At 72.5% G+C, this 57,002-nt stretch carries 48 protein-coding genes and 2 pseudogenes (1 of these 50 running past the window's edge); 20 read left to right on the plus strand and 30 right to left on the minus strand.

The window, feature by feature from the left end:
• Positions 1-130: 130 nt before the first annotated feature.
• The 13 genes from ABZ497_RS17305 to ABZ497_RS17365 all read right to left on the minus strand — a co-directional run bounded on the left by ABZ497_RS17305 (position 131) and on the right by ABZ497_RS17365 (position 19,522).
• Entirely contained in the window at positions 131-1,150 is a 1,020-nt protein-coding gene (locus ABZ497_RS17305; RefSeq protein WP_359805982.1) for a dipeptide ABC transporter ATP-binding protein, read from the minus strand.
• The gene (locus tag ABZ497_RS17310) at positions 1,143-2,192 is read right to left on the minus strand and encodes an ABC transporter ATP-binding protein (protein WP_329489440.1); all 1,050 of its coding nucleotides are present in this window, start codon (positions 2,190-2,192) and stop codon (positions 1,143-1,145) included. Before ABZ497_RS17310 ends, ABZ497_RS17305 begins: the two co-directional genes overlap by 8 nt.
• Positions 2,193-2,211: 19 nt before the next feature.
• Positions 2,212-3,150, minus strand: a complete 939-nt coding sequence (locus tag ABZ497_RS17315) for an ABC transporter permease (RefSeq protein ID WP_329489439.1) — start codon at positions 3,148-3,150, stop codon at positions 2,212-2,214.
• The gene (locus tag ABZ497_RS17320) at positions 3,143-4,087 is read right to left on the minus strand and encodes an ABC transporter permease (protein WP_352290007.1); all 945 of its coding nucleotides are present in this window, start codon (positions 4,085-4,087) and stop codon (positions 3,143-3,145) included. Before ABZ497_RS17320 ends, ABZ497_RS17315 begins: the two co-directional genes overlap by 8 nt.
• 89 nt (positions 4,088-4,176) lie before the next feature.
• Positions 4,177-5,811 (minus strand): ABC transporter substrate-binding protein, encoded by a 1,635-nt coding sequence (locus ABZ497_RS17325; RefSeq protein ID WP_359805985.1) that lies wholly within the window; start codon positions 5,809-5,811, stop codon positions 4,177-4,179.
• A 430-nt stretch (positions 5,812-6,241) separates the two neighbouring features.
• Positions 6,242-8,110 (minus strand): translational GTPase TypA, encoded by a 1,869-nt coding sequence (typA, locus tag ABZ497_RS17330; protein WP_329489436.1) that lies wholly within the window; start codon positions 8,108-8,110, stop codon positions 6,242-6,244.
• A 317-nt stretch (positions 8,111-8,427) separates the two neighbouring features.
• Entirely contained in the window at positions 8,428-10,362 is a 1,935-nt protein-coding gene (locus tag ABZ497_RS17335) for an ABC transporter family substrate-binding protein (protein ID WP_359805988.1), read from the minus strand.
• A 138-nt stretch (positions 10,363-10,500) separates the two neighbouring features.
• The gene (locus ABZ497_RS17340) at positions 10,501-12,975 is read right to left on the minus strand and encodes a SpoIIE family protein phosphatase (RefSeq protein ID WP_329492230.1); all 2,475 of its coding nucleotides are present in this window, start codon (positions 12,973-12,975) and stop codon (positions 10,501-10,503) included.
• Positions 12,976-13,316: 341 nt separating this feature from the next.
• A complete protein-coding gene (locus ABZ497_RS17345) occupies positions 13,317-15,890 on the minus strand; it encodes a SpoIIE family protein phosphatase (protein WP_359805991.1) in 2,574 nt (857 codons plus the stop codon).
• A gap of 411 nt (positions 15,891-16,301) precedes the next feature.
• Positions 16,302-16,709 (minus strand): NUDIX domain-containing protein, encoded by a 408-nt coding sequence (locus tag ABZ497_RS17350; RefSeq protein ID WP_329489433.1) that lies wholly within the window; start codon positions 16,707-16,709, stop codon positions 16,302-16,304.
• A 10-nt stretch (positions 16,710-16,719) separates the two neighbouring features.
• Entirely contained in the window at positions 16,720-16,872 is a 153-nt protein-coding gene (locus ABZ497_RS17355; RefSeq protein WP_359805994.1) for an SPOR domain-containing protein, read from the minus strand.
• A gap of 204 nt (positions 16,873-17,076) precedes the next feature.
• Positions 17,077-18,531, minus strand: coding sequence for a DUF4190 domain-containing protein (locus tag ABZ497_RS17360; protein ID WP_359805996.1), 1,455 nt, complete (start codon positions 18,529-18,531; stop codon positions 17,077-17,079).
• Positions 18,532-18,703: 172 nt separating this feature from the next.
• Complete coding sequence (locus tag ABZ497_RS17365; RefSeq protein ID WP_359805999.1) at positions 18,704-19,522, minus strand: methyltransferase domain-containing protein; 819 nt, start codon at positions 19,520-19,522, stop codon at positions 18,704-18,706.
• Positions 19,523-19,849: 327 nt separating this feature from the next.
• Between ABZ497_RS17365 and ABZ497_RS17370 the strand changes: the two are divergent.
• From ABZ497_RS17370 to ABZ497_RS17390, 5 genes and pseudogenes are all read left to right on the plus strand, one after another.
• Positions 19,850-20,988 (plus strand): annotated as a pseudogene (locus ABZ497_RS17370) (dihydrofolate reductase family protein).
• 64 nt (positions 20,989-21,052) lie between these two features.
• Positions 21,053-21,712, plus strand: a complete 660-nt coding sequence (locus tag ABZ497_RS17375; RefSeq protein ID WP_359806001.1) for an HAD-IA family hydrolase — start codon at positions 21,053-21,055, stop codon at positions 21,710-21,712.
• A gap of 4 nt (positions 21,713-21,716) precedes the next feature.
• Positions 21,717-21,848: pseudogene (locus ABZ497_RS17380) on the plus strand (type II toxin-antitoxin system RelE/ParE family toxin); the annotation flags it as partial.
• Between the two features lie 134 nt (positions 21,849-21,982).
• On the plus strand, positions 21,983-22,252 hold the full coding sequence (locus ABZ497_RS17385) for a type II toxin-antitoxin system Phd/YefM family antitoxin (protein ID WP_359806003.1): 270 nt from the start codon (positions 21,983-21,985) through the stop codon (positions 22,250-22,252).
• Positions 22,245-22,508, plus strand: a complete 264-nt coding sequence (locus tag ABZ497_RS17390) for a type II toxin-antitoxin system RelE/ParE family toxin (protein ID WP_093677539.1) — start codon at positions 22,245-22,247, stop codon at positions 22,506-22,508. Before ABZ497_RS17385 ends, ABZ497_RS17390 begins: the two co-directional genes overlap by 8 nt.
• A 245-nt stretch (positions 22,509-22,753) precedes the next feature.
• Here the strand turns inward: ABZ497_RS17390 and ABZ497_RS17395 are convergent, their stop codons facing one another.
• The 4 genes from ABZ497_RS17395 to ABZ497_RS17410 form a co-directional block, all read right to left on the minus strand.
• Complete coding sequence (locus ABZ497_RS17395; RefSeq protein WP_359806006.1) at positions 22,754-23,008, minus strand: Txe/YoeB family addiction module toxin; 255 nt, start codon at positions 23,006-23,008, stop codon at positions 22,754-22,756.
• A complete protein-coding gene (locus ABZ497_RS17400; RefSeq protein ID WP_329927349.1) occupies positions 23,005-23,286 on the minus strand; it encodes a type II toxin-antitoxin system prevent-host-death family antitoxin in 282 nt (93 codons plus the stop codon). The genes ABZ497_RS17395 and ABZ497_RS17400 overlap by 4 nt, the downstream gene beginning before the upstream one ends.
• A gap of 198 nt (positions 23,287-23,484) precedes the next feature.
• Complete coding sequence (ychF, locus tag ABZ497_RS17405) at positions 23,485-24,558, minus strand: redox-regulated ATPase YchF (protein ID WP_329489426.1); 1,074 nt, start codon at positions 24,556-24,558, stop codon at positions 23,485-23,487.
• 75 nt (positions 24,559-24,633) lie between these two features.
• Positions 24,634-25,026, minus strand: coding sequence for a VOC family protein (locus ABZ497_RS17410; RefSeq protein WP_352289989.1), 393 nt, complete (start codon positions 25,024-25,026; stop codon positions 24,634-24,636).
• A 257-nt stretch (positions 25,027-25,283) separates the two neighbouring features.
• On the opposite strand from ABZ497_RS17410, the gene ABZ497_RS17415 reads away from it, so the two are divergent.
• Positions 25,284-25,841 carry a DUF6542 domain-containing protein gene (locus ABZ497_RS17415; protein ID WP_329489425.1) on the plus strand — a complete coding sequence of 186 codons (558 nt, stop codon included), beginning with the start codon at positions 25,284-25,286 and terminating at the stop codon, positions 25,839-25,841.
• A gap of 122 nt (positions 25,842-25,963) precedes the next feature.
• On the opposite strand, the gene ppgK is transcribed toward ABZ497_RS17415, so the two are convergent.
• Positions 25,964-26,713, minus strand: a complete 750-nt coding sequence (ppgK, locus tag ABZ497_RS17420; RefSeq protein WP_329489424.1) for a polyphosphate--glucose phosphotransferase — start codon at positions 26,711-26,713, stop codon at positions 25,964-25,966.
• Positions 26,714-26,855: 142 nt separating this feature from the next.
• Complete coding sequence (locus ABZ497_RS17425) at positions 26,856-27,830, minus strand: 4-hydroxy-3-methylbut-2-enyl diphosphate reductase (RefSeq protein WP_359806010.1); 975 nt, start codon at positions 27,828-27,830, stop codon at positions 26,856-26,858.
• 87 nt (positions 27,831-27,917) lie between these two features.
• Between ABZ497_RS17425 and ABZ497_RS17430 the strand changes: the two genes are divergently transcribed.
• The 4 genes from ABZ497_RS17430 to ABZ497_RS17445 all read left to right on the plus strand — a co-directional run bounded on the left by ABZ497_RS17430 (position 27,918) and on the right by ABZ497_RS17445 (position 31,543).
• The gene (locus tag ABZ497_RS17430) at positions 27,918-29,261 is read left to right on the plus strand and encodes an APC family permease (RefSeq protein WP_359806013.1); all 1,344 of its coding nucleotides are present in this window, start codon (positions 27,918-27,920) and stop codon (positions 29,259-29,261) included.
• Positions 29,262-29,296: 35 nt separating this feature from the next.
• The gene (xseA, locus tag ABZ497_RS17435) at positions 29,297-30,517 is read left to right on the plus strand and encodes an exodeoxyribonuclease VII large subunit (protein ID WP_359806016.1); all 1,221 of its coding nucleotides are present in this window, start codon (positions 29,297-29,299) and stop codon (positions 30,515-30,517) included.
• Positions 30,518-30,577: 60 nt separating this feature from the next.
• Positions 30,578-30,829, plus strand: coding sequence for an exodeoxyribonuclease VII small subunit (locus ABZ497_RS17440; protein WP_329489420.1), 252 nt, complete (start codon positions 30,578-30,580; stop codon positions 30,827-30,829).
• Positions 30,830-30,940: 111 nt separating this feature from the next.
• Complete coding sequence (locus ABZ497_RS17445; protein WP_329489419.1) at positions 30,941-31,543, plus strand: malonic semialdehyde reductase; 603 nt, start codon at positions 30,941-30,943, stop codon at positions 31,541-31,543.
• A gap of 96 nt (positions 31,544-31,639) precedes the next feature.
• Here ABZ497_RS17445 and ABZ497_RS17450 read toward each other — a convergent pair whose 3' ends face one another.
• Positions 31,640-32,155, minus strand: coding sequence for a DUF4245 domain-containing protein (locus ABZ497_RS17450; RefSeq protein WP_329489418.1), 516 nt, complete (start codon positions 32,153-32,155; stop codon positions 31,640-31,642).
• Positions 32,156-32,392: 237 nt separating this feature from the next.
• On the opposite strand from ABZ497_RS17450, the gene glpX reads away from it, so the two are divergent.
• Positions 32,393-33,433 carry a class II fructose-bisphosphatase gene (gene glpX, locus ABZ497_RS17455; RefSeq protein ID WP_352289981.1) on the plus strand — a complete coding sequence of 347 codons (1,041 nt, stop codon included), beginning with the start codon at positions 32,393-32,395 and terminating at the stop codon, positions 33,431-33,433.
• A 151-nt stretch (positions 33,434-33,584) separates the two neighbouring features.
• Here glpX and ABZ497_RS17460 read toward each other — a convergent pair whose 3' ends face one another.
• Both ABZ497_RS17460 and ABZ497_RS17465 read right to left on the minus strand, forming a co-directional pair.
• A complete protein-coding gene (locus tag ABZ497_RS17460) occupies positions 33,585-33,977 on the minus strand; it encodes a WhiB family transcriptional regulator (protein ID WP_352289979.1) in 393 nt (130 codons plus the stop codon).
• 284 nt (positions 33,978-34,261) lie between these two features.
• On the minus strand, positions 34,262-34,999 hold the full coding sequence (locus tag ABZ497_RS17465) for a DUF1707 domain-containing protein (protein ID WP_329489414.1): 738 nt from the start codon (positions 34,997-34,999) through the stop codon (positions 34,262-34,264).
• Between the two features lie 156 nt (positions 35,000-35,155).
• Between ABZ497_RS17465 and ABZ497_RS17470 the strand changes: the two genes are divergently transcribed.
• Positions 35,156-36,823: a fumarate hydratase gene (locus ABZ497_RS17470; RefSeq protein WP_359806021.1), complete on the plus strand. Its 1,668-nt coding sequence runs from the start codon at positions 35,156-35,158 to the stop codon at positions 36,821-36,823.
• A 93-nt stretch (positions 36,824-36,916) separates the two neighbouring features.
• Here ABZ497_RS17470 and ABZ497_RS17475 read toward each other — a convergent pair whose 3' ends face one another.
• Positions 36,917-37,675, minus strand: coding sequence for a GntR family transcriptional regulator (locus ABZ497_RS17475; RefSeq protein WP_359806024.1), 759 nt, complete (start codon positions 37,673-37,675; stop codon positions 36,917-36,919).
• A gap of 204 nt (positions 37,676-37,879) precedes the next feature.
• On the opposite strand from ABZ497_RS17475, the gene ABZ497_RS17480 reads away from it, so the two are divergent.
• Positions 37,880-38,197, plus strand: coding sequence for a hypothetical protein (locus ABZ497_RS17480; protein ID WP_359806027.1), 318 nt, complete (start codon positions 37,880-37,882; stop codon positions 38,195-38,197).
• A gap of 118 nt (positions 38,198-38,315) precedes the next feature.
• Here the strand turns inward: ABZ497_RS17480 and ABZ497_RS17485 are convergent, their stop codons facing one another.
• Positions 38,316-38,567 carry a hypothetical protein gene (locus ABZ497_RS17485; protein WP_359806029.1) on the minus strand — a complete coding sequence of 84 codons (252 nt, stop codon included), beginning with the start codon at positions 38,565-38,567 and terminating at the stop codon, positions 38,316-38,318.
• Between the two features lie 215 nt (positions 38,568-38,782).
• Here ABZ497_RS17485 and ABZ497_RS17490 point away from each other — a divergent pair, with 215 nt between their 5' ends.
• The 3 genes from ABZ497_RS17490 (at position 38,783) to ABZ497_RS17500 (ending at position 45,034) form a co-directional block, all read left to right on the plus strand.
• Positions 38,783-41,761, plus strand: coding sequence for a BTAD domain-containing putative transcriptional regulator (locus ABZ497_RS17490; RefSeq protein ID WP_359806032.1), 2,979 nt, complete (start codon positions 38,783-38,785; stop codon positions 41,759-41,761).
• A 650-nt stretch (positions 41,762-42,411) separates the two neighbouring features.
• Positions 42,412-43,107, plus strand: coding sequence for a methyltransferase domain-containing protein (locus ABZ497_RS17495; RefSeq protein WP_359806155.1), 696 nt, complete (start codon positions 42,412-42,414; stop codon positions 43,105-43,107).
• 79 nt (positions 43,108-43,186) lie between these two features.
• Complete coding sequence (locus ABZ497_RS17500; protein WP_359806035.1) at positions 43,187-45,034, plus strand: SpoIIE family protein phosphatase; 1,848 nt, start codon at positions 43,187-43,189, stop codon at positions 45,032-45,034.
• 63 nt (positions 45,035-45,097) lie between these two features.
• On the opposite strand, the gene ABZ497_RS17505 is transcribed toward ABZ497_RS17500, so the two are convergent.
• On the minus strand, positions 45,098-47,329 hold the full coding sequence (locus ABZ497_RS17505) for an MMPL family transporter (RefSeq protein ID WP_359806038.1): 2,232 nt from the start codon (positions 47,327-47,329) through the stop codon (positions 45,098-45,100).
• Between the two features lie 155 nt (positions 47,330-47,484).
• On the opposite strand from ABZ497_RS17505, the gene ABZ497_RS17510 reads away from it, so the two are divergent.
• Positions 47,485-48,111, plus strand: a complete 627-nt coding sequence (locus tag ABZ497_RS17510) for a TetR/AcrR family transcriptional regulator (RefSeq protein WP_329489405.1) — start codon at positions 47,485-47,487, stop codon at positions 48,109-48,111.
• 75 nt (positions 48,112-48,186) lie between these two features.
• Here ABZ497_RS17510 and ABZ497_RS17515 read toward each other — a convergent pair whose 3' ends face one another.
• Positions 48,187-49,137 carry a LysR substrate-binding domain-containing protein gene (locus tag ABZ497_RS17515; protein ID WP_359806041.1) on the minus strand — a complete coding sequence of 317 codons (951 nt, stop codon included), beginning with the start codon at positions 49,135-49,137 and terminating at the stop codon, positions 48,187-48,189.
• A gap of 189 nt (positions 49,138-49,326) precedes the next feature.
• Here ABZ497_RS17515 and ABZ497_RS17520 point away from each other — a divergent pair, with 189 nt between their 5' ends.
• Complete coding sequence (locus ABZ497_RS17520; RefSeq protein ID WP_329489403.1) at positions 49,327-49,878, plus strand: peroxiredoxin; 552 nt, start codon at positions 49,327-49,329, stop codon at positions 49,876-49,878.
• Positions 49,879-49,883: 5 nt separating this feature from the next.
• Complete coding sequence (locus tag ABZ497_RS17525) at positions 49,884-50,426, plus strand: alkyl hydroperoxide reductase (RefSeq protein WP_329489402.1); 543 nt, start codon at positions 49,884-49,886, stop codon at positions 50,424-50,426.
• Positions 50,427-50,508: 82 nt separating this feature from the next.
• On the opposite strand, the gene ABZ497_RS17530 is transcribed toward ABZ497_RS17525, so the two are convergent.
• The 4 genes from ABZ497_RS17530 to ABZ497_RS17545 form a co-directional block, all read right to left on the minus strand.
• The gene (locus ABZ497_RS17530) at positions 50,509-51,981 is read right to left on the minus strand and encodes an AI-2E family transporter (protein WP_359806046.1); all 1,473 of its coding nucleotides are present in this window, start codon (positions 51,979-51,981) and stop codon (positions 50,509-50,511) included.
• A gap of 526 nt (positions 51,982-52,507) precedes the next feature.
• The gene (locus tag ABZ497_RS17535) at positions 52,508-53,266 is read right to left on the minus strand and encodes a transglycosylase SLT domain-containing protein (protein ID WP_329489400.1); all 759 of its coding nucleotides are present in this window, start codon (positions 53,264-53,266) and stop codon (positions 52,508-52,510) included.
• A gap of 430 nt (positions 53,267-53,696) precedes the next feature.
• On the minus strand, positions 53,697-55,031 hold the full coding sequence (locus tag ABZ497_RS17540; RefSeq protein ID WP_329489399.1) for a PhoH family protein: 1,335 nt from the start codon (positions 55,029-55,031) through the stop codon (positions 53,697-53,699).
• Between the two features lie 225 nt (positions 55,032-55,256).
• Positions 55,257-56,051, minus strand: coding sequence for an isoprenyl transferase (locus tag ABZ497_RS17545; protein WP_329489398.1), 795 nt, complete (start codon positions 56,049-56,051; stop codon positions 55,257-55,259).
• A 521-nt stretch (positions 56,052-56,572) separates the two neighbouring features.
• On the opposite strand from ABZ497_RS17545, the gene ABZ497_RS17550 reads away from it, so the two are divergent.
• Positions 56,573-57,002, plus strand: partial view of a glycosyl hydrolase family 18 protein gene (locus ABZ497_RS17550; RefSeq protein ID WP_359806048.1) — the 5' portion only. It continues 1,175 nt past the right edge of the window; the window shows 430 of its 1,605 coding nt (coding positions 1-430); the start codon lies at positions 56,573-56,575; its stop codon lies beyond the right edge, outside the window.

Below are 57,002 nucleotides of genomic sequence, written 5' to 3' on the forward strand. Positions count from 1 at the left end.
ACGCTCGGCTGGGAAACCCCAGCCGAGCGTCTGGCTAAACTCCTCGCGGCCTAGACAACCGACCACGTGTTGCAACGACCGCTAGAAACCGCCCGACAGCCGCGGGCCCTTCCGGGCAACGCCTCGGGGATCAGACGGCGGCGGCCGTCTCCCGGACCTCGGCGAAGTGGCAGGCCGACTCGTGGGCCGCCGCGCCGCTGAGCGTGCTGGGCACCGCCAGCAGCGGGACCTCGGTGGCGCAGCGCTCCTCCGCCTTCCAGCAGCGGGTGCGGAACCGGCAGCCGGACGGCGGGTTGGCCGGCGAGGGGATGTCGCCGGTCAGGATGATCCGGTCCCGGGACTCGCGCGCCGTCGGGTCCGGCACCGGCACCGCGGAGAGCAGCGCCTGGGTGTACGGGTGCGTGGCGTTCTCGTAGATCGCCTCGTCCGAGCCGATCTCCACCATCTTGCCCAGGTACATCACGCCGACGCGGTCGGAGATGTGCCGGACGATCGAGAGGTCGTGCGCGATGAACATGTACGAGAGCTCGAACTCGCTCTGCAGCTGGTCCAGCAGGTTGATCACCTGCGCCTGGACGGAGACGTCCAGGGCGGAGACCGGCTCGTCGCAGATGATGATCTCGGGCTTGAGCGCGAGGCCGCGGGCGATGCCGATGCGCTGGCGCTGGCCGCCGGAGAACTGGTGCGGGTACCGGTTGATGTACTCCGGGTTCAGGCCGACGACGTCCAGGAGGTCCTGGACGGCCTTGCGGCGGTCGCCCTTGGGAGCCACCTCGGGGTGGATCTCGAAGGGCTCGCCGATGATGTCGCCGACCGTCATGCGCGGGTTGAGCGAGGTGTACGGGTCCTGGAACACCATCTGGATGTTCCGGCGCACCGCCTTCAGGGCGGAGCCGGACAGCTTGGAGATGTCCTCGCCCTTGAACAGCACCTGGCCGGAGGTGGCCCGCTCCAGGTTCATCAGCACCTTGGCCAGCGTGGACTTGCCACAGCCGGACTCGCCGACGATGCCGAGCGTCTCGCCCTTCATCAGCTCGAAGGAGATGCCGTCGACCGCCTTCACCGCGCCGACCTGCTTCTTGAAGACGATGCCCTGGGTCAGCGGGTAGTGCTTGACCAGGTCCTTGACCTCCAGGATGGGCTCAGCCATGGAGGGTCTCCTTCCAGAGGTGGCACGCGCTGCGGCGGCCGGTGAGCTCCGTGCCGTCCTTGTCAGTCACCTGGTGCAGCTTCGGGATCTCCGTGCGGCACTGGTCGGTGGCGACGTCACAGCGGGGGTTGAACGCGCAGCCGGCCGGGACCTTCAGCAGGTTCGGGGGCAGGCCCTTGATCGCGTACAGCTCCTGGCCCTTCTGGTCCAGGCGCGGGATGGAGCGGAGCAGGCCCTTGGTGTACGGGTGCGCGGGGTTGGCGTACAGGTCGTGGACCGGGGCGGTCTCGACGATCCGGCCGGCGTACATCACGGCGATCTTGTCCGCGACGTCGGCGACCACGCCGAGGTCGTGGGTGATCAGGATCAGACCCATGTTGTACTCGGCCTGCAGCTCCGCGAGGAGGTCCATCACCTGGGCCTGGACGGTGACGTCCAGGGCGGTGGTGGGCTCGTCGGCGATGATCAGGTCGGGCTCCATGGAGAGCGCCATCGCGATCATGATGCGCTGGCGCATGCCGCCGGAGAACTGGTGCGGGTAGTCGCCGACGCGCTGCTTGGCGGCGGGGATGCGCACCCGCTCCATCAGCTCGACGGCCTTGGCCCGGGCGTCCTTCTTGGACATGCCCTTGTGCACCCGGAACATCTCGCCGAGCTGGTCGCCCACGGTCATCACGGGGTTCAGCGAGGAGAGCGCGTCCTGGAAGATCATCGCGATCTTCTGGCCGCGGATCAGCCGGCGCTGCTCCTCCTTCATGGCGAGCATGTCCTCGCCGCGGAAGAGGATCTGGCCCTGGCTGATCTTGCCGGGCGGCATGTCCAGGATGCCCATGATGGTCTGGGCGGTCACCGACTTGCCGGAGCCGGACTCACCCAGCACCGCCAGGGTCTCGCCGGCGGAAACGGAGTAGTTGACGCCGTTCACGGCCTTGGCGACGCCGTCCCGGGTGTGGAACTCCACGTGGAGGTCACGGACCTCCAGCAGCGGGGTGCCGATTTCGAGGCGGCCGCTCTTCTGGTTCTTCTCGATCACGGTGGTCATCGGGTCGTCACCTCTTCTCTCAGCGGAGCTTCGGGTCGAGGGCGTCGCGCACCGCGTCGCCGAGCATGATGAACGCCAGCACCGTGACGCTCAGCACCGCGGACGGGAAGAGCAGCACGTGCGGGGCGGTCAGGAAGCGGGGCTGGGCGTCGCTGATCATCAGGCCCCAGGAGATCTCCGGGGACTGGACACCGATGCCCAGGTAGGACAGGGCGGCCTCGGCACCGATGTACACACCCAGGCTGATCGCGGAGACCACGATCACCGGCGCGATGGCGTTCGGCAGGATGTGCCGGAAGGTGATCCGGAAGCTGCCGGCGCCGAGCGCCTTGGCCGCCATCACGTAGTCGTTGTGCTTGTTGGCCAGCACGGAGGCGCGCATGATGCGGAAGATCTGCGGCCAGCCGAGCACGGCCATCACGACGGAGACGGTGTAGGCGTTGCCCTTGCCGAGCATCGACATGATCAGCATGCCGCCGAGCAGCAGCGGGATGGAGAAGAAGATCTCGGTGAAGCGCGACAGGATGCTGTCGACCATGCCGCCGACCCAGCCGGCCAGCAGGCCGAGCAGGGCGCCGATCACGGTCACCGTGGTGGTGGTGAGCACACCGACGATGATCGAGTTGCGGGCACCCCAGATGGTGCGGGTGTAGACGTCACAGCCCTGCACGTCGAAGCCGAACCAGTGCTCGGCGCTCGGGCGCTTCAGGGAGTTGGCCAGGTCGCACGCGTCGCCCGAGAGCGGGCTGCCGTCGGTGAACAGCTGCGGCACGGCGGCGATCACCAGCAGGGCGGAGACGAGCACCGCGCCGATGATGAAGACCGGGTTGCGGCGCAGGTCGCGCAGTGCGTCGGACCAGAGGCTGGCGACGCGCTCGGGCTTCTGCTTCTTCTCCGGCGCGGCCTTCGGGGTCTTGTCCTCGGGCGCCTCGCTGCCCACGGTGATGGTGTCACTCATAGCGGATCCTCGGGTCGAGCACGGCGTACAGCAGGTCCACGAGCAGGGTGGTGATCAGGTAGATCATCACCAGCAGGGTGACCATGCCGACGATCACCGTGCCCTGCTTCTGGTACACGGACTGGGCCAGCAGGCCGCCGATGCCGTGCATGTTGAAGATCTTCTCGGTGATGACCGCGCCACCCATCAGACCGCCGAGGTCGGCACCGAGGAAGGTGACGATCGGGATCAGCGCGTTGCGCAGGGCGTGGCGGCCGATCACCCGACGGCGCTTCAGACCCTTGGCGACCGCGGTGCGGACGTAGTCCGCGCGCATGGTCTCCATCAGGCTGGTGCGGGTCAGTCGGGCGACGTACGCGAGCGAGGTCGACGCCAGCACGAAGGCCGGCAGCAGGTAGGCCCGCAGTCCGTCCTCCTCGTTGAAGGAGACCGGGAAGAAGTCGACGCCGTAGTCGGTCTTGAGCTTCACGCCCAGCACCAGCTGGAGCACGAAGCCGGTGACGAAGACCGGGATCGAGATGACGAACAGCGTGCTGATGAGCACCAGCTGGTCGATGAACTTGCCCTTGCGCAGGGCCGCCATGACACCCGCCAGCACGCCGATGACTGCCTCCATGATGAAGGCGACCAGGGCGAGGTTGACGGTGTACGGGAACGCCTCGCTGATCATGTCGGTCACGGAGCGACCGGTCAGGCTCTCGCCGAGGTTCCCCTGGAAGACCCCTGAGATGTAGTTCCAGTACTGCAGCAGGAAGGGGTCGTTCAGGTGGTACTTCTGGCGGATCATTTCCGCCACGAGCGGGTCGGCTCGCTTCTCACCGGCCAGCGCCTGCACCGGGTCACCGGGCAGATAGTGAACCAGGGCATAGATCAGCAGAGTCGCACCGAGCAGGACAGGGATCGCCTGTATCAGTCGGCGGATGACATAGCGGCCCATCAGACCTCCACACTTTCAAGCAAGGAAGGGAGGCGGGAGAACCGGGACTGTAGTCCGGTCCGCCCGCCCCCGTTCGTCTGACTACCGGATCAGCCGGCGAGCTCGACCTCGTCCAGGTTCATGCGGCCCTGGGCGTCGGTGTCGAAGTTCTTGATCTTCTTGCTGTACGCGGCGGAGGACATGTAGGTGTACACCGGGATGTACGGCAGGTCCTGCACCAGGATGTCGTCGGCCTGCTGGTACAGCTTCTGGCCCTCGTCCTGGGTCTTCGCCTGGTCGGCCTGGTTCAGCAGGTCCTCGAACTTGTCGTTGACGTAGCCGCCGTAGTTCGAGCCGTTCTCGATCGCGACCTTGGAGAAGATCGGACGGAGGTAGTTCTCGATCGACGGGTAGTCCATCGACCACGCCATGCGGAAGGCGCCCGAGTACTGCTTCTCGCCCAGCGCGTCGAGGATCTTGCCGAACTTCTCGAACGGCTTGGTGGTGACCTCGATGCCCAGGTTCTTCTTCAGCTGGTTCGCGACGGCCTCGATCCACTCCTTGTGGCCACCGTCGGCGTTGTAGCCCAGCTCGATGGTGTTGCCGGGAACACCGCCGGCCTGGTCGAAGAGCGCCTTGGCCTTGGCCGGGTCGTACTTCGCCGCGTCGCCCATGGCGCCCTTGCGGTAACCCGGGATCAGCGGGTTGATGAAGTCGTCGGCCGGGACGCGGGTGCCCGAGAAGATCGTCTTGGTGATCGCCTCGCGGTCGATCGCCATCGAGATCGCCTTGCGGATCTCCGGCTTGCCGTAGGTGGCCGGGTTGGTGGCGATCGGGAAGCCGATGTAGCCGACGCCGGACTCCGGCTTGTAGATGTAGCGGTCGCCGAACTCGCCCTTGACGCTCGACAGGGCCGAGATCGGCAGCTTGTCGGTGGCCTGGATGTTGTCGGCGCGCAGGTCGTTGTACGCGGTGTCCAGGTTGTCGTAGATCTTGAAGGTGACGCCCTGGAGCTTCGCCTTGCCGTCCGAGGCAGGGAAGTTCTCGTAGCGCTTGACCTTGATCTGCTTGTTGTGCTCCCAGGCGCCGTCCATCTCGAACGGGCCGTTGCCGATCGGCTTGTCGGCGAACGCCTTCGGGTCGGTGAAGAACGCCTTGGGCAGCGGGTAGAACGCGTTGTAGCCCAGCATGGTCTTGAACTGGGAGAACGGCTGCGTCAGGGCGACGGTGAAGGTCTTGTCGTCGACGACCGTCAGGCCCTTGAGCTTGTCGGTGGTCGGCTTCTTGTCCTTGCCCGGGGCCAGGTCCTCGGAGCCCTCGATCTTGGCGAAGAACGGCAGGCCCTCGGCCGCGTTGTCCTGGTTGGCGCCCCAGTTCCAGGCGTCGACGAACGACTGGGCGGTCACCTTCTCACCGTTGTGGAAGGTGTAGCCGTCCTTCAGCTTGATCGTCCAGAGCTTGCTGTCGGCGCTCTCGATCGACTCGGCGACGCGCAGCTTCGGCTCGTTGGTCTTGTTGTCGTACTCGACCAGGCCGGCGAAGACGGCACCGAGAACCTCGGCACCCTCGGACTCCGCGGTGTTCTGGGGAACCAGACCGTGCTGCGGCTCGCCGAGCTGGACGGCGATGGTGCCGCCGCCGGAAGAGGCCTTGTCACTGCTCTTCGAGCTGGTGCTGCAAGCGGTCGCCGCGAGGGCGATAGCGGTCGCCGCGACGATCCACTTGGTCTGGGTTGCACCGCGCATGGGGGATGCCTCCTGAAATCGACTTTCCAACGAGGAGAGCACCACGGTCGGCTGACGCCGCTTCCGTTGTGCCGTCCGCGCTCGTGGTTTCGGCGCGCACCCCTGCGCGTTAACCCTTGACCCGAGCCTGACTGCACCCACTATCCGTCACGCACGGACACGAAAGTGACCACTAGCGATCTCAATTAGGTCACATGAACGGTCGGTAAGTTTCGAAAATCGGACATAAGAGACATACTCAGACAGGCATCAAACGGACAGTCGTCATGAATGACGGACTGTCACGTTCGCTCAGCGGACACCTTGCTGTGTTAAGCGATATTCCGTTTATACGCGCGTCGACAGCGTGGAGTAGTGAAAACGATCGCCCCCCTCTCCGTTGGAAAGGGGGGCGATCGATTCAGGCCAAAGGGCCCTCAGAAGGAAGTGATCACGCCTTCTTGGCGCGCGAAGCCGTGCGGCCGCGCTCCTTCTGGTCCAGGACGACCTTACGGATGCGAACCGTCTCCGGAGTCACCTCGATGCACTCGTCCTCGCGGCAGAACTCCAGCGACTGCTCCAGCGAGAGCTTGCGCGGCGGCACCAGGTTCTCGGTGGTGTCGGAGGAGGCCGCACGCATGTTGGTGAGCTTCTTCTCCTTGGTGATGTTGATGTCCATGTCGTCCTGGCGCGAGTTCTCGCCGACGATCATGCCCTCGTACACCTCGGTGGTGGGCTCGACGAAGAGCGTGCCGCGCTCCTGGATGCCCATCATCGCGAACGGCGTCACGACGCCCGCGCGGTCCGCCACCAGCGAGCCGTTGTTGCGCATCCGGAGCTCGCCGAACCACGGCTCGTGGCCCTCGAAGATGGAGTGCGCGATGCCGGTGCCGCGGGTGTCGGTCAGGAACTGGGTCCGGAAGCCGATCAGGCCGCGCGACGGGACGATGAACTCCATGCGGACCCAGCCGGAGCCGTGGTTCGTCATGGTCTCCATGCGGCCCTTGCGGGTCGCCATCAGCTGGGTGATCGCGCCGAGGTACTCCTCGGGGCTGTCGATGGTCATCCGCTCGACCGGCTCGTGGGTCTTGCCGTTGATGACCTTGGTGACGACCTGCGGCTTGCCGACGGTCAGCTCGAAGAGCTCCCGGCGCATGGTCTCGACCAGGATGGCCAGCGCCAGCTCGCCACGGCCCTGGACCTCCCAGGCGTCCGGACGCTCGGTCGGCAGCACGCGGAGCGAGACGTTACCGATCAGCTCGCGGTCCAGGCGGTCCTTCACCATGCGGGCGGTGACCTTGTGGCCCTTGCCGCCCTTGCCGACCAGCGGCGAGGTGTTGGTGCCGATGACCATCGAGATGGCCGGCTCGTCCACCGTGATCAGCGGCAGCGCGATCGGGTTCTCCAGGTCGGCCAGGGTCTCGCCGATCATGATGTCCGGGATGCCCGCGACGGCGCAGATGTCGCCGGGGCCGGCCACCTCGGCCGGCTTGCGGGTGAGCGCCTCGGTCATCAGCAGCTCGGTGATCTTGACCTGCTGGATCGAACCGTCACGCTTCATCCACGCGACCTGCTGGCCCTTGCGCAGCTCGCCCTGCTCGACGCGGCAGAGCGCGATGCGGCCGAGGAAGTTGTCCGCGTCCAGGTTGGTGACGTGGGCCTGGAGCGGGGCGTCCTCGTCGTAGGTCGGGGCCGGGACGGCCGACAGGATGGTCGAGAAGAACGGCTCCAGCGAGTCGCTGTCGGCCGGGACGCTGCCGTCCTCCGGCTTGGTCATCGAGGCGACGCCGTCACGCGCACAGGCGTAGACGATCGGGAACTCGATCTGCTCCTCGGTCGCGTCGAGGTCCAGGAAGAGGTCGTAGGTCTCGTTGATGACCTCGTCGATCCGGGAGTCCGGACGGTCGGTCTTGTTGATGCAGAGGATCACCGGGAGCTTGGCGGTGAGCGCCTTGCGGAGCACGAAGCGGGTCTGCGGCAGCGGACCCTCGGAGGCGTCGACCAGGAGAACGACCGCGTCCACCATGGACAGACCGCGCTCGACCTCACCACCGAAGTCGGCGTGGCCGGGGGTGTCGATGATGTTGATCGTGATCGGGGCGCCACCCTCCTTGGGGTGGTACTTCACGGCGGTGTTCTTCGCGAGAATGGTGATGCCCTTCTCGCGCTCCAGGTCGTTGGAGTCCATCATGCGGTCATCGAGGTGCTGGTGGGCGGCGAAGGCACCGGCCTGCTTCAGCATGGCGTCGACCAGAGTGGTCTTGCCGTGGTCGACGTGGGCGACGATGGCAACGTTGCGGATGTCATTGCGCGTGGGCATGCTGAGCGGATTCTCCCGGAATCGTGGGTTTCGGCGCCCGGCTGCGTGACGCCGACCGGCGATCCGTTGTGATCACCGCCGCCCGTTCCGCCTGCTACTACCGGTCCACCCGCCGGGCAGGACATGCCACGGCTTCCTCCTATCGTACGGGGAACCCTCCAGGTCGGCAGAAACGGGCAGGTCGGGCGGGATCAAGATCACAAGTGGATCACCGGCACGCCACCCGGCCGACGCCGTGCCGGGGCCTCCCGGTCACGCACCGCCGGGCCCGGCCGGGCCCGGCGTCGGCCGCGTGGTCCGCCCCGCCCCGCGCACGGTCAGGGGCCGAGGAACCCCACGTCCTGGAAGCGCGGCCGGCCGAAGCCCCAGGCGCCCGCGCCCGCCACGTCCGACCGGACCGCGACCAGGTCCGGCCGCTGGTAGAGCGGTACCGAGTGGCCCAGCTGCCAGATCCGGGTGTCGGCCTCCTGGAGCAGGGCCAGGTGGGCGGCGGGGTCGAGTTCGGCGGCCGCGCGGTCGAAGAGGCGGTCGATCTCCTCCGTCCCCGAGCGGCCGTAGTTGCTGCCGGCCTCCAGGGCGCCGTCCGCGCCGGGGCGCGGCTTGGCGTAGACGGCACGCTGTTCGACCGCCGGGTGGGGTCCGGCCGGCCAGGAGAACAGGGCGAGGTCGTAGTCGCCGGTCGCCAGGTGGTCCCGGACGAAGGCCTCGGCGGGCGCCGCCACCGTCCGGAGCGCGATGCCCGCGCCGGCGAGGTCGGCGGTCAGCGCGTCGGCGGTGCGCCGGGCAGTGGCCGAGCCGGCCGGGACCAGCAGGGCGAGAGCCAGCTCCCGGCCGTCCCGGACCCGGGTGGCGCCGGCCGCGGGCCGCTTCCAGCCGGCCGCGTCCAGCAGCCGGCCCGCGTCCGCCGGGCCGAGCGCGGCACTGTTGTCCCGGTAGCCGTCCTGGTCACCGGCGAACAGGTGGCTGCCGAGCGGGGCGGCGGCGAGGCCGAGCGGGGTGAGCGCGGCACCGGCGACCCGGCGCCGGTCGACCGCGCGGGCCAGGGCGAGCCGGACGGCCGGGTCGGTGAGCGGGCCACGGGCGGCGTTCAGGGTGAGCTCGGTGAGCGCGGCCGCGGCGGCCCGGTGCACGGTGATGCCGGGCAGGGCCTCCGCCCGCCGCAGCGCCCGGTCGGCGGCCTCCGGCGCCGCGGCGGGCGGGGCGGCGGGAGTCGCGGCGGGCGGGGCGGCGGGGGTCGCGGCGGGAGTCGCGGACGCGGTCGCGGCCGGGAACCCGGAGGCGGAGGCGGCCGGGGAGCCGGACCCGGACCCGGACGCGGACCCGGAGGCGGAGGCGGAGGCGGAGGCGGCCGGGGTGGGCGGAGCGGCCGGGGTGGAGCCGGCCCGGTCGACCGCCGCGGTGAGCGAGGCGATGTCCAGCCGGTCCTGGTCGAGCGCGTCCAGCCGGCCCTCGGCCGGGACCACCAGGAAGTCGATCCCGTCCGCCTTCGGCCGGTCGCCCCACCAGTTCGGGCTGCGCACCAGGCTCACCCGCCCGCCCGCCGGGTCGTACCGGGAGAGCCGGAACGGACCCGCCGTCGGCTCCGGCCCGTCGGTCAACGGCCGGTTGAACGCCGCCGGGGAGCCGGTCACCGCGGCCGGGTAGAGCGGACCGAACAGGGCGCGCCACTCCGCGTACGGCCGCCGGAAGGTCACCTTCACCTCGTGCGGGCCGGCCCCTTGGGTGATCGAGTCGATCGCGTCGTACCCGGCCGGACGGTTCCCGGCGTAGGCCGGGTCGAGGCCGGAGAGGGCGGCCCGCTGCGCGCCGAAGTCGGCGGCCGAGAGCGGGATGCCGTCGCTCCAGACGGCCTGCGGGCTGAGCCGGTAGGTGACCACCTGCGGCTGCTGTCCGGGCGGGGTGCACTCGGCGGACTCCAGGTAGTCCGGGTCGGCGACCGGCCGGCCGTGCTCGTCCGGCCGGAACAGCGAGGGGTAGAGGGCGTGGGCGAGCAGCGCGCTGTCGGCGGTCGCGGCCGGCTGGTAGACGTTGAGCGTGGCCGGCGCGGCGTCCAGCGCCCAGCGCGGCGTGCCGCCCTCCCGGACGGCGGCACGGTCAAGCGGGCCGACGTCCCCGGTGACGGCGGTGGGCAGGGCCGGTACGGGAGCCGGTACCGGCGGGCGGGCCGGGGCCGGGCCACCGGAGCAGCCGGCCAGGGCGCCGGTGGCGAGCAGCAGCGCGGCGGCTGCGGTGGTGAGCTGGCGGACGCGCATGGCGGCCATCGAACGCCGAGCCGGTCGGGGCGGCCGTCCCGACACGGCGGCCGCCGGGGGACTGCACCCGGACAGCCGATCCGCGCGGCGGCCCAGAGCGTGCCCGGCCGGGGGCGACCGGTCCGGGGGCGACCGGCCCTACAGCGACAGCTCGAACCAGACGATCTTGCCCTTGGGCGTCCGCCGGCTCCCCCAGCGCTCGGCCAGCAGGCTGACCAGCTGGAGCCCGCGCCCGCCCTCGTCGGTCTCCTGCGCGCGCCGCTGGCGCGGCTGGGCGTAGCCGTCGTCCCAGACCTCGCAGACCATGCTGCGGTCGCGCAGCAGTCGCAGCCGGATCTCGCCCCGGCCGTGCCGGAGCGCGTTGGTGACCAGCTCGCTGACCAGCAGCTCGGTGGTGTCGACCAGCTCGTCCAGACCGCGCGCCAGCAGCCAGCTGCAGGCCAGCTCGCGGGCCTTGGCGACGGAGGTCGGCTCGGGCGGCAGGAACCAGTTGCCGACGGCGTCGTCGGGGAAGGCGTGCACCTTGGCCATCAGCAGGGCGATGTCGTCCTCGCCGTGGTGCGGGTTGAGCTCGCCGAGGACGTGGTCGCAGAGGTTCTCCAGGCTCTTGCCCTCCGCCGACAGTGCGATGCGGAAGGCGCGCAGGCCCTCGTCCAGCTGGTGCTTGCGGCTCTCCACCAGGCCGTCGGTGTACAGGCCGAGCACGGCGCCGTCCGGCAGGGTCAGCTCGACCTCCTCGAAGGGCTCGCCGCCGACGCCGAGCGGCAGGCCGGGCGGGACGTCGAGCATCCGGGCGGGCTCGTCGGGGCTGAGCAGGACGGGCGGCAGGTGGCCTGCGTTGGCGAAGACGCAGCGCCGGGTGACGGCGTCGTAGACCGCGTAGACGCAGGTGGCCAGGTAGACCTCGCGGGCCTCCTCGTCGGCGGTCGAGGTGAGCCGCCCGTACGGAGTGGGCGAGCCGGCGGGCGCGGAGTCGTCGCCCAGCCCGCGGGCGATCTCGTCGAGGGCGGTGAGCACCTCGGCGGGGTCGAGGTCGAGCATGGCCAGGGTGCGGACGGCGGTGCGCAGCTGGCCCATCGCGACGGCGGCGCGCAGGCCGCGGCCCATCACGTCGCCGATGACCAGCGCGGTGCGGTTGCCCGGCAGCGGGATGACGTCGAACCAGTCGCCGCCGACCTCGGTGTTGTTGTTGCTGGGCAGGTAGCGGCAGGCGATCTCCAGGCCGCTGGCGGCCGGGTTGCCCGGGGGCAGCAGGCTGCGCTGCAGGATCAGGGCGCGCTCGTGCTCGCGGCGGTAGAGCCGCGCGTTGTCGATGCAGACGGCGGCGCGGGCCACCAGTTCCTCGGCGATGGCGACGTCACGGGCGTCGAACGGCTCGCTGCCGATCGCGCGGGAGAGCTGGACCAGGCCGAGCACCTGGTCGCGGGCGACCAGCGGCACGATCAGCGTGGAGCGCAGCAGCGGGTCCGGCCCGGGCTCGGGGACGACGCTGCGGCCGGTGCGCAGCGCGCGGGCGTGCGGTGAGCGGCGCGGGTAGCAGAGCGTGCCGCCGGCCTCGGCGATCGGCAGGCCGGTGACCGAGCCGAGTACGGAGGAGGCGCCCCCGACCACGCTGGAGACGGCGACCCGGCGCAGCTCGCCGCTGCCGTCGGTGAGCACGCCGTCGCCGTAGCGGCCGGCGCTGGGGACGGTCTCGCCGGAGAGCAGCGCGGTGTAGAGGTCGACGGTGGCGAGGTCGCAGAACGGCGGGACGACGACGTCCAGCAGCTCCTTGGCGGTGGTCTCCAGGTCGAGGGTGGAGCCGATGTGCGCGCTGGCCTCGTTGAGCAGGGCGAGGTTGCGGCGCACCCCGTCGGCCTCGCGCTCGGCGACGTGCCGGGAGGTGACGTCGGAGACCTGGCCGGCCACGCCCATCGGCTGCCCGGCCGAGCCGTTGAGGCGGTAGAGCGAGACGGCCCAGAGCCGGTTGCCCTCGCGGGTCGGCACGGCGGAGTGGAAGCGCAGGTCGAAAACGGGCTCGCCGGTGGCGAGGACCTTGCGTAGGGCGGCGGTCAGCCGGTCGGCCTCGGGGGCCGGGAAGAGGTCGTGCGCGGTCAGGCCTTCGAGGTCGGTGGGGGCGAGGCCGACCCCCGAGGCGAAGGCGTCGTTGACCCGCTGGAGCCGGAGCCGGTCGTCGAACAGGACGAAGCCGGTCGGGGTCTGGCCGAAGACGGCCTCGGAGGCGGCGAGGTCGGTCTCGATCCGGCGCAGCCGGCCGAGGTCGACCGCGAGACAGGTGGCACCGGCGGTGGGCAGTGCGCTGTCGGGCATCAGGTAGAGCTCGGCGAGGCCCTCGCCGCCGGTGGCGTCGCGGTAAGGCGTGGTGCCCACCCACTCCTCGCCGGCCAGCGTGCGCTCCAGCCGAGTGCGGCCGCGCTGCCAGAGCTCGCGCGGGACGAAGGTGCTGATCGGATCGGCGCCGACCGCCTCGACGGCGGGCACACCGAAGAACTCGGCGGCGCGCTCGCTCCACTGACTGATCCGGCCGTCCGGGCCGATCGCGAAGGTGGCGACCCGGATGTAGTCGTAGATCGAGCCCGGGTCCCCCGCGCCCCACTGATGGGCGCCGACCACCGGGCGGGCCGCCCGGCCCTGCCCCGCGGCCGGGGCGGGCAGGTGTGGCGAACCGGCCTGCCCGGGCACAGCGGCATGACCGCTGCTGCTCGGCGCGTTACGCGCCGGGGTGCTGTTCAACGGACCGACCCCTCCAAACCCGCGACCGTCCGGATGCCGAGAAGACCGAGTATTCATCATCGAGGGGTACGTTCACACGCCCTCAACATCACAACATCAGATCGGGCGAAGGTTTTTGTCCTACCGCCCGCGCAACCACAATGCCACGCTCGCGCCCCCTGCCGGAGTGCGCGCTCCCCCCGGCCCCCTGCTGGCATATGCGGTCCCGTTCTACTCGCGTCCTACTCGTCACCCGGCTCCTCGGGCTCATTACCCGGCAGCGCCTGCTCGAACCAGACGACCTTGCCCATGCCCTCGGCCCGCGCGCCCCAGCGCAGGGCCAGCCGGCGGACGAGTTCCAGGCCCCGGCCGCCCTCGTCGGCCTCCGCCGCGTGACGCTCGCGGGGCGGATCGGGCAACGGGTCGGAGATCTCGACCAGCAGCGTCTCGCCCAGCGTCAACCGTACGCCGATGGGGGCGCTCGCATAGCGGACCGAGTTGGTCACCAGCTCGCTGACCAGCAGCTCAGTGGTGTCGGTGAGCGCTTCGACGCCCCACTCGACCAGCGCGGCGCGGACCAGCCGGCGGGCCCGGCTGACGGCGGTCGGCTCGGCGGGCAGCGTCCAGCCGGCCGTCGGGGTGCCGGCCTGGCCGTGGCCGAGCCGGGCCAGCAGCAGCGCCACGTCGTCGGGCTCGCGGCCCTGCTCCATGGTGGCCAGCACCGCCTCGCAGGCCGCCTGGATGGAGGCGTGCGGCTCCTGGAGCACGGTGACCAGCCGGCCGAGGCCGACGTCGAGGTCCTTGTCCCGGGACTCCACCAGGCCGTCGGTGCACAGGGCGAGCAGGCTGCCTTCGGGGATCTTGAGCTCGACCGACTCGAAGGGGACGCCGCCGACGCCGAGCGGAGCGCCGGACGGCAGGTCGAGGATCCGGCCGGTCCCGCCGAGCAGCGGGCCGCCGGTGCGGGTCGGTTCCTCGGCGCCCTCGCGGGGGACCACCAGCACCGGCGGGATGTGGCCGGCCTTGGAGACCGTCAGCCGGGCCGTGGCCGGGTCGAACACCGCGTAGACGCAGGTGGCCAGCAGCGCCTCGTCCGGCCCCTGGGCGAGGTCGTCGGCCAGCTCGTGGACGTGCCGCAGCAGCACGTCCGGGGGCAGGTCGAGGGCGGCCAGGACGCGGACGGCGGTGCGCAGCCGGCCCATCGTGGCGGCGGCCCGCAGGCCGTGGCCCATCACGTCGCCGACCACCAGCGCGGTGCGGTCGCCGGGCAGCGGGATGACGTCGAACCAGTCCCCGCCGACCTCGGTGCCGATGCTGCCCGGCACGTAGCGGTAGGCGACCTCGACGCCGGTGGGCTGCGGGACCTGCTGCGGGAGCAGGGTGCGCTGCAGGGTGAGCGCGGCGGTGCGCTCCCGGGCGTAGAGCCGGGCGTTGTCGAGGGAGCTGCCGGCCCGGTCGGCCAGCTCGACGGTGAAGGCGAGGTCGTCCCGGTCGAAGCCCTCGCGGTAGCCGGCCCGGCTGACCAGCAGCAGGCCGATCACGATGCCCCGGGCCCGCAGCGGCACCACCAGCATCGAGTGCACGCCCAGGTCGTGGGCGGCCTGCATCTTCGGGTCGCCCGGGTAGGTGACGTCGCTCAGCTGGTCGGCGCCGGAGAGCAGCTCGGGGACGCCGGTGCGCAGCACCCGCCCGCAGGCGGAGTCCTCGGAGAAGGTGATCCGGGCGCCGCGCCGGAGCATCACCTCGACCTCGGGACCGTCCTGGACGGAGGCGGTGCCCAGCTGGAGCAGCGAGGTGCGGCGGTCGTGGCCGTGCCGGGGCAGGTCGTCGCCGTGCGCGACGGCCTGGAGCAGGATCACCGCGGAGTGGTCGGTGAGCCGGGGCACCACGGCGCCGGCCAGCTCCTGGGCGATCCGCGAGGCGTCCAGGAGGTCGCCGACCCGGGAGCCGAACTCGTTGAGCAGCGAGAGCCGACGCCGGGCGTGCTCGACCTTGGCGACCGCCCGGTAGCGCTCGGTCACGTCCATCACGGTGCCGGAGATGCCGAGCACCCGGCCGGCCCGGTCGGTCATCCGGCTGTAGGAGATCGAGCGGTACCCGGAGCGGGCGGTGACCGGCGAGGCCAGGGTGACGTCGATGACCGGCTCGCCGGTGGCCAGCACCTGGCGCTGGATGGCGGTGATCTCGTCGGCGGCCCGCTCGGGCAGGGTCTCGCCGGTGGTCCGCCCGACGTGGTCCTCGGTGACCATGCCGTTCATCTCGGCCAGGGTCTGGTTGACGGCGGTGTAGCGCAGGTCGGTGTCGAGGACGGCGATGCCCAGCGGGGACTGCTCGAACAGCGCGTCCCGGACGGCGAGGTCCCGCTCGACCGCCCGGACGGCGGCCGCCTCGGCCAGGTTGACCTGGAGGAACGGCGTGCCGTCGCCGTCCACCAGCAGGGAGATCCGGGCGTCGACGGTGACCGCCTCGCCGTCCCGGTCGCGCAGCTCGGTGAGGCCGGCCCAGCGGCCGTGGCGCAGGGTGTCCTGGATCGCCGTGCGGATCCGGGTGACCTGGTCCTCGTCCGGGATCAGCTCGTCGATCCGGCGGCCGACCAGCAGCTCGTTCGGCCAGCCGAGCAGTTCCTCGGCGGCCGGGCTCCAGAGCACCACCCGGCCGGCGGTGTCCAGGATGGCGATGGCCACCTTCACCACGTCGAGCAGATTGCCCTCGCGGTGGCCGCCCGTGCCACCCGGCTCGGCTCCGGGGGCGCCCGGGAAGGGGCGGCCGGGGCGGCTGCGGGGGCCCGCCGACGGGGACGCGTCGGGCGCCACCATGGACGTCGCGGGACGGTCCGCGGGATCGGCCTCGGGGGCGCCGCCGTCCCCCCTGCGGCGGCCGGCCGGCGGTTGCGGCGGCTGCTGCTGCGGGCGCGCGCCACGGCGCAGGCGGGCGCGCGCGGCGGCACTCCCCCCGGTGCCCGTGCCTCGTGCTCCCCCGCCACCGTGACCGGTACTCGACACCGACGGGGCCTCCGGCTCTGGTCGGGATCGGCGTCGCCGGCTGGGAACGGCTCACCGATGGTGACGAATAGTGCCGAAAAGCGACATACCCAGCAGAACCCAGGCTATCCCGGCTTATGGGTCCTCTTTTCCGATTGACCTACCTGGCGTATCGCGCGTGGCGCGGGCGGGTGCGGCCCGCCCGCCCCTCCCGTGGTGCGGGCGGGCACGCCGGGCGCGCGGCGGTCAGCGCGCGCTGTCGGCCCCGGCCAGCAGGCGGGTCAGGTGCGGGAGGACTTCGCGGTCGTGGTCGAGCCAGTCGAGCCCGTCGAGCTCGGCGGGGCCGAGCCAGCGGAGCTCGTCGTGGTCCTGCAGCGGCCGCGGGTCGCCGGAGAGCAGTTCGGCCACCCAGAGCCGCAGCTCCAGCCCCGGGCGAACCAGCCACGCCCCGGGCAGCGGCTCCAGCGCCCTCGCCCGGACACCGAGTTCCTCCAGCAGCTCGCGCTCCAGCGCCTGGGGCTGCGTCTCACCGGGCTCGACCTTGCCGCCCGGGAACTCCCAGCGCCCGGCCACCTCGGCCGGGGCACTGCGGCGGGCGGCCAGCACCCGGCCCCGGTGGACGAGCGCGCCCCCGACGACGATCCGGTTCTCCATGGCCCCGACCCTATGCGGCCTCGGCCTCCACCCAGTACAGCTGCTTGTGCCCGCGGGCCTCGAACTCGGCGGCCAGCCGTTCGGCCTCGGCCCGCTCCAGCCCCTGGGCGACCACGTAGCGGTTGCCGTTGTCGTCCTGTCGCATCACCCGGCAGGTGTCCATACCGGTGAGCCTAGGCGCCCCGCCCCGGGACCGGAACGGCCGGTGGCCGCACGGGAATCCGACCGCCCGGGGCGCGCGCTCCCGGCCCGCGTGGGGGTCGGGCCGGGACCACGCGCACGGGACGCTACGCCCCGCGCGCTTCCGGTGTGTACGGGCCCGGTTAACGCCCGGTAAGACACCGGCCCGGCCCGCCCGCCGCCGCCGTCAGACCCGGATCTCGCCGACCTGCTCGCCGGTCGAGAGGCCGAGCTCCCGGCGGATCTCCACGGTCGAGTTCGCCTCCTTGGCCACCAGCGACTTCGCCCGCCGGATCTCGCGTTCGAGCGCGGTCGCGTCCACGGCCTTGGCCGCGGCGTCCCAGGCCGTCGCGGCGGCGCGCTGGGCGGCCACCAGCTCGGCCACCTTCGGCTTGGCGCCCTCCGGCCAGGCCGCCGTGCTCCCGGACAGCTGCTCGGCCTCCTTGCGGGAGGCGTCGGCCATCCTGCCCGCCCAGGTGGTGAACTCGGGCCGGGCGTCGGCGACCTCGGCGTCCGGCTCGCTCCAGGAGACCTTGTTGTAGACCAGGGCCGCCTCCAGGTAGGCCAGCTGGGCCTGGGACAGCTTGCCCCGGTCGGTGCGGACGCTGCCCAGGTGCTCGGCGTCGCGGTCCTCGAAGGCGCAGGTGGCGTAGCGCTCGCCGGACTTCCAGTTGGCGCGGCCCGGGAACAGGTAGACCTCGTCCACGCCGTCCGGCACGGCCCAGTAGTCGAGGGCGTAGTCGGCGAGCACCGGGCCGCAGAGCGCCGCGGCGCTCTCGCGGACGCGGCTCTCGCCCGGGTAGGCGAGCCCGCCGCTCTCCGGGATCCGGGCGGTGCCGGCCACCTCGCCGTGGTGCGGCAGCGCACAGGGGGCCTTGAACACCCAGAGGACCGTCTGGTCGCCGTCCTCGCGTCCGTCGGCGCCACCGGCCGGGTTGTAGCAGTCGCCGGACTTGAGCGAGGACCAGAGCACCGAGCCCGCCGGCGCCTTCGGGGCCCGGGCGGGACGGTCGGCGCGGGTGCTCTCCTCGACCCCGGCGGCGAGCAGGCCGATGAAGGCGATCAGCGAGACCAGCGCCCCGAGGACACCGAACACCACACCGGTCACCGCCATGCCCCGGCCGCGCTCGTTGCGCTTGGGTATCTGGACCAGCGCGACGATGCCGAAGGCGAGCGAGAGCGGCCACATGCAGAGCAGGCCGGTGACCAGCGCGGCGACGGAGAAGCCGTTGGTGACCTCGGGGGTCGCCGGGTAGGCGTAGCCGGGCTGGAAGCCGGAGACCGCGCCGGGCGTGACGGCGGCCCAGCCGGAGGCCGGCGGCGCCCCGGGCGGGACCGGCCCCCCGGCCGCGGCCCACGGGTCGGCGCCGGGCGCGGCCCCGGGGGCGGCGGGAGCGGGGGTGGTCGCGCCGGGCGCGGCCCACGGGTCGGCGGCGGGAGGGGTGGCCGGTGCCGGGGGCTCGGCGGGGGCCGCGGGCTTGGTCAGCTCCACCCGGTCCGCCGGTGCCGCGTCCACCGGCGGGGCGTCGGCCGGCGGGGCGTCGGCCGGTGCGGCGTCCGGTGCGGCGGTGTCCGGCACGGTGACCTCCGGTGCGGCGGCCTCCGGCCCGGGAACGGGCGCGTCGGACTCGGGCTTGGACACGTGGACTCCCCCGGCCCGGTCACGGGCATCAGCTCGGCAGTTTCGACTCGAACGTTCCGCAGACGGACCACCGGGCGGACCAGCGGAGGACCGGCCGGGGCGATGGGAACGGACGCGCGACTTTACCCGATCTTGGAGCACGCCCTCCCGCCCATTTCCGGCCGCCCGCCGCTCACCCGCGGCGCGCCAGCACCTCGCCGTGCAGCATCGCGAACCACCCGTCCTCGGCGGCCACCCAGGCCCGCCACCCGGTCGAGATCCGCTCCAGCTCCGCCCGGTCCGCGTACCCCTCGGCCACCGCCGCGTCGGCGATGTCGGACGCCACGATCCGGTCCGCCCACAGCCCGCCCCACCAGGCACGCTGCTCGGGCGACGCATAGGTCCAGCTGCTGGACGTCGCCGTGACGTCGGTGAAGCCGGCCTCCCGGGCCCAGGACAGCAGCCGTCGGCCGGCGTCCGGCTCGCCGCCGTTGGCCCGGGCGATCCGCCCGTACAGCGCCAGCCAGCGGTCCAGCTCCGGTACCTGCGGGTACCAGGTCATGGTCGCGTAGTCGACGTCCCGGGCCGCGACCACGCCGCCCACCGCCGTGACCCGGCGCATCTCCCGCAGCGCCCCCACCGGGTCGGCCACGTGCTGCAGCACCTGGTGGGCGTGCACCACGTCGAACTCCCCGTCCGCGTACGGCAGTCCGTGCACATCGGCGATCTCGAAGACCACGTTGGCCAGGCCCCGGTCCGCCGCGTACCGGGCGGCCGACTCCAGCACCTCGGCCGAGGTGTCCACGGCCACCACCCGCCCGGTGGGGCCGACCAGTTCGGCCAGCTCGGCGGTGATCGTGCCGGGGCCGCAGCCGACGTCCAGCACGGCCTGCCCCGGCCGCAGCTCGGGCCGCAGATAGGCGGCCGAGTTGGCCACCGTGCGGGAGCGGTGCGAGCGCAGCACGGGCTCTTGGTGCCCGTGCGTGTAGACGGTGGGCTGCGGTCCGGTCATGGCGGTCCCCCTGGGGTTCGGTCGCGTTCCCTGCGGTCGGTTCCTCCGACGCCTCCGACGCTACTCCTTGTCCCGCAGGGCGAGAAGATTCGTCTCACATGACGAACGACCGATTCACGCGAAAGCCCCCCGCCCGGAGCCCGGGCGGGGCTTCGCCTTGCGGGGACCACGAGTTGAGGGGCGGTGCGAGGACAGGACCGGGGTGGGCCCCCTCGGCGATCGCCGCCCCTCCGCCGGCGGGCCACCGGGCGGCCTCCTGCCCCCGCGCGGCGCGGGGGCAGGACCGGGACCCGTACCGTGGACGGGCTCCCGACAGAACGGTTCACCATGCCCGGCCGCCGCCCCTTCGTCCTGCTGAGCGCCGCGATGTCCCTCGACGGGCACCTCGACGACGCCTCCCCCGACCGCCTGCTGCTCTCCGGCCCCGCCGACTTCGACCGGGTGGACGCGGAGCGCGCCGCCAGTGACGCGATCCTGGTGGGCGGCAACACCCTGCGCGCGGACAATCCCCGGCTGCTGGTCAACGACCCCGGCCGACGGGCGGCCCGGCTCGCGGCCGGCCGGCCGGAGTACCCGCTGAAGGTCACCCTCACCGCGAGCGGGGCCCTCGACCGTTCGCTCAGGTTCTGGCACACCGGCGGCGACAAGATCGCCTACACCTCGGACGCCGGCGCCGCCGTGCTCCGCCCGGCGCTGGACGGGCTGGCCGAGGTGGTGGCGCTCGGCGGCACGGTGGAGCTGGGCGCGGTCCTGGACGACCTCGGGGCCCGGGGGGTGCGGCGGCTGATGGTCGAGGGCGGGAGCGGCGTGCACACCCAGTTCCTGACCCAGGGCCTGGCGGACGAGCTCCAGCTGGCGGTCGCCCCGCTGCTGGTCGGACAGGCGGACGCGCCGCGCTTCGTCCGGCCGGCGGCCTTCCCCGGCGGACCGGCCCGCCGGATGCGCCTGCTGGAGGCACGTACCGTGGACGACGTCGTCCTGCTCAGGTACGCCCCGAAGGAGTCCACCCCGTGACCAGCGCACCGTCCGACCTCGCACACCTGCGGCGGGCCGTCGAGCTCTCGCGTCGCTGCCCGCCCTCCAGTACCGCCTTCTCGGTCGGCGCGGTGATCGTCGGCGCGGACGGCGAGGTGCTCGCCGAGGGCTGGAGCCGGGAGGCGGACGCGCTGGACCACGCCGAGGAGGCCGCCCTCGCCAAGCTCCCGGCGGGCGATCCCCGACTGCGCGGCGCGACTGTCTACAGCTCGCTGGAGCCCTGCGGGCGGCGGGCCTCCCGGCCGCTGCCGTGCGCCCGGCTGCTGATCGCGGCCGGCGTGCCCCGGGTGGTCGTCGCCTGGCGCGAGCCGGACCTGTTCGTCACCGACTGCCAGGGGACGGCACTCCTGGAGGCGGCCGGGGTCGAGGTGGTGGAGCTGTCGGAGCTGGCCGAGGAGGCCCGCGCGGTCAACGCGCACCTGGTGGGTTGATCTTTTGTATCCTTGCTGAACAATAGACTCGGAAGCCCGCCCGCCGCCCGCGAGGAGCCCCCGCATGCCCACCCCCCTCACCCTGACCACCCGCGCCCTCCTGCTGGACATGGACGGCACCCTGGTCAACTCCGACGCCGTGGTCGAGCGCTGCTGGCGCCGCTGGGCCGAGACGAACGGCCTCGACCCCGCCGAGGTGCTCCGGCTCGCGCACGGCCGCCAGGCCCACGCCACCATGGCCGCCCTGCTGCCCGACCGCCCGGTCGCGCTCAACCGCGCCGACAACGACCGGATGCTCGCCGAGGAGAAGGCCGACGTCGAGGGCGTCGTCCCGATCCCCGGCGCGGCCGCCTTCCTCGCCTCACTGGCCGGCCTGCCGCACGCCCTGGTCACCTCCGCCGACGAACCGCTCGCCCGCGTCCGGATGGCCGCCGCCGACCTCCCGCTGCCGCCGGTCCTCGTCACCGCCGAGTCGGTGGGCGCCAGCAAGCCGGACCCCGAGGGCTTCCTCAAGGGCGCCGCCGCCCTCGGCTTCGCCCCCGCCGACTGCCTCGCCCTGGAGGACTCCTCGGCCGGAATCGCCGCCGCCGTGGCCGCCGGCATCCCGGTCCTCGGCATCGGCCCCCGCGCCACGGCCCACCGCACCACCGCCCACGCCCCCACCCTGGAGCAGGTCACCGTCACCCCCGCCCCCGACGGCACCCTCACCGTCCGCATCGCCTGACGGCGCCCTCGTATCGCGGCCCGAGCGCCGGCGCCTGCGGGTCGGCGATTACCGGGCCGTCTACACGATCGACAACGGAGAGCTCGTGGTGTGGGTCGTACACGTCGGGCACCGCTCCACCGTTCACGACACCTGACGCCGACCGATCCGGCGTCAGAACATCCAGCACCCACCCCGCACCGTGCGGGTTCATCCAGCACATCCAGCACCCCACGACCCACTTCATTTCGGCAGTGGTGTACACATGGCACACTCGGTACACTTGAGCGCATGACGCAGCCGCTGCCCATAGAGTCCATCCGCGATGTGCGCGCGCATCTGGCAGAGGTGGTGGAGCGAGCCGATCGGGACGACGTGCCCACCGTGATCACGCGCCGCGGCAAGGAAGTGGCCGCGGTCGTCTCCATCGAGGTTCTGCGCAAGTACCAGGAGTGGGAAGAGCGCGAGATCAACCGGATCATCGACGAGCGCATGGCCGATCCCGCGCCCGGCATCCCGATCGAGGACATCATGAGGGAGACGCTGGCGCGCAGTGAGTGAGTACCGCACCGTCTTCCGACCCGAGGCGCAGGCCGAGCTCCGGAAGATCCCCCGCGACATGGCACTACGCATCCTGGCCAAGCTGACCGAGCTCGAGAGCGACCCTCTCGGCTTCAACACCACCGCCCTCGTATCGCAGCCCGAGCGCCGGCGCCTACGGGTCGGCGATTACCGGGTCGTCTACACGATCGACAACGGAGAGCTCGTGGTGTGGGTCGTACACGTCGGGCACCGCTCCACCGTTTACGACACCTGACGCCGACCGATCCGGCGTCAGAACATCCAGCACCCACCCCGCACGGTGACGACGAAGGGGTCGACTCCCGGAGGAGTCGACCCCTTCTGAACCGCCCGCTTGACGAATGGCCCAACGCGCAGTAACGAGCCGGTCACACGGTGAAGCGGAACTCCCACCACAACGCCGTGACCTGCGAGAATGGTTACTCTGAGGGCCCAAGTCGGCACGGAATCAGCACCGTGACGGAACGCCGGGTCAGGGGATCAGTAGTGGTAGCGGGCTGCCAGGATGATGATCTCCCGGTCGGTGACCAGATAGACGAGGCGATGCTCGTCATCAATCCGCCGCGACCAGGCCCCTGGGAGGTGGTACTTCAGCGGCTCGGGCTTGCCGATCCCGGTGAACGGATCGCGCAGGACGTCCTCGATGAGCCTGTTGGTCCTCGCGAGCATCTTGCGATCGTTCTTGAGCCAGGACGTGTAGTCCTCCCAGCCCTGTTCTTCGAAGACGAGCCTCACTCGACACCCCGCCCGGCATCAGCCGAGTCGGGGTCGATGAGCGTGCGTTCGGAGAGCCCTATGCCGTTCAGTGCGTTGTCGTACGCCTTGAGGAGGCGACGCGCGTTCGCCGGCGAACGCAGGAGGTACGAGCCCTCACGCAGGGCGGCGTAGTCCTCGGCGGAGACGAGCACGGCATTTCCGTGCTTGGACACGATCTCGATGGCGTCGTGATCCTCGTTGACCTTCTTGATCAACGGGAAGAGATCCCTGCGGGCCTCGCTCGCGGTGATGGACATGGCGCGAACCCCCTTAGGCGAGTGGTACCGAATAACGTACCACTCAATCGAGGCTTCGGGGGCATCGACGGCCGGCATGGACTCCCGCAAGTCAGCACCAAGTCAGCACGGAAATGAGGAGAGGGTCGGACTCCATGGAGTCCGACCCTCTCCGACCTGCACACTTGCCAGATCAAGTGACATGCAGTAATGACTTGATCACACGTTGAAGCGGAACTCCACGACGTCGCCGTCCTGCATGAGGTATTCCTTGCCCTCGATGCGGGCCTTGCCCTTGCTGCGGGCCTCGGCGATGGAGCCGCAGGCGACCAGGTCGTCGAAGGAGATGATCTCCGCCTTGATGAAGCCCTTCTGGAAGTCGGTGTGGATCACACCGGCGGCCTCGGGGGCGGTGGCGCCCTTCTTGATGGTCCAGGCCCTGGTCTCCTTGGGGCCCGCGGTGAGGTAGCTCTGCAGGCCGAGGGTCTCGTAGCCGACCCGGCCGAGGGTGGCCATGCCGGTCTCCTCCTGGCCCATGGACTGGAGGAGCTCCAGCGCCTCGTCCTCGTCCATGCCGATCAGCTCGGACTCGATCTTGGCGTTCAGGAAGATGGCCTCGGCGGGGGCGACCAGGGCGCGCTGGGCCTCCTTGAACTCCTCGTCGACCAGCTCGTCCTCGTCGACGTTGAAGACGTAGAGGAAGGGCTTGGTGGTGAGCAGGTGCAGCTCGCGCACCGAGGAGGCGTCGAAGCCCACCTCGAAGAGGGTCTTGCCGGTCTCCAGGATCTTCTGGGCGGCCTCGGCGGCGGCCAGCGTGGCGGCCGACTCCTTCTTGAGCCGGGCCTCCTTCTGGAGCCGCGGCAGCACCTTCTCGATCGACTGGAGGTCGGCGAGGATCAGCTCGGTGTTGATGGTCTCGATGTCGTCCTTCGGCGAGACCTTGCCGTCGACGTGCACCACGTCCGGGTCGACGAAGGCCCGGATGACCTGGCAGATCGCGTCGGACTCACGGATGTTCGCCAGGAACTTGTTGCCCAGGCCCTCGCCGACCGAGGCGCCGCGCACGATGCCCGCGATGTCCACGAAGTCCACGGTCGCCGGGAGGATCCGCTGCGAGCCGAAGATCTCGGCGAGCTTCTTCAGCCGGGCGTCCGGGACACCGACGACGCCGACGTTCGGCTCGATGGTGGCGAACGGGTAGTTGGCCGCCAGCACGTCGTTCTTGGTCAGGGCGTTGAACAGGGTCGACTTGCCGACGTTCGGCAGGCCGACGATTCCGATCGTGAGCGACATGAAGCGCAGTCCCGTGGGCTTGGAGGAGTTGGGTCGGCACCGTGCGGGCCGATCGCCCAGTCTACGGGCAGCGGGTCAGGCGCCCGCGTCCACCGGCAGCGGCTCCAGGAACTCCAGGCGGTTGCCCAACCGGTCGCTGGAGTGGAACCGGCGGTGACCCGGCAGGGCGTCGTCCCAGACGACCTCGTGGCCGTGCGCGGCCAGCCGCTCGGCGAGCGCGTCCAGGGCGCGCACCTGGATCCCCGGGTGGCCCTTGCGGGCCGGGCGGAACTCCGGAACGACGCCCAGGTGCACCTCCACCCCGCCGCCCCGGAACCAGCAGCCGCCGCGGGCGGCCAGGACCGGGGGCTTGGTCAGCTCGGCCATGCCCAGGACGCCGTGCCAGAAGGCGCGGCACTCGTCCTCGGCGCCGGCCGGGATGTCGAGCTGCACGTGGTGCAGGCGTTCGAAGGCGAATCCGCCGGTCATGAGCCCCCCATGGTCGAGTTGAGCGACGATCACACCAGTACTCCGTCCGGAGACACGGAGCAAGGTCCTGTGGCCCATTACACAGTGTGGCGATGATCGGACCGTACGTTGGGTGGGTGGAGCAGCGCATCCGAACTCAGCCGCCAGGGCCCAGACGCCGACCGCCTAACGGCGCGGCCGGGGCCGCCGTCCCCGGGCCCGGGCGGGCCCCCGAGACCGACGAGAGCTCCGCCGCACCCGCCTCCCGGCTACGCGCCGTGGCCGGCGGAGCCGAGCGCGGCCGCCCGGGCGCGGGCCGGACCGGGCTGCGCCTGCCGTTCGGACCGCGCACCGGCGAGCGCGAGGACGCCCGGGACGACGCCCGCGGCGGCGAACGGGGCGGCGCCCGCCGCGGCGGCCACCCGGACAGCCGGCTCTACGGGCGCCGGCGCACCGGGCGGCCGACCCGGCTGACCGCGATCGGCACCGGCGTGGCCGCGACGGTCGCGACCGTCGCCCTGGCGGGCGTGGACCGGATGCTCTTCGGCGGTCTCGGGGTGCTGTTCGGCATCGGCTACCTGGTCATCTGCTTCCAGCTGGCCGTCCGGGTGCGCTTCGCCGACCTGCTGGCCGCCCCGATCAGCGGCCCGATCGCCTTCGCCGTCGCCCTGCTGCTGCTCGGCCCGGTCACCTCGTCGGGTCTGACGGCCCAGGTGGTGGCGCTGGCGACCGGTCTCGCGACGCGGGCCGGCTGGCTCTTCACCGGCACCGGCCTGGCCGCGGCCATCGTGCTCGCCCGCTTCGTGGCCCAGCGGCGGATCCACCGCGACCGCTGAGGAGTGGGACGTCGGACCGGCCGACTTCCCGCCCCCGCCCCGGCCCGACCCGCCCCAGCCCACTCCCCGCCCCAGCCCACTCCCCGACCCGGCACCGTACGCGGCCGCGAAGGCCGGACCGGTCAGCCGGTGGAGGCCCGGGCCGCCGCCATGGCCGCGCCGACGATCCCCGCGTCGTTGCGCAGCTCGGCCGGGACCACCCGCGCCTCGCGCTCGCGCAGCACCGGCAGGAACTTCTCGTGCTTGCGGCTCACCCCGCCGCCGATCACGATCAGCTGCGGCGAGAAGAGCATCTCCACCAGGTCGAGGTACTCGTCGACCCGCCCGGCCCACTGCTCCCAGCTCAGGTCGTGCCGCTCCTTGGCGGCCGAGGAGGCCCGCCGCTCGGCGTCCTTGCCGCGCAGCTCCAGGTGGCCCAGCTCGGTGTTGGGCACCAGTGCGCCGTCCACGAAGAGCGCGCTGCCGATGCCGGTGCCGAAGGTCAGCACGAGGACGACGCCCTGCTGGTCGCGGCCGGCCCCGTGGACGGTCTCGGCGAGACCCGCCGCGTCGGCGTCGTTGAGCACCACGGCCGGCAGGTCGAGCGCCTCGCGGAACAGGCCCGCCGCGTCCAGGCCGATCCAGCCCTTGTCGACGTTGGCCGCCGTTCTGGTCTGGCCGTTCACCACCACCCCGGGGAAGGTCAGCCCGACCGGTCCCTGGTGGTCGAAGTGCCGGACCACCTCGCGGACGGCGGCGACCACGGCCTCCGGGGCCGAGGGCTGCGGGGTGAGGACCTTGTGCCGCTCCTGGGCGAGCACGCCCCGGGCGAGGTCGACGGGAGCACCCTTGATGCCCGAACCGCCGATGTCCACACCGAATACCGCCGTCATGACGACCGCCCTCCGCGTAACCGTTGTCCACAGGCCTGTGCACAGCTGTGTACAAAACTACGAGAGCGCGGCCGGGCGCGCACGGCCGCGCGCAGCGGAGAACCCGGCGCCCGCGCGGGGCACCGGGTTCCCGGAAGGTCCGTTACAGCTTGCCGGCGGCCTCGGCGCGCAGGTCGCGGCGGAGTTCCTTGGGCAGCGAGAAGGTCAGGTGCTCCTCGGCGGTCTTGACGGTCGACACGTCGCCGTAGCCGCGCGCGGCCAGCCACTCCAGGACGCCGTCGACCAGGACCTCCGGCACCGAGGCGCCGCTGGTCAGGCCGACCGTGGTGACGCCGTCCAGCCAGGACTCCTGGATCTCGTCGGCGAAGTCCACCAGGTGGGCGGCCTTGGCGCCGTACTCCAGGCCGACCTCGACCAGGCGGACCGAGTTGGAGGAGTTCCTGGAGCCGACCACGATCAGCAGGTCCGTCTCGGACGCCATCTGCTTGACGGCGACCTGGCGGTTCTGGGTGGCATAGCAGATGTCGTCGCTGGGCGGGCTGACCAGCAGCGGGAAGCGCTTCTTCAGCTCGCCGACGGTGGCCATGGTCTCGTCCACCGAGAGCGTGGTCTGGGAGAGCCAGACGACCTTGGACTCGTCGCGGACCTCGACGTTGGCGACGTCCTCGGCACCGTCCACCAGGTGGATCCGGTCCGGGGCCTCGCCCATGGTGCCGACGACCTCCTCGTGGCCCTCGTGGCCCACCAGCAGGATGTCGAAGCCCTCGTCGGCGAAGCGGACGGCCTCCTTGTGCACCTTGGTGACCAGGGGGCAGGTGGCGTCGATGGTGGCGAGCCGGCCCTCCTTGGCCTCGTCGTGGACGGACGGCGCGACGCCGTGCGCGGAGAACACCACGATCGAACCCTCGGGCACCTCCTCCGTCTCGTCGACGAAGATCGCGCCCCGCTTCTCCAGGGTCTGCACCACGTACTTGTTGTGGACGATCTGCTTGCGGACGTAGATCGGCGCCCCGTACTGCTCCAGGGCCTTCTCCACGGCGATCACGGCGCGGTCGACGCCCGCGCAGTAGCCCCGGGGGGCGGCGAGCAGGACACGGCGCTGCGCGGTGTTGGACATGGCTCCATCGTACGGGCGGCGGCGAGCCGCGCCGACGGAAGGCGCCTTCGAGCCGGATCCGGTCACCGGTGCTCAAATGTGGACGTGATGAGCGATCGAGTCGACGACGGCGGCCTGCGGCGCAGCCTGGGCGTGCGCGATCTGATGGTCTACGGGCTTCTGTTCATCGCCCCGATGGCCCCGGTCGGCGTGTTCGGTGTGCTGGACGCCAAGAGCCACGGCGCGGTGGCGGCCGTCTATCTGGCCGCCACGGTCGCGATGGGATTCACCGCGCTCTCGTACGCCCAGATGGTGCGGGCGGTGCCGCGGACCGGCTCGGTGTTCGCCTACGCGCGGGCCGGGCTGGGCGAGGGTCCGGGGTTCATCGCCGGCTGGATGGCGATGCTGGACTACCTGCTGATCCCGGCGGTGGCGTACCTCTTCTCCGGCATCGCCCTGAACTCGCTGGTCCCGGACGTCTCGCGCTGGGTGTGGACGGCGCTGGCGGTGGTGGTCACCACCGCGCTCAACCTGGCCGGGGTGCGGACGGCGGCGGTGGTCGGCCTGGCGGTGCTGGCGCTGGAGATCGCGGTGCTGGCGGTCTTCGTGGTGGCGGCCGTGGTGGTGCTGGCCCGGGACGGGGCGCAGCGCGGCTGGGGCACGCCGTTCACGGCCGTCGGCGGCTTCTCGCCGACGGCCGTGATCTCGGCCGTCTCGGTGGCCGTCCTGTCGTACCTGGGCTTCGACGCGATCGCCACCTTCGTGGAGGAGGCCGTCGGCGCCTCCGCCGCGGTGGCGCGGGCGGTGCTCTGGTGCCTGGCCCTGGCCGGGGTGCTGTTCGTGCTGCAGACGTACCTGGCGGCGCTGCTGGAGCCGCTGACCCCGCAGCAGCTGGCGGCGGATCCGGCCGCCCAGGGCTCGGCCTTCTACGACACGGTGGAGCGCGGGGTCGGGCACTGGCTGCACGTGCTGGTGGCGGCGAGCAAGGCGATCGGCGCGGCCTTCGCGGCGCTGGCCGGGCAGGCGGCCGCCGGGCGGCTGGTCTTCGCGATGGGACGGGAGGGGCGGCTGCCGCGCTTCCTGGCCGCGGTGGACCCCGACTCGGCGGTGCCGCGCCGGGCGCTGCTCGTGGCCGCGGTGATCACGATGGGTGCGGCCGTCTGGGCGGCGAACCGGGACGACGGGCTGGACCAGCTGACCTCGGTGGTCAACGTCGGCGCGCTGACGGCCTTCGCACTGCTGCACGCCTCGGTGATCGGCTGGTACGTGGTGAAGCACGGCTCGCGGGACTGGGCGCGGCACCTGGTGGCGCCGCTGCTGGGCATCGCGGTGATCGGCGCGGTGGTCTACGAGGCCTCGTCCACCGCGCAGCTCACCGGGGCCGTCTGGCTGGCGGTCGGGCTCGTCGTGCTGCTGGTCCAGGGGGCCGCGGCCGCCGGTGTCCGCCGCTGACCTCCCTGTCGGCATCCGCCGCTAGCCTCATACGCATGGCCAACACCAGCTCCCCCGAAGCCCCGCTCCCGGTCGGCAAGGTCTCCGCGCTGATCGGCGGCTGGATCGACCGGCTCGGCGCGGTCTGGGTGGAGGGCCAGATCACCCAGCTCAGCCGGCGGCCGGGCGCGGGGGTGGTGTTCCTGACCCTGCGCGACCCGCAGGCGGACGTCTCCCTGACGGTGACGTGCTTCCGCTCCGTCTTCGACGAGGTCGCCGACGCGGTGCAGGAGGGCTCGCGGGTCATCGTGCACGCCAAGCCGGAGTGGTACGGGGCGCGCGGCCAGCTGTCGCTGCGGGCCGCCGAGATCCGGCTGGTGGGGCTCGGCGAGCTGCTGGCCCGGCTGGAGCAGCTGAAGCGGCGCCTCGCCGGGGAGGGCCTGTTCGCGGCCGAGCGCAAGCGGCCCCTGCCGTTCCTGCCGCAGTGCGTCGGCCTGGTCACCGGGCGCGGCTCGGCCGCCGAGCGGGACGTCCTGGAGGTCGCCCGGCGGCGCTGGCCGGCCGTCCGCTTCGAGGTGCGCAACGTGCCGGTGCAGGGCGGCAGCGCGGTGGAGCGGGTCGGCGCGGCGGTGCGCGAGCTGGACGACCACCCCGAGGTGGACGTGATCATCGTGGCCCGGGGCGGCGGCAGCGTGGAGGACCTGCTGCCGTTCTCGGACGAGGCCCTGGTGCGGCTGGTCGCGGCCGCCCGGACGCCGGTGGTCAGCGCGATCGGGCACGAGCCGGACCAGCCGCTGCTGGACTTCGTCGCCGACCTGCGCGCCTCCACCCCGACCGATGCGGCCAAACGGGTGGTGCCGGACGTCGGCGAGGAGCTGACGAAGGTCCTGACCCTGCGCGACCGGGCCCGGCGGCAGGTGCTCGGCCGGGTCGAACGGGAGCAGCACGGGCTGGACGGCGTCCGAAGCCGCCCGGCGCTGGCCGCGCCGCGCCGGATGCTGGACGGCCGCGGCCAGGAGGTGGAGGCCTTGCTGGAGCGGGCCAGGCGCACCCTCGGGCACCGACTGGACCACGCGCAGAGCGACCTCGGGCACACCCTGGCCCGGGTGGTCGCCCTCTCCCCCGCGGCCACCCTGGAGCGCGGCTACGCGGTGCTGCAGCGCGCGGACGGCACGGTGGTGACCGATCCGGCCCAGGTCGAGTCGGGCGACGCGCTGCACGCCCGGGTGGCGGGCGGCGGCTTCGACGTGACGGCCGGCCCCGAGGCCAAGCCCTAGCCCTAGCCGCGCGGGCGGCGGTGGGACGGCGCTGTCGGCGTCACGCCCTACGCTGGCTCCATGGCTGAGCAGGAGCAGGTGGAGGCGGCGCCGCGGACCCCCGACGACGCGCTGGGGTACGAGCACGCCCGGGACGCGCTGCTGGAGGTCGTCCGGCAGCTGGAGAACGGCGGCACGTCGCTGGAGGAGTCGCTGGCCCTCTGGGAGCGCGGCGAGCAGCTGGCGAAGGTCTGCCAGCGCTGGCTGGACGGCGCCCGGGCCCGGCTGGACGCCGCGCTGGCCGCCGAGGAGGGCGGGGCCGCCCCGGAGTGACACGTGTCACACGCCACCGGGGAACAGTTGAATCTTCACTCATGTTGGGATCCAGTGATCGGCGCCGCCGGTCGACCGACGAACCCCGTCCCGCATGAGGTGCAGACAAGCATGACCACCGACGCCCTGGTACTCGACGCCGCCGCTCAGGACCTGCTGTTCCGTGACGCCCGCACGGCGAACACCTTCACCGACGAGCCGGTCTCCGAGGAGCAGATCCAGGCCATCTACGAGCTGGTGAAGTTCGGCCCGACCGCGTTCAACCAGCAGCCGCTGCGCGTCGTCCTGGTCCGATCGGCGGAGGGCCGCGAGCGCCTCGTCCAGCACCTGGCGGACGGCAACAAGGCGAAGACCGCCGCCGCGCCGCTGGTCGCCATCCTGGCCGTGGACAACGAGTTCCACGAGGAGCTGCCGACCCAGCTGCCGCACTTCCCGCAGGCCAAGGACCTCTTCTTCACCGAGCGTCCGGTGCGCGAGTCCTCCGCGGTGCTGAACGGCGCCCTGCAGGCCGGCTACTTCATCATCGGCGTGCGCGCCGCGGGCCTGGCCGCCGGCCCGATGACCGGCTTCAACGCCGAGGGCATCAACAAGGAGTTCTTCGCCGACGGCGAGCACTCGGTGCTGGCCGTGGTGAACATCGGCAAGCCGGGCGAGGACGCCTGGTTCCCGCGTTCGCCGCGCCTGGCCTACGACGAGGTCGTCACCACCGTCTGACCGGTGGCACGCAGGAAGGGCCCGCACCGTTCGACCGGTGCGGGCCCTTCCGCGTGTTCCGCCGCCGCCGGGCGGCCGGCTCCGCCCGCCGCTTGGCTACTTGAGCGCCTGCGCCAGCTCGGCCAGCTCCTCGTACGAGGCGGTGCCGGTGAGCACGGTGGTGCCGCCGCCGCTCTGGAAGGTGAGCGCGCGGGACTTGCCGCCCTGGATCCGCTCCCAGACCCGCCCGGCCACCTCGGAGCTGCCGTCCGGCTTGCCGTCGGCCACCAGCGAGCCGACCAGCGAGCCCGGGGCGATGTCGCTCTGCTCGACCGCCGCGTACTGACCGGCGGGGGTGACGAAGCCCAGGTGCCAGGCGTTGCCCCGGCCGCCGCCCAGCGACGCCGGGTCGTACTTGACCGAGGTGGCCCGCCACTTGTCGGAGAGGCCCTCCGGGGCGAGCAGCGGGTACGGTGCGGCGCGCTTCGCCGAGGCCGCGGCCACCTTGTACTCGACCGTGCGCACCCCGTCGCCACCGGCGTCGTGCGGCAGGAACAGGTACCCGACCCAGACCACCAAACCGACGGCCAGCATCGACAGGACCATGTCCCGTACCGACTGCCGGCTCCTCATGCCCTTGCTCTCTCCAGCCACCCCCACATGGTGACTCATCCCTTACGGGACACCGGCACCCGGGGGTGCCCACGTACGGGTGATCCGGGACGAACGGGCCCATTCCGACCGGGGGTGGCGACCCGCGCCACAGACAGTCATCTCTTGGGCAGATACGATCGCAGGACCCTCACCACGGCGTTCGACCTGGCAGTAGTCGGGCGCTTACTGGCCGTCGCGTACAGAGAGGTAACGACGATGACCACGCAGTACCCGCACAATCTCCCCAGCGCCCTTGAGGTCGCTCCCGAGGCTCCGGACCGGAACCTCGCGCTCGAGCTCGTCCGGGTCACCGAGGCGGCCGCGATGGCCGCCGGCCGCTGGGTCGGCCGTGGCGACAAGAACGGCGCCGACGGCGCCGCCGTCAAGGCCATGCGCACCCTCGTCTCCACCGTCTCCATGAACGGTGTCGTCGTCATCGGCGAGGGCGAGAAGGACGAAGCACCGATGCTCTACAACGGCGAGCGGGTCGGCGACGGCACCGGCGCCGAGTGCGACGTCGCGGTGGACCCGGTCGACGGGACCACCCTGACCGCCAAGGGCATGAACAACGCCGTGGCCGTCCTGGCCGTGGCCGACCGCGGCACCATGTTCGACCCGAGCGCCGTGTTCTACATGGACAAGCTCGTGGCGGGCCCGGAGGCCGCCGAGTTCGTCGACATCACCGCCCCGGCGGCCGTCAACATCCGCCGGGTCGCCAAGGCCAAGGGCAGCGCCGTCGAGGACGTCACCGTGGTCATCCTCGACCGGCCGCGCCACGAGGGCCTGGTCCAGGAGATCCGCGAGGCGGGTGCCCGGATCAAGTTCATCTCCGACGGCGACGTGGCCGGCGCCATCATGGCGGCCCGCGAGGGCACCGGCGTCGACCTCCTGATGGGCATCGGCGGCACCCCCGAGGGCATCATCGCGGCGTGCGCGATGAAGTGCATGGGCGGCGTCATCCAGGGCCGGCTCTGGCCCAAGGACGAGGCCGAGCGCCAGAAGGCCCTCGACGCGGGCCACGACCTGGACCGGGTGCTCACCACCGACGACCTGGTCAGCGGCGAGAACGTGTTCTTCGTCGCCACCGGCATCACCGACGGCGAGCTGCTGCGCGGCGTGCACTACCGCCAGGAGACCGCCACCACCAGCTCGCTGGTGATGCGCTCCAAGAGCGGCACGATCCGGGAGATCCACTCGACCCACAAGCTGTCCAAGCTGCGGGCGTACAGCGCGATCGACTTCGACCGCGCCAACTGAACCGGCTCCCGGCCGCGTTCCACCGCCCCGCGGCTTCGGCGAAATTCCCCTTCGCCGAAGCCGCGGGGCGTTCGCGTACCGCGGGGCGCTGCTCGGGTACCACCGGGCGTCTCGCGTACCGCCCGTCGCCCGGTCAGCCCGGTCAGCCCGGTCAGCCCGCGATGCGGCTGCGGGCGGCCGGGATCCGGGCGGCCTCGTGCAGGTCCGTCTCCCGGCGCCGCCGGCGGGCCAGCACCACCCGGCGCTCGGCGGCCGTCAGCCCGCCCCACACCCCGTACGGCTCCGGCTGCGCCAGCGCGTGCTCGCGGCACTCCAGCAGCACCGGGCAGCGCGCGCAGACCTGCTTCGCCTGCTCCTCGCGCGAGAGCCGGGCCGCCGTCGGCTCCTTGGAAGGGGCGAAGAACAGGCCCACCTCGTCCCGCCGGCAGGCCGCGCCGGTGTGCCAGGGATTGTCGTCGCCCTGCGACTGGGCAACCGGCGGGCGCTCCAGCACCCGGGCGGCGGCGACGGGCGAAGTGGTGCGGGACTCGATCGGATGCAGCACGGCCGTACTCCTGACGAGGCTCTCGGACACGGGGAAGCTCGCTCCCCTGTCCGGCTGCGAGCCCCCGCTCTTCACCCCCCGAGCCGGCCTCAGGCCGCCTCCGGTGCGCAGCCGTACAAGAAGCGATGTGCGAGAGGAACTACCCTGCCGCACCGCGATTCATGCACACTGCACGCAATCGACTACAGCCTGCACTCGCCGCAACACCGAGTGCCCGGGCGGGAGTTGTTCCCGCCCGGGCACTCGGTCCGGCCCTGCGCAGGTCAGCGGCCCGCAGCGGGCCCCTAGTCGGTGCCGAGCTGCTTGCGCACCCACTCCTTGAGCTTCTTGCCCTTGCGCGGCTTCGCCTCGCAACCCCCGAACACCGCGGCGCCCTTGACCCGGACGACCGGCGCGTACGGGTCGGCCGCGGTCTGCTCCTTGACGTCGAAGCCACCGAAGATGCCGACCCCGCTGCCGTGCAGGCTGACGTTCTCCGGCACCTTGATCTCGACGCCGCCGAAGATGGCGATCACCTCGATCTCCACCTCGGGCGACTCGAAGACGGCATCCGTCAGGTCGATCTCGACCCCGCCGAACGCCGCGACCGCCCGCAGGTGCGAGCCGACCCGCCAGCGGCCCCGGCGGGAGGCCCCGCCGAAGATCGCCACCATGGTCGGCGCCTCGTGCCGCGCCGGCAGCCGCACCGGGCCGGACGGCCGGGCCTCCGGCGCGCCCAGCGGGGCCTTCTCGAAGGAGATCGACCGGTGCGCGGGGAGGTCCCGGGTGAGCGGCACGAGGTCGCCCAGCGTCTTGGCCCCGTAGGCGGCCTCGATCCGCTCGGCGTGCTCGTCCACGTTCAGGCGGCCCTCGGCATAGGCGTCGCGCAACAGCTCCGCGACCCGCTCGCGGTCGGCGTCCGAGGCCCGCATCTCGGCCTCGGCGACCGGGGTCCGGTCGACCCGGGCGGGCGGCTCGCCCCCCGGCTTGGTGATGGCTACGGGCGACTGCCCCTGGTCGTCCTGCGACGGCGAGTTGTCCACGGCCCAAGCCTAGTCAACCGGGCAAGTCCCGTACGCGTGTACGAGTGACCCCGGTCACGCAGGCCGACCTGTCCGCGTGCGACGTTCCGGCGGGTCCTACCCTTGAGGGTGCTTCGCCGACGCAGCCGCATCACTGGAACACTAAGGACCGCCCCCATGGCTCCCACGCCGGATTTCGAGTACAGCGACCTGCTCCCCCTGGGCGCTGACCCGACCCCGTACCGCAAGCTGACCTCCGAGGGTGTCTCCACCTTCGAGGCCGGCGGTCGCACCTTCCTCCAGGTCGAGCCCGAGGCCCTGCGGCTGCTCACCGCCGAGGCGATGCACGACATCTCGCACTACCTGCGCCCCGCCCACCTCGCCCAGCTGCGGCGCATCCTGGACGACCCGGAGGCCAGCCCGAACGACCGCTTCGTCGCGCTGGACCTGCTGAAGAACGTCAACATCTCGGCCGGCGGCATCCTGCCGATGTGCCAGGACACCGGTACCGCGATCGTCATGGGCAAGCGCGGCCAGTCCGTGCTGACCCGGGGCGGCGACGAGAGCGCGATCGCGCACGGCGTCTACGACGCGTACACCAAGCTCAACCTGCGGTACTCGCAGATGGCCCCCGTGACCATGTGGGACGAGAAGAACACCGGCAACAACCTGCCGGCCCAGATCGAGCTGTACGCGACCGACGGCGACGCCTACAAGTTCCTGTTCATGGCCAAGGGCGGCGGCTCGGCCAACAAGTCGTACCTGTACCAGGAGACCAAGGCGATCCTGAACGAGGCCAGCATGCTCTCGTTCCTGGAGCAGAAGATCCGCTCGCTCGGCACCGCCGCCTGCCCCCCGTACCACCTGGCCATCGTGATCGGCGGCACCAGCGCGGAGTTCGCGCTGAAGACCGCCAAGTACGCCTCCGCGCACTACCTGGACAACCTGCCGACCGAGGGCAACGCCCGTACCGGGCACGGGTTCCGGGACCTGGACCTGGAGGCCAAGGTCACCGAGCTCACCCAGCGGATCGGCATCGGCGCGCAGTTCGGCGGCAAGTACTTCTGCCACGACGTGCGCGTCGTCCGGCTGCCGCGGCACGGCGCCTCGCTGCCGGTCGCGATGGCCGTCTCCTGCTCGGCCGACCGCCAGGCGCTGGGCAAGATCAACGCCGAGGGCGTCTTCCTGGAGCAGCTGGAGACCGACCCGGCGAAGTACCTGCCGGACACCACCGACGAGCACCTCGACGACGACGTGGTGCGCATCGACCTCGACCAGCCGATGGCCGCGATCCGGAGCGAGCTGTCCAAGTACCCGGTCAAGACCCGGCTCTCGCTCACCGGCACGCTCGTGGTCGCGCGCGACATCGCGCACGCCAAGATCAAGGAGCGGCTGGACGCCGGCGAGGGCATGCCCAAGTACCTCCAGGACCACCCGGTCTACTACGCCGGCCCGGCCAAGACCCCCGAGGGCTTCGCCTCCGGCTCCTTCGGCCCCACCACGGCCGGCCGGATGGACTCCTACGTCGACCAGTTCCAGGCGGCCGGCGGCTCGATGGTGATGCTCGCCAAGGGCAACCGCAGCAAGCAGGTCACCGACGCCTGCGCCGCGCACGGCGGCTTCTACCTCGGCTCCATCGGCGGCCCGGCGGCCCGGCTGGCCCAGGACTGCATCAAGAAGGTCGAGGTGCTGGAGTACGCGGAGCTGGGGATGGAGGCCGTCTGGCGCATCGAGGTCGTGGACTTCCCGGCCTTCATCGTGGTGGACGACAAGGGCAACGACTTCTTCCGCGAGACCACCGAGGGCCCGCTGATCACCAGCCTGCGGGTGCGCTCCAAGGAGTAGCGGCCGGGCGCTCCGCCGCCCGCCCCCACCACTCCGACCGCCCGCCCGCCCCGGCCGCGAACTCCGCGACCGGGGCGGGCGCGCGCGGGGCGCTCAGGCGTCGAAGTCGTACTCCAGCACGTAGGACGCCGCGTCGAGCGTCATCTCGTTGAGTTCGACGACCTGGCCCTCGTCGGCGAAGGCGGTGCGGCATATCAGGATGACCGGCGTGCCCGCCGACAGCTCCAGCCGGACGCCCTCCTCCGCGCTGGGCATCCGCGACCGGACCTCCTCGCGGAAGTGCACCGGCTTGGCGCCGATCTCGGCCAGCCGCGCGTAGGTGCCGCCCGGCCCGGTGTCCTCCCGGGTGATCGCCGTCCCGGCGACCAGCTCCGCCGGCAGGTAGGACGTGGAGAGCAGCACCGGCTTGCCGTCCAGCACGAACCGTCTGTGCCGCACGCACATCGGCGCCCCCGGATCGACCCCGAGCACCCGCGCCACGTGCTCCGGCGCGCCCTGCTCGGTGACCGACACCTGGTCCACCACCAGCGTCCGGTTGTCGATGTCCGCCGACCATATGGACCGTCCCGACCCCCACTGCCCCTGCGCGAGCCGCTGGATGCCGCGCCGGCGCAGCGGCCGGAAGTCCCGGACGAAGACCCCGGCGCCCTTGCGCGCCTCGGCGATGCCCTCGCTCTGCAGGACGCCGAGCGCCTGGCGGGCCGTCATCCGGGCCACGCCGTAGGTCTCCATGAGGTCGTTCTCGCCGGGCAGCCGGTCGCCGGCGCGGTACTCCCCGGTGTCGATGGCCGCCTTGAGCGCGTCGGCGATCCGCTGGTACTTGGGCTGTTTCCCGCCGCTGCTGCCGACCATCGCCTGCTCCCTCGTCCTCGCGGAAATCGTAGGCCCACCGCCGGCCGCCGGTAGGTCGGTATGACCGGTCGGGCCCGTTGACATCTCTAGAGATATTAGCTTCTCTAGAGATGCTGGGTAGTCGCCGAGCAGAACACAGGCACCGACAGCGACCAGGACCGGCGCATCCACCGCCGCGTCCGCACCAGAGCAAGGAGCACTGCGGTGAGCACCCGTAAGCGCAACGCCGCGGCCTACCGACCGCGTGTGGGTGAACTCGTCCTCGACACCAGGACCGGACGCACCGGCATCTACATGGACACCCTCGGCGGAGAGCACTACCTGCGGCCCCCGGGCGGCGGCCGCGAGTGGACCGCCCCACCCGACCGCGTCGGCCCGGCACCCGACCCGTCCCCCGACGACCCCGGCCCGGCCCCCGGGCCGCCCCGCCCCCGGACCGCGCCGGAGAGCCGGGCCCGGCCGAGCGCCCGGCTCGCCGCCCGCAACCAGGACTCGCGCCTCAACGAGAGCCGGGTCGCCTGACGGGCCCGGCCGCCGGAGCCGGCGGTGGCCCCGGCGGGAGGGGACGCGGCGCCGGGCAGAACGACGAGCGCCCCGCGCCCCACCGAGCGCGGGGTACGGGGCACCGGCTTCCGAACGACTACGGGCGGCTGGCGATGACGCCCTGGGGCTCGTACGGCCCGCCCTTCTCGGTCTTCGGCGCGGCCGGCTCGACGATCCGGTCGGCCTCGCCCCCGAAGAGGTCGTCCTCCAGGTCCGCCTTCCGGTCGGCGGTCGGCTCGGTGTACGCGGCCTGGTCCGGGGACGCGGCCACCGCGCCCTCGACGGCCGCGCCCGCCTCCGCAGCGGCCTCCGTGGTCGACGCGGGGGTGTCGCGCTGGTCGTTGGCCATGGGCGGCCGCCTTTCGGTCATCAAATGTCTTCCGCCCCACCGGTTTGGTGCGGGCACGCCGTCAGTATCGTAGGGCTGATTAAATGTCCGATAAACATCGTGCGGCTTGCCGGTTCGTCCGGCAGAGTCGGCCCTCCGCCTAAGCTGAAGCCACCACGCGGCGGACCGCCGAGCGCCCTTCACGGAATCGACAGCACAGGCCATCGGGGGATTTCATGGAGTTTCGGGAGACGCCGCCCGCGTCGGCGCTGCGCTTCCAGGTACTCGGTCCCGTACAGGCCTGGCTCGACGGCGCCCCGGTGTCCCTCGGCTCACCGCAGCAACAGGCCGTCCTCACCGCGCTGCTTCTGCACGGCGGCCGTCCCGTCACCACCCAGGATCTCGTCGACGGACTGTGGGGAGATCGGCCCCCGACGCAGGCCATTGCCGCATTGCGGACATATATCTCGCGCCTTCGCGCCGTCATCGAGCCGAAGCGCGAAATTCGCCGCCCCGCCGAACTGCTCATATCGGTCAGTGACGGGTACGCACTGCGTATTCCGCCCGATGCCCTGGACGTCACGGTCTTCGAGAGCCGGGCGTCCGAGGCCACCGCGGCCCGGGTGGCCGGAGACCTGCACGAGGCGCACCGCCTCCTGGTGGGCGCGCTCGGCCTCTGGACCGGCCGGGCGCTGACCGGCGTTCCCGGCCCGTACGCGGAGTCCCAGCGGCTGCGGCTGGCCGAACGGCACGTCACCGTCTCCGAGGAACGGTGTGCGGTGGCCCTCGACATCGGCCTGCACGCCGACATGGTCGGCGAGTTGAGCTCCCTGACCGCCGAACACCCGCTCCGGGAGCGGCTGCGCGAGCTGCTGATGCTCGCGCTCTACCGGTGCGGCCGCCAGGCGGAGGCGCTCGGGGTCTACACGGACACCCGGAAGCTGCTGATCGACGAGCTCGGCGTCGAACCCGGCGCCGGGCTCTCCACCATGCACTCCCGCATCCTGGCCGCCGACCCGGCCCTGACCCTCCCCGCCGTCGCCCCGATCGGCGCCGCCGCCCGGGAGGACGCGCCGCTCCCGGTGACCCCGCCGGCCCAGCTGCCCGCCGACGTATCGGACTTCAGCGGACGCACCGACCTGGTCGCCGACCTCTCCGCCGTCCTGATGAACGCCACCGGCCAGGCCGTGGTCGTCACCTCGCTGGCCGGCATCGGCGGCGTCGGGAAGACCACCCTCGCCGTCCACGTGGCGCACCGGGTGCGCGCCGAGTTCCCGGACGGACAGCTGTACGTCGACCTCCGGGGCGCGGGCGCCTCACCCGCCGACCCGGCCGTGGTGCTCGGTGACTTCCTGCACGCGCTCGGCGTCACCGAGACCCCCGACTCGCTCGACCAGCGCGCGGCGCTCTACCGCTCGCTGCTCGCCAGCCGGCGGATGCTGATCCTGCTGGACAACGCGCAGGACGCCCAGCAGATCCAGCCGCTCATCCCCGGGGTGTCCGGCTGCTCGGTGCTGGCCACCAGCAGGTCCCGGCTCGCCGGAATCCCCGGCGCCCACCTGGTCGACGTCGAGGAGCTGACGCCCGAGGAGGCGCTCACGCTCTTCTCGGCCATCGTCGGCGAGCAGCGCGTGACGGCCGAGCCCGAGGCCTCCATGGCCGTGGTCACCGCCTGCGGCTTCCTGCCCCTCGCCGTCCGGATCGCCGCCGCCCGGCTGGCCAGCCGGCCGCGCTGGAGCGTCTCCGACCTCGCCCGGCGGTTAGCCGATCAACGGCGCAGGCTGGACGAGCTCCAGCTCGGCAACCTGGCGGTGGAGACCACCATCGGACTGGGTTACGCGCAGCTCTCCGCCCCCGAGGCGCGGGCCTTTCGACTGCTCTCCCTGATCGACTCCCCGGACCTCCCGCTGTCGTCCGTGACCGCCCTGCTGGGCGTCGAGGAACACACTGCCGAGGACCTCGCCGAGGCGCTCGTCGAGGCGAACATGCTGGAGTGCTTCGCTCCGGGCCGCTACCGGTACCACGACCTCCTGCGGCTCTACGCGCAGCGCAAGAACGAGCGGATCGGTGACGTCGAGGAGCAGCACGCCGCGGTGCGGCGGCTGCTCGACCTGATGCTGCCGACCGTCCGCAACGCCGCCCAGGCGATCGAGCCGGACGACCAGCTGCCGGAGCCGCTCAACGCTCTGAACTCCCCCGGTCTCAGCCTGTCGGACGGCGAATCGGCCCAGGCGTGGCTGCGCAGCGAGATCGCGGTGCTGCTCAGCCTGGTCGAGGCCGCCGTGAGCGGTCCCGGCGAATTGCTGCGACCCGCCGTCGACCTGCTGATCGTCCTGGACAGCCTGGTGGAGGACCCGACCCACGGTCCACGGGTCCGGCGGATGCTGGAGGTCGCCGACGACAACGCCGAGTCGTACCAGGACTCCGCCGTGCTGGCCCGGGTGCACTTCGCCCGCGGCACCCTGCAGTCGGTCACCAACGACTTCCAGAGCGCCGAGCGTTCGCTGCTGAAGAGCCTGAGCCTCCAGGACAGCGACGACCTGACCATCCTGCGGTCGATGGCCACCAACACCCTGGGCATCATCCTCAGCGTCGCCGACCGCTCCGCCGAGGCGTTGCCCTTCTTCGAGCAGTCCCTCGCCATCAGCCGGGTGGTGGGCGCCCCCATCGGCGAGGCCCGGCTGCTGGGCAACATCGCCCGGGCGCAGCTCGACGTCGGGGACGCGCGGTCAGCCGTCCGCTCCGCCACCGACGCGGTGGCCAGCGCCCGGGCCTCGAAGAACGGCCCCTGCCTGGCCGACACGCTGTACCAGCTGGGCGTCGTGCTCTCCTCCGGCGGCGCGCCCGGCACCGCCGTCGCCCACCTCCATGAAGCCCACCGGCTCTACCGCTCCCAGCAGAACCGCCTCCGCGAGGGCTACACGCTGGCCCGTCTCGGGGTGAGCCTGCTCGCCGCCGGCCAGCACGCGGACGCGGCCGAGGCGGCCGAGGAGTCGCTGGCGATCGGGCAGGAGATGGACTCCGCCTACTGCCAGGGCCTCGCCAACGCCGCCCTCGGCGAGGCGCTGCTCGGCCTGGCCCAGCCGGCCCGCGGGCTGGCCTGTCTGCGCGAGGCGCACGTGATCTTCACACGGCTCGGTGTGCCCGAGGCCTCCCCCGTGGCGGACCTCATCTCCCAGCAGCACACCGAGCCCCTCTCTCCCCCCGCGCCGTAGGCCCCGCACACCCCCGTGCTTCCCCCGTGGGGGCCGACCCCCGTGCGTTCGGTGCTCCCGCAGCCCCCCGGCTGCGGGAGCACCCTCAACGCTTCCCCGGCGCTGGACTCCACTGTGCACCGGGCCGATTGACGTTCGATAAACGTCGCCTTGCCGGCCCCGGACGCGGACGGATCCGCAGGCCGGGGGCGTGCTCCGACGGGCCCCGCGGCGTGCGGCGGCCGACCGCACCACCCCGGCCCGCACCCCCCGTGCTTCCGCAAGCCGGGCCACAGCACCCCAACCGTCACGAGTTGGCCGGAAAGGGATTCCACGGCGCAGTGATCACGCATATTCTCAGATGCCAGTACAGACATGACGGCACCCGTCCGGCGGATCGTCCGGAAACGGCAGCGCGGCGGCGCTCCCGCGGTGCAGAGTGTCCCTGTGCAAAGTGTCAGCGTGCAGTCAGTGTGACGCGGGGAGCGTGACGTACCGCCACCGGCAGCGGGCCGGCGGGGCAACGCGGGCGCCGGCAGGACGGCGGGCCGGCCTCGTCCGGCCGACCGGAGGCCCGGGTGGAAAGGTGCCTCTCAATCGTGACGACCGGACAGATATCCGACCCGTCCCCCCTCGACGAGGACGCGGACGGCGACGACGGTCCCGACGTCCTGCGCCGCCGTGCCGAGCGGGCCCTGCAGGCCGTCGCCTTCGACACCATCGGCGCCGGCTACGGCGAGGCCTTCCCCGCCAAGCGCGGCCAGCTCGCCTGCGGCCGCCGGCTGCTGGCCCGGCTCGAACCGGGCGCCGCCGTGCTGGACATCGGCTGCGGCACCGGCGATCCGACCGTCCGACAGCTGACCGCCGCCGGGATGCGCGTCACCGGTATAGACCTTTCGGACGTCATGCTCACCCTGGCCCGCGCGGCGGCGCCGAACGGGCCGTTCGCCCCCGCCTTCCACCGCATCGACATGTACGACCTGGCCACCCGGCGCGCCGACCGGGCCTGGAACCTCCCGGACCTGGGCCCGCGGGGCCGCGGCACCTTCGACGCCGTCACCGCCTTCTTCTCCCTCATCCTCCTCCCCCAGGAGGAGATCCCCACCGTGCTGACCCGGCTGCGCGCGCTCCTGCGGCCCGGCGGTCTGCTGGCGCTCGGTATGGTCGAGGCGGACCTGGATCACGTTCCACTGCCGTTCCTCGGACGGGAGCTGCGGATCAGCGGGTATCTGCGGGAGGATCTGGAACGGGTCCTGGTGGAGTCCGGGTTCGCGGTCGAGGAGCGGTCGGGGCATCCGTACGCGCCGGCCAGCACCTCGCTGCCGCCGGAGGAGCAGCTGTTCCTCTGCTGCCGACGCGTCGGCTGACCGTTCGCCACACCGCCCCACCGACCGACCGCCGGACCAGCAGAGCCACCACTCCCCATCAATCCCAGGACAGGCAGCCGTGCGCGACCAGCTCAAACCCGAGGCCGGACAGCCGCCTGCCCTCCCGGGCCCGCGCCGCACGCCACCGGCCCCGGAGGGGAGCGCGCCGAGCGCCACCGGACAGGTCGCCGAGCGGCTCGCCTACCTGGACTCCGCGACCCGGCGGATCAACAGCGCCCTGGACCTGGCCGCGACGCTGCGCAACATCTGCCGCGTCCTCGTACCGACCCTCGCCGACGCCGCCGTCGTGCACCTGCGCGACCCGCTGCCCAACGTCGAGCGCGAACCCGGCTTCCCCGACGACCTGCGGATCCACCACAGCCTCGGCACCCGGCTCGGCCGCCGCGGCCGGCCGACCACCGGCTCCGACCACCGCGGCTCCCGCTACGGCACCCGGTACGGCTCACGCTCGACCGCCGACACCGGGCCCGCCACCCCGGTCACCCGGGGCGGTGCGCTCGCGCACACCCTGCTGAGCCGCCGCCCCGCCGAGGCCGCCGTCCTCGGGGCGGCCGGCTCCCCGGCCGCCGGCCCCGACCGGACCACCGAGCTGCTGCGCGAGCTGTACGGCCCGCGCGGGCTGGCCCGGCTCGGCCCGGGCTCCTCGGTGCTCGCCCTGCCGCTGCGCGGGCGCAAGGCCGTCCTCGGCCTGCTGGTGCTGATCCGCCGGCCGCCCGAGAAGACCGGCCGCCCCAGTTTCGACGCCACCGACACCGCCACCGCCGCCCACCTCGCCACCCAGGCCGGGCTCGCCGTGGACACCGCCCTGCGGTACGCCCGCGAGTGGGAGATAGCCAACGAGCTCCAGCGCAGCATGCTGCCGCTGCGCCTGCCCCAGCCGCACGGCGTCCGGCTCGCCCAGCGCTACCTGCCCGGCGAGCGCGGCGCGCAGGTCGGCGGGGACTGGTACGACGCCGTCCCGCTGCCCGGGAACCGGGTGGCGCTGATCGTCGGCGACGTGATGGGCCACTCGCTGACCTCGGCCGCCATCATGGGCCAGCTCCGCACCAGCGCCCAGACCCTGGCCGCGCTCGACCTGCCCCCGCACGAGGTGCTCTACCACCTGGACGAACAGGCCCAGCGGCTCGGCCGCGAACAGCACCTGGCCACCTGCGTGTACGCGGTCTACGACCCGATCGCCAACCGCGTGGTGCTCGCCAACGCGGGGCACGTCCCGCCGGTGCTCGTCGGGCCGGACGGCACGGCCGAGCTGCTGGAGCTGGACTCGGGCGCGCCGATCGGCGTCGGCGGGGTCGACTTCAACTCCGTCGAGCTGCCCGCCCCGCCCGGCTCCTCCCTGCTGCTCTTCACCGACGGCCTGGTGGAGACCCGCACCCGCCCGCTCAGCGACGGACTGGAGCTGCTCCGGGCCCGGCTGGCCGCCACCCAGCGGCACACCCCCGAACAGCTCTGCCAGGAGGCGCTGCGGATCCTGCCGCCGGGCGACCGCGGTGACGACATCGCGCTGCTGGCCGCCTGCTTCGACGGCATCCCGGCCGGGGACGTCGCGCACTGGTACCTCCAGCCGCGCAACGAGACGCCCGGCCGGGCCCGCCGGCTGGCCGCCCACACACTGCGCCGCTGGGGGCTCGAAGAGCTCAGCGAGGCAACCGAGTTGATGGTCAGCGAGCTGGTCACCAACGCCGTCCAGCACGCCACCCGCCCGGTCACCCTGAGCCTGGTCCGCACCTCCCGGCTGCGCTGCGAGGTCGGCGACGACAGCCCGCTGCTGCCCCGCCCGCGGCGCACCGGACCGGAGGACGAACGCGGGCGCGGGCTGCAGATAGTGGCCAGGTGCGCCGAGCGCTGGGGCGCCACCCGCCTGGGCACCGGCAAGGTCGTCTGGTTCGAACAGCGGCTGCCGTAGGCCCGCCGGGTACGCCGGAGGGCGCCCGGCCGTCGTGGCCGGACGCCCTCCGGGACGGGCCCGTCAGACCCGCTGCGGCTCCTTCGCCGCGCCGCTCTCCTCGGCGCCCCCGGCCCCGGTCGTGCCCTCGGGCGCGACCCGCTCCGACTCCAGCCGGGCCATCAGCTGCTCGCCCTCCATGTCCACCCGCGGCACCACCCTCTCCAGGCTCTTCGGGAACCACCAGGCCGCCCTGCCGAACAGCGTCATCGCGGCCGGCACCAGGGCCATCCGCACCACGAAGGCGTCCACCAGCACGCCCACCGCCAGCGCGAAGCCGATCGGCTGGACGATCGGGTCGTGGCCGAAGACGAAGCTGCCGAAGACCGCGACCATGATCAGGGCGGCCGCCGTGACCACCCGCGCGCCGTTCTTCACCCCGGCGACCACGGCCTCCCGGGGCGCCATGCCGTGCACGTGGTGCTCCTTCATCCCGGAGACCAGGAACAGCTCGTAGTCCATCGCCAGCCCGAACAGCACCGCGATCAGCAGGATCGGCACGAAGCTCACCACCGGGCCCACCTTCGGCACGTCGATCAGCCCGTCCAGCCAGCCCCACTGGTAGACCGCGACCACCGCGCCGAGCGAGGCCGAGATGCTGAGCAGGAAGCCGGCCACCGCCTTCAGCGGCACCAGGACCGAACGGAAGGCCAGCGCCAGCAGCACCAGCGCGATGCCGCCGATCACCGCCACGAAGGGCGGTAGGGCGTCGCCGAGCTTGGCGGAGACGTCGATGTTGGCGGCCGTGGTGCCGGTGACGTCGATCCGCGCGCCGGTCGAGGCCCGCAGGTCGTCGCGCTGGTCGCGGATCTCCCCGACCAGCTTCCTGGTGTCGGCGTGGTCCGGGCCGGTGGTCGGGATGACGGTGAGCAGGGCCGTGCCGCTCGGCCCGTCGACGGTCGGGGGCAGCAGCGTCCGCACCCCCTCCAGGGTGCCCAGCTTCGCGGCCACGCCCTGGACGGCCTGCTCCGGCCGCGCCGCGCTCCCGGCGTCGACGACGACCACCAGCGGTGCGTTGAACCCGGGGCCGAAGCTCTCGCCGATCCGGTCGTACGCGGTACGGGCGTCGGTGCCGGCGGCCTGTGAGCCGCCGCCGGGCAGGCCGAGGCTGAGGCTCGCGGCCGGCACCGCGAGGACGCCCAGCGCGGCCAGCCCGGTGAACAGCACGACCAGCGGGCGGCGCACCACGAAGGTCGCCCAGCGCTCGCCCAGGGTCGTCCGGCCGGGGGCCTTCAGCGCCCGCCGCCAGACCGGCAGCCGGTCGATGGCCCGGCCGGCGAAACCGAGCAGCGCGGGCAGCAGGGTGATCGCGACGAGCACCGCCACCACCACGGCGCCGGAGGCGGACAGGCCCATCACGGTCAGGAACGGCACCCCGGCGACGGCGAGCCCGGCGAGCGCGACCACCACGGTCAGACCCGCGAAGACCACCGCGCTGCCGGCCGTGGCGTTGGCGCGGGCCGCCGCCTCCTCCGGCTCCAGGCCCTCGGCGAGGTGCCGGCGGTGCCGGGAGAGGATGAACAGGGCGTAGTCGATGCCGACCGCGAGGCCGACCATCAGGGCCAGCACCGGCGCGGTGGTGATGATCTCGAACGAGCGGGAGAGGGCCAGCAGCGCGGCCATCGCCACCCCGACCCCGAGCAGGGCGGTCAGCAGCGGCAGCCCGGCGGCGACCAGCGAGCCCAGAGTGATCACCAGGACCACGCCGGCCACCATCAGGCCGACGGCCTCACCGCCGTCGACCTGCGCCATCCGGTTGTAGGCGTCGCCGCCGAAGGCAACGGTCAGCCCGGCGTCGCCGGCCGGGCCGGCGGCCGCCCGGACCGCGTCGCGCTGCTGGTCGGTGACGTCCGCGAGCGGGCGGTCGAAGGAGACCAGGGCCAGCGCGACCCTGCCGTCCGGGGAGAGCGCGCCGGTGGCGTACGGGTCGGGGACCGCCGCGACCCCGGGGACGGCGGCGATCCGGCCGACCGCCGCGCTGACGGCCCCGGCCGCCTCCGCGGTGGTGATGCCGCCGGCCGCCGGGGCGCCGAAGACCACCTGGGCCGCGCCGTGGCCCTGCTCCGGGAAGGTGCCCTTGATGCGGTCCAGGGTGCTCTGCGCCTCGGTGCCGGGCACCTTGAACTCGTCGCTGGTCTTGCCGGCGAAGGCCCCGGCGGCCCCGCCGACCGCGATCAGCACGGCGAGCCAGACGGCGAGCACGGCGCGCCTGCGACGGAAGCAGTAGCGGCCGAGGCGGTACAGGTACGTGGCCATGAGTGAACCCTCGATCACGTCGGTCGGCGAGCGGGTGCCCGAACAGGTCGGACTCCACCGTACGGCCAACTTTGTCACCTGACAAAGTTGGCCGACATAATCGACCGACAGATTCACTCGACCGAGTTATTTGACCGTGGCGCTACCCTGGCCCAATGGCACATGTCCCCGCCTCCGAAAGGCGCCCGCAACTGGTCCGGGCCGCCATCGACCTGATGACCCGCGAGGGCGTCGCCGCCGGCAGCACCCGGGCGATCGCGGCCGAGCTGGGGGTGGCACAGGCGACGGTGCACTACACCTTCGGCACCAAGAAGGACCTCTACCGCGCCGTGGTCGAACAGCTGACGGCCGAGTTCGTGGGCCAGGTGCGCGACGCCGCACCGGGCGACGGCCCCTTCGGCGAGCAGATCCGGGCCATGGTGCACGCGCTCTGGGCGGGTGCCACCGGCGAGGAGGGGCGCTGCGTCCTGCTGGACGAGTTCGCGGCGCTGGCGCTGCGCGACCCCGACCTCCAGGAGATCATGCGCGGGCTGCAGCACGAGATCGAGGACACCGCCTCGCAGATGCTCGACGCCCTCGCGGCCGCCCACGGCCTGGAGCTGCCCCTGCCCGCGCGCGACATCGCCACGCACTTCCTGACCGGCTTCGACGGGCTGACCGACCGCTACCTGGTGCTGCGCAGCACCGGCGAGCAGCCGGACGCCGAGGCGCTGCGGGCGCTGGACCTGCTGGTCGCCACCACGGTCGGGCTCTGCCTGGGCTCGGCGGCCCGGACCGGCTGACCCGCGGCGGGTGCGGGGCGGGTGCGGGGCGGGGCCGGACCGGCAAGCCCGGCCCGGCCCGGCGCCCCGGCCCGACTACTCGACGATCCGGACCGGCAGCTCCACCAGCACCTCGCGCAGCGAGGCCGCGAACCGGTCGTACTCCGCACTGCGGGCCGAGCCCGGCCGGGTGGCGAGCCCGATCCGGCGCCCGGGCGCCGGGGCGGCGAAGCGGACGGCGGCCAGCCGGTCGGTCCGGCCCGCCTCGACGTCCAGCGCCGTGGTGGGCAGCAGGGTGACACCGAGGCCGCCGGCCACCAGCTGGACCAGGGTGGAGAGCCCGGCCGCCCGGGTGGTGGAGCCACCGGGGTCGGCGCCGACCTCGCGGCAGATGTCGAGGGCCTGGTCACGCAGGCAGTGGCCCTCCTCCAGCAGCAGCACCTCCAGGTCGAGCAGCACGTCGCGCGGGACGTCGATCCGCCCGGCGAGCGGATGCCCGGGCGGGGTGACCAGCACGAAGTCCTCGTCGAACAGCGGGATGTCCCGGGTGGGCGAGGCCCCGCCGGCCGGGAGCGCGAGCAGCAGCACGTCCAGCCGGCCGGCGGCCAGCCCCTCCAGCAGCGAGGGTGTGCGCTCCTCGTGGACGTGCAGCTCCAGCTCCGGATAGCGGTCGCGGACCAGCCGCAGCACGGTGGGCAGCAGGTAGGGGGCGACGGTCGGGATGACGCCGAGGTGCAGCGGACCGGTGAACGGCCGGCGGGCGGCCTCCACCTCCTCGGTCAGGGCCTGCAAGGAGGCAAGCACCCGGCGCGAGTGTTCGAGCACGCGCTCCCCCAGGGGAGTGACGATCACTTTGCGTGTCGTACGCTCGACCAGCTGCGCGCCCAGCGACTCCTCCAGCGCCGCGACCGCTCCCGACAGGGCGGGCTGACTGGTCCCGGTGGCGGCCGCCGCGTCGCGGAAGTGCCGGTGCTCGGCCACCGCCACGAAGGCCTTGAGCTGGGCGACGGTGGGCGCGCGGGGGCCACGGGGTGTGGCACTCCCCACAGCGGCCTCGGGTTTGCGCGTGGTGCCCCTGCGGGGCCTGGGGCGGGAGGGGGGCGTGGGGGTATTGATAACTCTCTCCGATCAGACACATCGAGTGTAGCTATTTCCCCGATCAGTCCACGATGTGGAATCGTGGAAGCCGTTCCGCAATCCGGACAAACTCCCCTCATCACTTCAGGAGAAGCGAACGTGCTCACGATCGGTGACAAGTTCCCCGAGTTCGAACTCAACGCCTGCGTCGACCTGGACGCCGCGAACGCCTTCGCCGAGATCAACCACAAGTCCTACGAGGGCAAGTGGAAGATCGTTTTCTTCTGGCCGATGGACTTCACGTTCGTCTGCCCGACCGAGATCGCCGCGTTCGGCAAGCTGAACGAGGAGTTCGCGGACCGCGACGCCCAGATCCTCGGCGTCTCCGGCGACTCCGAGTTCGTGCATCACGCCTGGCGCAAGGACCACAAGGACCTGCGCGACCTGCCCTTCCCGATGCTGGCCGACGTCAAGCACGAGCTGATGCGCGCCTGTGGCGTCGAGGGCGCTGACGGCACCGCCCAGCGCGCGGTCTTCATCGTCGACCCGAACAACGAGATCCAGTTCGTCATGGTGACCGCCGGCTCCGTCGGCCGTAACCCCAAGGAGGTCCTGCGGGTGCTGGACGCCCTGCAGACCGACGAGCTGTGCCCGTGCAACTGGACCAAGGGCGAGGACACCCTCGACGCCCAGGCCCTGCTGGCGGGCTGACCGACATGGCTCTCGACGACCTGAAGTCCGCCCTCCCGGACTACGCCAAGGACCTCAAGCTCAACCTGAGCGCGGTCATCGGCAACTCCGACCTCCCCGCCCAGCAGCTCTGGGGCACCGTGCTCTCCTGCGCGATGGCCACCCGCAGCCCCGCCGTGCTGCGTGCGCTGGAGCCCGAGGCCAAGGCCAACCTCTCCCCGGAGGCGTACAACGCCGCCAAGGGCGCGGCCGCGATCATGGGGATGAACAACGTCTACTACCGGACCACGCACCTGCTCTCCGACAAGGAGTACAGCGGCATGCGGGCCGGCCTGCGGATGAACATCATCGGCACTCCGGGCGTCGAGAAGATCGACTTCGAGCTCTGGTGCTTCGCGGTCTCGGCCATCAACGGCTGCGGCCAGTGCCTCGACTCCCACGAGGGCGTGCTGAGCAAGGCCGGTGTCGCGCGCGAGGTCATCCAGGCCTCCGTGAAGATCGCCGCCGTGCTGCAGGCCGTGGCCGGCGTCCTCGACTCCGAGGCCGCCCTGGCCGGCGTCGACGCCTGATCCCACGCCACACCGCGAGGGCCCGCCGGACTTCCGTCCGGCGGGCCCTCGCGCGTTCGGGTGGGCCGGGGCCCGGCCGGACCTACTCGGCGCTCACCGGCGCACCCGTCCCACCGGGCGCCGCGGCACCCGCGGACGTGGCGGCCGCCGTCCGGGCGACGGCCGCCTCACGGGCGGCCTCCATCGCGGTGAAGACGGCCTGCCCGGCCTCGTTGCGGCGGCGCAGGTGGGCGACCACCGTGTTGGTGACCGCGATCAGCGGCACCGCGACGATGGCGCCGCCGATGCCGCCGATGATCGAGCCGGCGGCCACCCCGAGCACCACGCCCAGCGGATGCACCCGGACGGCCCGGCCGAGGATCAGCGGCTGCAGCACGTGCCCCTCGATCTGCTGGACGGCGACCAGCACCACCAGCACCATCAGCGCGGTGAACGGACCCTCGGTGACCAGCGCGATCAGCACGGCGACGGTGCCGGTGACGAGCGCCCCGACCAGCGGGACGAAGGCCCCCAGGAAGATGATCACCGCCAGCGGCAGCGCCATCGGCACCCCGAGCATCTGGATGCCTACGCCGATGCAGACCGCGTCGATGAAGGCCACGCAGACCGTCCCGCGCACGTACGCGGTGAGCGTGGCCCAGGCCTTCGGACCGGCCCCGGCCATCGCGTAGCGGGAGTGCCGGGGCAGGCCGCGCAGCGCCCAGTTCCAGATCCGCTCGCCGTCGTAGAGGAAGAAGAAGGTGGTGAAGAAGGCGAGCAGGACGGCGGTCAGCACCTCGACGGCGATCTGCGCACCGGTGAGGCCGACCGAGGTGAGCTGCTCGGTGTTGGTGCTGATCGCCTTGGTGATCTGGTTCGCGAAGTCGGTGATCTGCTGCTGGGTCAGGTGCAGCGGCCCGGTGATCAGCCAGTCCCGGAGGGTGGCCACACCGTCCTGGACCTTGGTGGTCACGGTCGACAGGTTGGTGGTCACCTGCCAGACCACGAACCAGCCGACCAGGCCGATCCCGGCCAGACCGCTCATGAACACCCCACCGGCCGCCAGCGACCGCGGTACGCCGTGCCGGCGCAGCCAGGAGACGGTGGGCTCCAGCAGCGCGGAGATCAGCAGCGAGGCCAGCACCGCGAAGGCCACCAGCCGCAGCATGTCGACGACCATGAAGACGACGTAGAGCGCGGCGCCGAGCAGCAGCAGCCGCCAGGTCGACTCGGCCGCCACCCGCAGGCCCCAGGGCACCGCCTCGGCCGGCGTGGCGGGCCGGCCGGGGTGGAGTTCGCGCCCGAAGGCGCCGTGGGTGGGCGCCGGCACGGCCGGGGCCTGGCCCCGGCCCGCCTCGGCGTGCTCCCCGCGCGGCGCCGGCAGCGGGGCCGGTGCCGCGGCCACGGCGGCGGGCGCCGAAGCCGGCACCTGCTCCGGTACCGGCAGCGGGTCCGGGGGTTCGTGGTACTCGGCCGCGATCGCGGCCCGCCGGCGCCGCTCGATCACGGCGGCCGCGCTCGCCACCACGGCCATGCCCTTGGCCACGGCCTTGAAGGCCTTCCCGCCCCGCGCCATCCTCGCTACCACCGCTCCCCCGTTGGGCCGCCGTGCCGGCGGTACGCCGTGGGTCGCGCCACGGCCGTCAGGGATGAAACTACCCGCCCGGCCCGGCACGAGTCCGCCGGGCGGGGCGGTTGACCGGTCGGCCGGCGGAGACCGACGGGCGCCGGGCGACCGCGCGGCCGCCCGCGGGCCGGTCGGGCGGCCGGTCCGTATCCGGACAAACCGGTGGTGACCGGGTGGTTTCAGGCACCGGGCAACGGGGAGGACTCCGAACGAGTACAGGAGCCATCTGTCGGCGGACCGGCCGGTGCGGGGAGCAACCAGGACCCCTCCCCGCGCCCCGCGTCCGCACCCGGGCCCGCTCCGCCCGCGAGCGCACTGGTCAGCGCGGCCCGGGCGGCGCGGCCCGTCCAGCACGGCAGCCCCGCCCGGCGCACGGCCATGGCGGCGGGGCGGCCCACCACACACCTCGGCCCCCGACCGCAGGAGAGCGGTCGGGGGCCGAGGTGGTACGGCGTGCCGCGGGTACCGGTAGTTCCTAGTACCAGTGGTGCGACTGCCAGAACGACCAGGCGCCACAGGGGCTGCCGTAGCGGCTGTTCATGTAGCTGAGGCCCCACTTGATCTGGGTGGCCGGGTTGGTGCGCCAGTCGGCACCGGCCGAGGCCATCTTGGTGCCGGGCAGCGCCTGGACCAGGCCGTACGCACCGGAGCTCTTGTTGGTCGCGGTGTAGTCCCAGCCGCTCTCGCGCTTCACGATCTGGCTGAAGCACTGGAACTGAGCGTCGCTGCCGACGATCTGCTGGGCGATCTCCTGGACCGAACCGGGGCTGACCGAAACCGGGGGGGCCGACGTGTCGGTGGCAGCCATCGCCGAGCGCGCCTTGGAGCGGTTGGCGGCGGCCTCGTCGGCCTTCCGCTTCTCCTCGGCCGCCTTGGCGGCCTTCTCCGCGTCGGCCTTGGCCTGCGCGTCAGCCTTGGCCTGCGCGTCGGCGGCGGCCTGCTGGCGCGCTGCCTCCTCGGCGGCCTTCTGCTCCGCGGCGGCCTTCGCGGCCGCATCGGCGGCGGCCTGCTGGGCGGAGGCCTGCGTGCCGATGTTGTCACTGATGGTCTGCGCCTGGGCGCCAGAGGGGACTTCGGCAAGCAGGGTCGCGCCGGCGACATCGACCGTCTGCGTCGTCTTGCCCTCGCTGCCCGAGGCCATACCCACGACGGCACCGACTGCGGTGACGGCGGTGGCGGAGGCCACAGCGACTCCCCGGACCGAGATCCGAGTCACATGGTTTCCTTCCAGCATCGCCCACGCGTGACCGTACGGGCGCAAGATGCCCCTTTGCGCTGCCCTCCGTACGGTGCTGGTCACGGGAGGTACTGACCCGGCGTCCGGAAGCGGTGGGCGACCGGGCGTTGCGATCGGGCGGCGTACGGCTCATCGGTGTTCAATTGTGCGTCCACCTACCGGAGTTGGCGGACCGTCCGGACCGGGCCCACGGTCTCCCGGGGGCCCTGTCATGCCGTACGCGGGGCCTGACAGAACCCTCACCATGCCGCACCGGGCACTGTCGACGCAATTCCCTGTTGCGTGGCGCATCTCACATTCACCGCACTGGAGTTCTCCGGACAGAAAGCACTCGATGTGATGAAAGGGACGGGGGCCGCTCCCGTCAGGAGCGGCCCCCACAGCCGGAGTTGACCGTATTGTCCGACTATGCCCTAGTGCGGGCGAATCACGGGTTGATGTCCTCCAGCATCTCCGTGACCAGCGCCGCGATCGGGGAGCGCTCGGAGCGGGTGAGGGTGATGTGGGCGAACAACGGATGGCCCTTCAGCTTCTCGACCACCGCGACGACGCCGTCGTAGCGGCCGACCCGCAGGTTGTCGCGCTGGGCCACGTCGTGGGTCAGCACCACCCGGGAGCCCTGGCCGATCCGGGAGAGCACCGTCAGCAGGACGTTCCGCTCCAGCGACTGCGCCTCGTCCACGATCACGAAGGCGTCGTGCAGCGAACGCCCCCGGATGTGGGTCAGCGGCAGGACCTCCAGCATGCCCCGGGAGATCACCTCCTCGATGACGTCCGGGGTGGTCACGGCCGAGAGGGTGTCGAAGACCGCCTGCGCCCAGGGGCTCATCTTCTCCGTCTCGGACCCGGGCAGGTAGCCGAGCTCCTGGCCGCCGACCGCGTACAGCGGCCGGAACACCATCACCTTGCGGTGCTGCCCCCGCTCCAGCACCGCCTCCAGCCCCGCGCACAGCGCCAGCGCCGACTTGCCGGTACCGGCCCGCCCGCCCATCGAGACGATGCCCACCTCCGGATCGAGCAGCAGGTCCAGCGCCACCCGCTGCTCGGCACTGCGCCCGCGCAGCCCGAAGGCCTCGCGCTCGCCGCGCACCAGCCGCACCCGGCCGTCGCCGGTGACCCGGCCCAGCGCCCGGCCGCGCTCGGAGCCGAGCACCAGTCCGGTGTGGACGGGCAGCTCGGCCGCGCCCTCGACGTCCACCGCCGCGTCGTGGCCGGCCGCGAACAGCGCGTCCACCTGGTCGGCGGGGACGTGCAGCTCGGCCATGCCGGTCCACCCGGAGGTGATCGCCAACTCGGCCCGGTACTCCTCGGCGAGCAGGCCGACCGAACTGGCCTTGATCCGCAGCGGCAGGTCCTTGGAGACGACGGTGACGTCGTACCCCTCGGCCTGCAGGTTGCGGGCCACCGCAAGGATCCGGCTGTCCGCCTCGCCGCCCGCGGACCGGTAGCCGACCGGCAGTATCGACAGGTCGGAGTGGTTCAGCTCGACCCGGATGGTGCCGCCGAGCTCCCCGACCGGGATCGGCTCGTCGAGCCGGCCGAAACGGATGCGGTAGTCGTCGAGCAGCCGCAGCGCCTGGCGGGCGAAGTAGCCCAGCTCCGGGTGGTGCCGCTTGGCTTCCAGCTCGGTGACCACGACCACCGGCAGGACGACCTCGTGCTCCTCGAAGCGGGTCATGGCGAGCGGGTCCGCCAGAAGCACGCTGGTGTCGAGAACGTAGGTCCGCCGGTCTGGTGTCCGGCGGCTCTTGGAACTGACCACTAGGCCTCCAGAGCGGATGACCCTGCGTCATCCGCGGCAAGCCGGCCCCCGCTGCCCCGGTGGCCTCGGGGCCGGTCTGCTCGGAGTATTCCCAGGCGAGGGGCGGTGCATTCACGCACTCGGCGAACTGACGGATCATTGCCGGTGAACGTTTGGCCTCGCGCCGCCGCCGGGTACTCCAGCCCTACTGGGGGGTCGGCGGGGGCGGGTGGGGGCCGGTGGGCGTCAGAGCCCCATCCGCCGGTGGCGCTCCTCGTACGCGCGCAGTGCCCGGAGGAAGTCGACCTTCCGGAAGGCGGGCCAGTAGGCCTCGCAGAAGTAGAACTCGCTGTGCGCGCTCTGCCAGAGCAGGAAGCCGGACAGCCGCTGCTCGCCCGAGGTGCGGATGACCAGGTCCGGGTCGGGCTGGCCCTTGGTGTAGAGGTGCTCGGCGATGTGCTCGACGTCGAGGATTTCGGCCAGTTCCTCGATCGAGGTGCCGCGCCCGGCGTGCTCCTGGAGCAGCGAGCGGACGGCGTCGGCGATCTCGTGCCGGCCGCCGTACCCGACGGCGACGTTCACGGTGATCCCGTCGATCCCGGCGGTCTCGTCGGCGGCCCGCTTGAGCACGTCCGCGGTGTGCTGCGGGAGCAGGTCCAGCGCGCCGACCGGGTTGACCCGCCAGCGGCGGGCGGCGGCCAGGCCGGTGACGGCGTCCTCGATGATCCCGAGCAGCGGGACGAGCTCGTCGGCCGGCCGGGAGAGGTTGTCGGTGGAGAGCATCCAGAGCGTGACGACCTTGACGTGGGTCTCGTCGCACCAGCCGAGGAACTCGCTGATCTTGTCGGCGCCGCGCTGGTGGCCGTAGGCGGTGGAGCCGCCGGTCGCCTTGGCCCAGCGGCGGTTGCCGTCGAGGATCACGCCGATGTGATGGGGGGTCCGGGCGAGGTGCACCTCGACCCGGCGACCGTAGAGGCCGTACATACCGTCCAGCAGGGTGCGCAGACCCGGCGTGCGTTCGACGACATCGCGCAGACCCATGGTTTTCGGCCCCTCCGTACTCATTCACCGGGGGACGTCACAACCCCCGGCGCAGCCTACTCCGGCCCGGAGGCAGTGGGTAAAGCCGCAGGTAGCAGTCCGGTCACAGTCCTGTGCGGAGCGCGTCGGGGGCCGCGTGGCGGGAGTGGCCGGAACACACCCGCGCGAACGCCCGGGGCTCCCGGGGCTCCGGATACGGAACGGTATCCGGTTCCTTAAAGAATCCGTAAGCCGACGGTTCAATGCTTGACGACCACCAATGGTCTAGTCCAGCTTGTGACCCAGGGCGGAACACGCACCACCGCCGCCCCATCCGAGGCAGTACTGCGGACGCAATTCCCTCCTCGCCCCCGGGCGTTCCCGAACCGAACACGACGCTCCTCGCTCCGGTGCTCCCACACCGCCGACCGTCCGTCGTCCTCGGCCCGGGCACGCTCGTCGGCCCGGCGGGAGCCCTCCCCCACACGCGGCCGCCGCGCCCCCCACCGCGGCGGCCGCTCCTCCCCCAGGAGCGCACCTCCATGGCCCGTACGCTGAACCAGCCCGCGCACAAGCGCCGGCGCAGCACCCTTCCGGCCCTCGCCGCCGGTGCCACCGCCCTCGCCCTCGCCGGCAGCGGCCTCGCCCTCTTCGCCGGCGGCGCCAGCGCGGCCGCCGGCAACCTGGTCTCCAACGGCGGCTTCGACTCCGGTTCGACCGCCGGCTGGGTCTGTACCGGCGCCGCGGGCACCGTCTCCGCTCCGGTCCACTCCGGCACCGGCGCGCTGCAGGCCACGCCGGGCGCCGCGGACACCGCCGAGTGCACCCAGACCATCAGCGTGCTGCCCAACACCAGCTACACCCTGAGCGCCTGGGTCCAGGGCCCGTACGTCTACCTCGGCGCGCGCGGCACCGGCGGCACCGACCCGAGCAGCTGGTCCAACCAGAACAGCTGGAACCAGCTCTCCTCCA

The sequence above is a fragment of the Kitasatospora sp. NPDC005751 genome, assembly GCF_040630835.1.
Classification (GTDB): Bacteria; Actinomycetota; Actinomycetes; order Streptomycetales; family Streptomycetaceae; genus Kitasatospora.

Bases quoted from the DNA above. Each gene is read 5' to 3' on its own strand.
- ABZ497_RS17350 (WP_329489433.1), bottom strand. From the start codon at position 16,709: ATGGAGAACCGGATCGTCGTCGGGGGCGCGCTCGTCCACCGGGGCCGG.
- ABZ497_RS17440 (WP_329489420.1), top strand. From the start codon at position 30,578: ATGGCTGAGCAGGAGCAGGTGGAGGCGGCGCCGCGGACCCCCGACGAC.
- ABZ497_RS17410 (WP_352289989.1), bottom strand. From the start codon at position 25,026: ATGACCGGCGGATTCGCCTTCGAACGCCTGCACCACGTGCAGCTCGAC.
- ychF (WP_329489426.1), bottom strand. From the start codon at position 24,558: ATGTCGCTCACGATCGGAATCGTCGGCCTGCCGAACGTCGGCAAGTCG.
- ABZ497_RS17310 (WP_329489440.1), bottom strand. From the start codon at position 2,192: ATGACCACCGTGATCGAGAAGAACCAGAAGAGCGGCCGCCTCGAAATC.
- typA (WP_329489436.1), bottom strand. From the start codon at position 8,110: ATGCCCACGCGCAATGACATCCGCAACGTTGCCATCGTCGCCCACGTC.
- glpX (WP_352289981.1), top strand. From the start codon at position 32,393: ATGACCACGCAGTACCCGCACAATCTCCCCAGCGCCCTTGAGGTCGCT.
- ABZ497_RS17510 (WP_329489405.1), top strand. From the start codon at position 47,485: ATGGCACATGTCCCCGCCTCCGAAAGGCGCCCGCAACTGGTCCGGGCC.
- ABZ497_RS17335 (WP_359805988.1), bottom strand. From the start codon at position 10,362: ATGCGCGTCCGCCAGCTCACCACCGCAGCCGCCGCGCTGCTGCTCGCC.
- ppgK (WP_329489424.1), bottom strand. From the start codon at position 26,713: ATGACGGCGGTATTCGGTGTGGACATCGGCGGTTCGGGCATCAAGGGT.
- ABZ497_RS17430 (WP_359806013.1), top strand. From the start codon at position 27,918: ATGAGCGATCGAGTCGACGACGGCGGCCTGCGGCGCAGCCTGGGCGTG.
- ABZ497_RS17535 (WP_329489400.1), bottom strand. From the start codon at position 53,266: ATGCTGGAAGGAAACCATGTGACTCGGATCTCGGTCCGGGGAGTCGCT.
- ABZ497_RS17470 (WP_359806021.1), top strand. From the start codon at position 35,156: ATGGCTCCCACGCCGGATTTCGAGTACAGCGACCTGCTCCCCCTGGGC.
- ABZ497_RS17490 (WP_359806032.1), top strand. From the start codon at position 38,783: ATGGAGTTTCGGGAGACGCCGCCCGCGTCGGCGCTGCGCTTCCAGGTA.
- xseA (WP_359806016.1), top strand. From the start codon at position 29,297: ATGGCCAACACCAGCTCCCCCGAAGCCCCGCTCCCGGTCGGCAAGGTC.
- ABZ497_RS17525 (WP_329489402.1), top strand. From the start codon at position 49,884: ATGGCTCTCGACGACCTGAAGTCCGCCCTCCCGGACTACGCCAAGGAC.
- ABZ497_RS17530 (WP_359806046.1), bottom strand. From the start codon at position 51,981: ATGGCGCGGGGCGGGAAGGCCTTCAAGGCCGTGGCCAAGGGCATGGCC.
- ABZ497_RS17445 (WP_329489419.1), top strand. From the start codon at position 30,941: ATGACCACCGACGCCCTGGTACTCGACGCCGCCGCTCAGGACCTGCTG.
- ABZ497_RS17320 (WP_352290007.1), bottom strand. From the start codon at position 4,087: ATGGGCCGCTATGTCATCCGCCGACTGATACAGGCGATCCCTGTCCTG.
- ABZ497_RS17355 (WP_359805994.1), bottom strand. From the start codon at position 16,872: ATGGACACCTGCCGGGTGATGCGACAGGACGACAACGGCAACCGCTAC.
- ABZ497_RS17450 (WP_329489418.1), bottom strand. From the start codon at position 32,155: ATGAGGAGCCGGCAGTCGGTACGGGACATGGTCCTGTCGATGCTGGCC.
- ABZ497_RS17365 (WP_359805999.1), bottom strand. From the start codon at position 19,522: ATGACCGGACCGCAGCCCACCGTCTACACGCACGGGCACCAAGAGCCC.
- ABZ497_RS17305 (WP_359805982.1), bottom strand. From the start codon at position 1,150: ATGGCTGAGCCCATCCTGGAGGTCAAGGACCTGGTCAAGCACTACCCG.
- ABZ497_RS17400 (WP_329927349.1), bottom strand. From the start codon at position 23,286: ATGTCCATCACCGCGAGCGAGGCCCGCAGGGATCTCTTCCCGTTGATC.
- ABZ497_RS17375 (WP_359806001.1), top strand. From the start codon at position 21,053: ATGCCCACCCCCCTCACCCTGACCACCCGCGCCCTCCTGCTGGACATG.
- ABZ497_RS17325 (WP_359805985.1), bottom strand. From the start codon at position 5,811: ATGCGCGGTGCAACCCAGACCAAGTGGATCGTCGCGGCGACCGCTATC.
- ABZ497_RS17385 (WP_359806003.1), top strand. From the start codon at position 21,983: ATGACGCAGCCGCTGCCCATAGAGTCCATCCGCGATGTGCGCGCGCAT.
- ABZ497_RS17345 (WP_359805991.1), bottom strand. From the start codon at position 15,890: ATGGTGGCGCCCGACGCGTCCCCGTCGGCGGGCCCCCGCAGCCGCCCC.
- ABZ497_RS17505 (WP_359806038.1), bottom strand. From the start codon at position 47,329: ATGGCCACGTACCTGTACCGCCTCGGCCGCTACTGCTTCCGTCGCAGG.
- ABZ497_RS17545 (WP_329489398.1), bottom strand. From the start codon at position 56,051: ATGGGTCTGCGCGATGTCGTCGAACGCACGCCGGGTCTGCGCACCCTG.
- ABZ497_RS17315 (WP_329489439.1), bottom strand. From the start codon at position 3,150: ATGAGTGACACCATCACCGTGGGCAGCGAGGCGCCCGAGGACAAGACC.
- ABZ497_RS17425 (WP_359806010.1), bottom strand. From the start codon at position 27,830: ATGTCCAACACCGCGCAGCGCCGTGTCCTGCTCGCCGCCCCCCGGGGC.
- ABZ497_RS17485 (WP_359806029.1), bottom strand. From the start codon at position 38,567: ATGGCCAACGACCAGCGCGACACCCCCGCGTCGACCACGGAGGCCGCT.
- ABZ497_RS17475 (WP_359806024.1), bottom strand. From the start codon at position 37,675: ATGGTCGGCAGCAGCGGCGGGAAACAGCCCAAGTACCAGCGGATCGCC.